This is a genomic window from Pseudomonas donghuensis (assembly GCF_000259195.1).
Taxonomy (GTDB): Bacteria; Pseudomonadota; Gammaproteobacteria; order Pseudomonadales; family Pseudomonadaceae; genus Aquipseudomonas; species Aquipseudomonas donghuensis.
Map to the genome: position 1 here is coordinate 74,651 of NZ_JH650759.1, position 57,013 is coordinate 131,663.

The 57,013-nt window shown below is 62.6% G+C and carries 50 protein-coding genes and 1 riboswitch (1 of these 51 only partly in view); of the genes, 35 read left to right on the top strand and 15 right to left on the bottom strand.

From position 1 onward, the window contains the following. The coding region (locus UW3_RS29315; RefSeq protein WP_010221547.1) for a proline dehydrogenase family protein at positions 1–1,170 on the bottom strand (1,170 nt) is incomplete at its 3' end. Between the two features lie 353 nt (positions 1,171–1,523). Here UW3_RS29315 and putP point away from each other — a divergent pair. The 5 genes from putP to UW3_RS0106790 all read left to right on the top strand — a co-directional run bounded on the left by putP (position 1,524) and on the right by UW3_RS0106790 (position 8,261). Next, positions 1,524–3,008, top strand: a complete 1,485-nt coding sequence (gene putP / locus UW3_RS0106770) for a sodium/proline symporter PutP (protein ID WP_010221548.1) — start codon at positions 1,524–1,526, stop codon at positions 3,006–3,008. Positions 3,009–3,134: 126 nt separating this feature from the next. Further along, on the top strand, positions 3,135–3,971 hold the full coding sequence (locus UW3_RS0106775) for a 23S rRNA (adenine(2030)-N(6))-methyltransferase RlmJ (RefSeq protein ID WP_010221549.1): 837 nt from the start codon (positions 3,135–3,137) through the stop codon (positions 3,969–3,971). A gap of 158 nt (positions 3,972–4,129) precedes the next feature. Next, complete coding sequence (locus tag UW3_RS0106780) at positions 4,130–5,884, top strand: carbamoyltransferase family protein (RefSeq protein WP_010221550.1); 1,755 nt, start codon at positions 4,130–4,132, stop codon at positions 5,882–5,884. Then, entirely contained in the window at positions 5,871–6,773 is a 903-nt protein-coding gene (locus tag UW3_RS0106785) for a glycosyltransferase family 2 protein (RefSeq protein ID WP_010221551.1), read from the top strand. Before UW3_RS0106780 ends, UW3_RS0106785 begins: the two co-directional genes overlap by 14 nt. A gap of 315 nt (positions 6,774–7,088) precedes the next feature. After that, positions 7,089–8,261, top strand: a complete 1,173-nt coding sequence (locus UW3_RS0106790; protein ID WP_237716727.1) for a hypothetical protein — start codon at positions 7,089–7,091, stop codon at positions 8,259–8,261. Position 8,262: 1 nt separating this feature from the next. On the opposite strand, the gene UW3_RS0106795 is transcribed toward UW3_RS0106790, so the two are convergent. Then, positions 8,263–8,925, bottom strand: a complete 663-nt coding sequence (locus UW3_RS0106795) for a lipopolysaccharide kinase InaA family protein (RefSeq protein WP_026001217.1) — start codon at positions 8,923–8,925, stop codon at positions 8,263–8,265. A 125-nt stretch (positions 8,926–9,050) separates the two neighbouring features. On the opposite strand from UW3_RS0106795, the gene msbA reads away from it, so the two are divergent. The 4 genes from msbA (at position 9,051) to hldE (ending at position 14,652) form a co-directional block, all read left to right on the top strand. Beyond that, the gene (msbA, locus tag UW3_RS0106800; RefSeq protein ID WP_010221554.1) at positions 9,051–10,871 is read left to right on the top strand and encodes a lipid A export permease/ATP-binding protein MsbA; all 1,821 of its coding nucleotides are present in this window, start codon (positions 9,051–9,053) and stop codon (positions 10,869–10,871) included. After that, complete coding sequence (locus tag UW3_RS0106805; RefSeq protein WP_010221555.1) at positions 10,865–11,761, top strand: GNAT family N-acetyltransferase; 897 nt, start codon at positions 10,865–10,867, stop codon at positions 11,759–11,761. The genes msbA and UW3_RS0106805 overlap by 7 nt, the downstream gene beginning before the upstream one ends. Positions 11,762–11,764: 3 nt before the next feature. Further along, positions 11,765–13,165, top strand: a complete 1,401-nt coding sequence (locus UW3_RS0106810; RefSeq protein WP_010221556.1) for a PIG-L deacetylase family protein — start codon at positions 11,765–11,767, stop codon at positions 13,163–13,165. Between the two features lie 65 nt (positions 13,166–13,230). After that, complete coding sequence (gene hldE, locus UW3_RS0106815; protein ID WP_010221557.1) at positions 13,231–14,652, top strand: bifunctional D-glycero-beta-D-manno-heptose-7-phosphate kinase/D-glycero-beta-D-manno-heptose 1-phosphate adenylyltransferase HldE; 1,422 nt, start codon at positions 13,231–13,233, stop codon at positions 14,650–14,652. Between the two features lie 33 nt (positions 14,653–14,685). Here hldE and UW3_RS0106820 read toward each other — a convergent pair whose 3' ends face one another. The 4 genes from UW3_RS0106820 to UW3_RS0106835 form a co-directional block, all read right to left on the bottom strand. Then, the gene (locus tag UW3_RS0106820) at positions 14,686–15,648 is read right to left on the bottom strand and encodes a hypothetical protein (protein ID WP_010221558.1); all 963 of its coding nucleotides are present in this window, start codon (positions 15,646–15,648) and stop codon (positions 14,686–14,688) included. A 47-nt stretch (positions 15,649–15,695) separates the two neighbouring features. Further along, positions 15,696–16,505: an aldo/keto reductase gene (locus tag UW3_RS0106825; protein WP_010221559.1), complete on the bottom strand. Its 810-nt coding sequence runs from the start codon at positions 16,503–16,505 to the stop codon at positions 15,696–15,698. Continuing rightward, on the bottom strand, positions 16,502–17,677 hold the full coding sequence (locus tag UW3_RS0106830; protein WP_010221560.1) for an NAD(P)/FAD-dependent oxidoreductase: 1,176 nt from the start codon (positions 17,675–17,677) through the stop codon (positions 16,502–16,504). Before UW3_RS0106830 ends, UW3_RS0106825 begins: the two co-directional genes overlap by 4 nt. 68 nt (positions 17,678–17,745) lie before the next feature. Then, positions 17,746–18,078, bottom strand: a complete 333-nt coding sequence (locus UW3_RS0106835; RefSeq protein WP_010221561.1) for a DMT family transporter — start codon at positions 18,076–18,078, stop codon at positions 17,746–17,748. Between the two features lie 86 nt (positions 18,079–18,164). On the opposite strand from UW3_RS0106835, the gene UW3_RS0106840 reads away from it, so the two are divergent. Beyond that, positions 18,165–19,055, top strand: a complete 891-nt coding sequence (locus UW3_RS0106840) for a LysR family transcriptional regulator (RefSeq protein ID WP_010221562.1) — start codon at positions 18,165–18,167, stop codon at positions 19,053–19,055. Positions 19,056–19,069: 14 nt separating this feature from the next. Continuing rightward, positions 19,070–20,338, top strand: coding sequence for a lipid IV(A) 3-deoxy-D-manno-octulosonic acid transferase (gene waaA, locus UW3_RS0106845; protein WP_010221563.1), 1,269 nt, complete (start codon positions 19,070–19,072; stop codon positions 20,336–20,338). A gap of 77 nt (positions 20,339–20,415) precedes the next feature. Here the strand turns inward: waaA and UW3_RS0106850 are convergent, their stop codons facing one another. Continuing rightward, positions 20,416–21,849: a TolC family outer membrane protein gene (locus UW3_RS0106850; RefSeq protein ID WP_010221564.1), complete on the bottom strand. Its 1,434-nt coding sequence runs from the start codon at positions 21,847–21,849 to the stop codon at positions 20,416–20,418. A gap of 141 nt (positions 21,850–21,990) precedes the next feature. Then, a riboswitch (TPP riboswitch) is annotated at positions 21,991–22,095 on the top strand. Between the two features lie 157 nt (positions 22,096–22,252). Between UW3_RS0106850 and thiC the strand changes: the two genes are divergently transcribed. Both thiC and cytX read left to right on the top strand, forming a co-directional pair. Further along, positions 22,253–24,139 carry a phosphomethylpyrimidine synthase ThiC gene (gene thiC, locus UW3_RS0106855; protein ID WP_010221565.1) on the top strand — a complete coding sequence of 629 codons (1,887 nt, stop codon included), beginning with the start codon at positions 22,253–22,255 and terminating at the stop codon, positions 24,137–24,139. A 134-nt stretch (positions 24,140–24,273) separates the two neighbouring features. Beyond that, on the top strand, positions 24,274–25,566 hold the full coding sequence (gene cytX / locus UW3_RS0106860) for a putative hydroxymethylpyrimidine transporter CytX (RefSeq protein ID WP_010221566.1): 1,293 nt from the start codon (positions 24,274–24,276) through the stop codon (positions 25,564–25,566). Here cytX and UW3_RS0106865 read toward each other — a convergent pair. Next, entirely contained in the window at positions 25,535–26,281 is a 747-nt protein-coding gene (locus UW3_RS0106865) for a DUF3298 and DUF4163 domain-containing protein (RefSeq protein WP_010221567.1), read from the bottom strand. The two genes, cytX and UW3_RS0106865, sit on opposite strands and share 32 nt — an antisense overlap. A 186-nt stretch (positions 26,282–26,467) precedes the next feature. Between UW3_RS0106865 and UW3_RS0106870 the strand changes: the two genes are divergently transcribed. The 9 genes from UW3_RS0106870 (at position 26,468) to UW3_RS0106910 (ending at position 35,732) form a co-directional block, all read left to right on the top strand. Further along, positions 26,468–27,088: an NUDIX domain-containing protein gene (locus UW3_RS0106870; RefSeq protein WP_010221568.1), complete on the top strand. Its 621-nt coding sequence runs from the start codon at positions 26,468–26,470 to the stop codon at positions 27,086–27,088. After that, a complete protein-coding gene (locus UW3_RS0106875; RefSeq protein ID WP_010221569.1) occupies positions 27,079–27,531 on the top strand; it encodes a DUF1249 domain-containing protein in 453 nt (150 codons plus the stop codon). The genes UW3_RS0106870 and UW3_RS0106875 overlap by 10 nt, the downstream gene beginning before the upstream one ends. An 84-nt stretch (positions 27,532–27,615) precedes the next feature. Then, a complete protein-coding gene (cpdA, locus tag UW3_RS0106880; protein ID WP_010221570.1) occupies positions 27,616–28,431 on the top strand; it encodes a 3',5'-cyclic-AMP phosphodiesterase in 816 nt (271 codons plus the stop codon). A gap of 102 nt (positions 28,432–28,533) precedes the next feature. Further along, positions 28,534–29,142 carry a YqiA/YcfP family alpha/beta fold hydrolase gene (locus UW3_RS0106885; RefSeq protein WP_010221571.1) on the top strand — a complete coding sequence of 203 codons (609 nt, stop codon included), beginning with the start codon at positions 28,534–28,536 and terminating at the stop codon, positions 29,140–29,142. Positions 29,143–29,178: 36 nt separating this feature from the next. Beyond that, positions 29,179–31,083, top strand: a complete 1,905-nt coding sequence (gene parE, locus UW3_RS0106890; RefSeq protein ID WP_010221572.1) for a DNA topoisomerase IV subunit B — start codon at positions 29,179–29,181, stop codon at positions 31,081–31,083. Then, the gene (locus UW3_RS0106895; RefSeq protein WP_010221573.1) at positions 31,080–32,066 is read left to right on the top strand and encodes an esterase-like activity of phytase family protein; all 987 of its coding nucleotides are present in this window, start codon (positions 31,080–31,082) and stop codon (positions 32,064–32,066) included. The genes parE and UW3_RS0106895 overlap by 4 nt, the downstream gene beginning before the upstream one ends. Beyond that, entirely contained in the window at positions 32,063–32,581 is a 519-nt protein-coding gene (locus tag UW3_RS0106900) for a retropepsin-like aspartic protease family protein (RefSeq protein WP_010221574.1), read from the top strand. Before UW3_RS0106895 ends, UW3_RS0106900 begins: the two co-directional genes overlap by 4 nt. Positions 32,582–32,591: 10 nt before the next feature. Continuing rightward, positions 32,592–34,850: a DNA topoisomerase IV subunit A gene (gene parC / locus UW3_RS0106905; RefSeq protein ID WP_010221575.1), complete on the top strand. Its 2,259-nt coding sequence runs from the start codon at positions 32,592–32,594 to the stop codon at positions 34,848–34,850. Positions 34,851–35,027: 177 nt separating this feature from the next. Then, positions 35,028–35,732, top strand: a complete 705-nt coding sequence (locus UW3_RS0106910; protein ID WP_026001219.1) for a PqiC family protein — start codon at positions 35,028–35,030, stop codon at positions 35,730–35,732. A 205-nt stretch (positions 35,733–35,937) separates the two neighbouring features. On the opposite strand, the gene UW3_RS0106915 is transcribed toward UW3_RS0106910, so the two are convergent. Then, entirely contained in the window at positions 35,938–37,440 is a 1,503-nt protein-coding gene (locus UW3_RS0106915; RefSeq protein ID WP_010221577.1) for a HAMP domain-containing protein, read from the bottom strand. Between the two features lie 135 nt (positions 37,441–37,575). Here UW3_RS0106915 and serB point away from each other — a divergent pair, with 135 nt between their 5' ends. Then, positions 37,576–38,790, top strand: a complete 1,215-nt coding sequence (gene serB / locus UW3_RS0106920; protein WP_010221578.1) for a phosphoserine phosphatase SerB — start codon at positions 37,576–37,578, stop codon at positions 38,788–38,790. 111 nt (positions 38,791–38,901) lie between these two features. Here serB and asd read toward each other — a convergent pair whose 3' ends face one another. Genes asd through UW3_RS0106935 form a run of 3 tightly spaced genes read right to left on the bottom strand, consistent with a single transcriptional unit; the run spans position 38,902 to position 42,167 of the window. After that, positions 38,902–39,765 (bottom strand): archaetidylserine decarboxylase, encoded by an 864-nt coding sequence (asd, locus tag UW3_RS0106925; protein ID WP_010221579.1) that lies wholly within the window; start codon positions 39,763–39,765, stop codon positions 38,902–38,904. Positions 39,766–39,774: 9 nt separating this feature from the next. Further along, positions 39,775–40,584, bottom strand: coding sequence for a rhodanese-like domain-containing protein (locus tag UW3_RS0106930; RefSeq protein ID WP_010221580.1), 810 nt, complete (start codon positions 40,582–40,584; stop codon positions 39,775–39,777). 47 nt (positions 40,585–40,631) lie between these two features. Next, complete coding sequence (locus tag UW3_RS0106935) at positions 40,632–42,167, bottom strand: HDOD domain-containing protein (protein ID WP_010221581.1); 1,536 nt, start codon at positions 42,165–42,167, stop codon at positions 40,632–40,634. A gap of 131 nt (positions 42,168–42,298) precedes the next feature. On the opposite strand from UW3_RS0106935, the gene motA reads away from it, so the two are divergent. Both motA and motB read left to right on the top strand, forming a co-directional pair. Next, the gene (gene motA / locus UW3_RS0106940; RefSeq protein ID WP_010221582.1) at positions 42,299–43,150 is read left to right on the top strand and encodes a flagellar motor stator protein MotA; all 852 of its coding nucleotides are present in this window, start codon (positions 42,299–42,301) and stop codon (positions 43,148–43,150) included. A gap of 3 nt (positions 43,151–43,153) precedes the next feature. Further along, positions 43,154–44,176, top strand: a complete 1,023-nt coding sequence (gene motB / locus UW3_RS0106945; protein WP_010221583.1) for a flagellar motor protein MotB — start codon at positions 43,154–43,156, stop codon at positions 44,174–44,176. 62 nt (positions 44,177–44,238) lie between these two features. Here the strand turns inward: motB and UW3_RS0106950 are convergent, their stop codons facing one another. Next, the gene (locus UW3_RS0106950; RefSeq protein ID WP_010221584.1) at positions 44,239–44,721 is read right to left on the bottom strand and encodes a TIR domain-containing protein; all 483 of its coding nucleotides are present in this window, start codon (positions 44,719–44,721) and stop codon (positions 44,239–44,241) included. Between the two features lie 257 nt (positions 44,722–44,978). Then, positions 44,979–46,010 carry a small ribosomal subunit biogenesis GTPase RsgA gene (rsgA, locus tag UW3_RS0106955; protein WP_010221585.1) on the bottom strand — a complete coding sequence of 344 codons (1,032 nt, stop codon included), beginning with the start codon at positions 46,008–46,010 and terminating at the stop codon, positions 44,979–44,981. A gap of 91 nt (positions 46,011–46,101) precedes the next feature. Between rsgA and orn the strand changes: the two genes are divergently transcribed. Both orn and UW3_RS0106965 read left to right on the top strand, forming a co-directional pair. Next, complete coding sequence (gene orn / locus UW3_RS0106960; protein WP_010221586.1) at positions 46,102–46,644, top strand: oligoribonuclease; 543 nt, start codon at positions 46,102–46,104, stop codon at positions 46,642–46,644. A gap of 100 nt (positions 46,645–46,744) precedes the next feature. Further along, entirely contained in the window at positions 46,745–47,356 is a 612-nt protein-coding gene (locus tag UW3_RS0106965; protein WP_010221587.1) for a trimeric intracellular cation channel family protein, read from the top strand. 46 nt (positions 47,357–47,402) lie between these two features. Here the strand turns inward: UW3_RS0106965 and queG are convergent, their stop codons facing one another. Beyond that, complete coding sequence (queG, locus tag UW3_RS0106970; protein WP_010221588.1) at positions 47,403–48,500, bottom strand: tRNA epoxyqueuosine(34) reductase QueG; 1,098 nt, start codon at positions 48,498–48,500, stop codon at positions 47,403–47,405. A gap of 62 nt (positions 48,501–48,562) precedes the next feature. Here queG and UW3_RS0106975 point away from each other — a divergent pair, with 62 nt between their 5' ends. The 8 genes from UW3_RS0106975 to hflK form a co-directional block, all read left to right on the top strand. Further along, entirely contained in the window at positions 48,563–49,423 is an 861-nt protein-coding gene (locus UW3_RS0106975) for an NAD(P)H-hydrate dehydratase (protein ID WP_010221589.1), read from the top strand. Beyond that, positions 49,411–49,881 carry a tRNA (adenosine(37)-N6)-threonylcarbamoyltransferase complex ATPase subunit type 1 TsaE gene (tsaE, locus tag UW3_RS0106980; RefSeq protein ID WP_010221590.1) on the top strand — a complete coding sequence of 157 codons (471 nt, stop codon included), beginning with the start codon at positions 49,411–49,413 and terminating at the stop codon, positions 49,879–49,881. The genes UW3_RS0106975 and tsaE overlap by 13 nt, the downstream gene beginning before the upstream one ends. Positions 49,882–49,884: 3 nt before the next feature. Further along, the gene (locus UW3_RS0106985; RefSeq protein ID WP_198421649.1) at positions 49,885–51,309 is read left to right on the top strand and encodes an N-acetylmuramoyl-L-alanine amidase; all 1,425 of its coding nucleotides are present in this window, start codon (positions 49,885–49,887) and stop codon (positions 51,307–51,309) included. After that, a complete protein-coding gene (gene mutL, locus UW3_RS0106990; protein ID WP_010221592.1) occupies positions 51,306–53,207 on the top strand; it encodes a DNA mismatch repair endonuclease MutL in 1,902 nt (633 codons plus the stop codon). Before UW3_RS0106985 ends, mutL begins: the two co-directional genes overlap by 4 nt. A gap of 1 nt (position 53,208) precedes the next feature. Beyond that, positions 53,209–54,180, top strand: a complete 972-nt coding sequence (miaA, locus tag UW3_RS0106995; RefSeq protein ID WP_010221593.1) for a tRNA (adenosine(37)-N6)-dimethylallyltransferase MiaA — start codon at positions 53,209–53,211, stop codon at positions 54,178–54,180. A 96-nt stretch (positions 54,181–54,276) separates the two neighbouring features. Next, positions 54,277–54,537: an RNA chaperone Hfq gene (hfq, locus tag UW3_RS0107000; protein WP_010221594.1), complete on the top strand. Its 261-nt coding sequence runs from the start codon at positions 54,277–54,279 to the stop codon at positions 54,535–54,537. Between the two features lie 12 nt (positions 54,538–54,549). Beyond that, a complete protein-coding gene (gene hflX, locus UW3_RS0107005; protein WP_010221595.1) occupies positions 54,550–55,851 on the top strand; it encodes a ribosome rescue GTPase HflX in 1,302 nt (433 codons plus the stop codon). A 96-nt stretch (positions 55,852–55,947) separates the two neighbouring features. Beyond that, positions 55,948–57,013 carry the 5' portion of an FtsH protease activity modulator HflK gene (gene hflK / locus UW3_RS0107010; RefSeq protein WP_010221596.1) on the top strand. It continues 98 nt past the right edge of the window, so the window shows 1,066 of its 1,164 coding nt (coding positions 1–1,066); the start codon lies at positions 55,948–55,950; its stop codon lies beyond the right edge, outside the window.

Consider the following 57,013-nt stretch of genomic DNA (forward strand, 5'->3'; position numbering starts at 1 on the left):
TTGCGGCTCGAAGCACAGGCGCTCGAGCAGGTCCAGCGACAGCTCCAGGCGATCGGCTTCTTCGGCGTCGATGTTCAGGCCGATGTCGTATTGCTTGGCCAGTAGGGTCAGCGACAGCAGGCGCGGGTACAGCTCGTCCATCACCCGCTCGTACTGGGCGCGGCTGTAGCGCGGGTGCAGGGCCGAGAGCTTGATCGAGATGCCCGGGCCTTCATAGATGCCGCGACCGTGAGAGGCCTTGCCGATCGAGTGAATGGCCTGCTCATAGGACGCCAGGTACTTCTGGGCGTCATGTTCGGTCAGTGCCGCTTCACCGAGCATGTCGTAGGAGTAGCGGAAGCCTTTGGCTTCGAACTTGCTGGCATTGGCCAGGGCTTCGGCGATGGTTTCGCCAGTCACGAACTGCTCGCCCATCAGGCGCATGGCCATGTCGACGCCCTTGCGGATCATCGGCTCGCCGCTCTTGCCGATGATGCGGCTGAGCGAAGAGGTCAGGCCGGATTCGTTGTGGGTCGAGACCAGCTTGCCAGTCAGCAACAGGCCCCAGGTGGCCGCGTTGACGAACAGCGACGGGCTGTTGCCCAGGTGCGGTTGCCAGTTGCCGGTGCTGATCTTGTCGCGGATCAGGGCGTCACGGGTGCCTTTGTCGGGGATACGCAGCAGGGCTTCGGCCAGGCACATCAGTGCCACGCCTTCCTGGGACGACAGGGAAAATTCCTGCAATAGACCCTGGACGATGCCGGCACGACCGCCAGCGCTTTTCTGGTTGCGCAGTTTTTCGGCGATGCCAGCGGCCAGTTTGTTGGTCGCTTCGGCCATGGCGGCCGGCAGGCGTGCCTGCTCAAGCAGCATCGGTACCACTTCCGGCTCGGGGCGGCGGTAGGCGGCGGTGATGGCCGAGCGCAGTACCGATTGCGGCAGGATGCTCTCGGCGAACTCGAGGAAGCACTGGTGGGCGTGGTCGGCCTGGACTTCGCCGGCATCGTCGGCATGAATGCCGGGCTGACCGTTGAGTTCGGTCAGGGTGGCGCCACCCTCGAGCTTCTCCAAGTAGTTGAAGATCGCTTGTTTGATCAACCAGTGCGGCGTGCGGTCGATAGACGTCGCAGCTGCTTTGAGTCGCTCACGGGTAGGGTCGTCGAGTTTGACCCCAAGGGTGGTCGTCGCCATTTCTTATCCTCATTATTGCCACAGGTTGTGACTTAAGCTGGCGCCAAGATTAGCCGTGCGCGATTTCGGGTGCAACCTAGTGCAACCCAAAAATTGCAGGAAAAAAGTGCAACTCGTCCGGTGGGTAAAACCCCACAGCGGAAATGGCTGTTTATGGTGCATTTTCTTCTGAAAATAGGTGTTCTTGCTCCAAAAGGGAGCAAAAACCTGCTGTTACGCAAAATTTCCGACGAGGTGCAACTTGATTGTAAAAACAGGTTGCACCCTCTTTGCGTTGTTGCATAGGATTCGCGGCCTGGGTGCAACCTCCTCTGAGGCTGTCGCTACATAAAAACAAACGCCAGGGCGCAACAATGAGTGTAAGCAATCCAACCTTGATCACGTTCGTGATCTACATCGCGGCAATGGTGCTGATCGGCTTCATGGCCTATCGCTCCACCAACAACCTTTCTGACTACATTCTTGGCGGTCGCAGCCTCGGCAGCGTGGTTACCGCGCTTTCGGCCGGTGCCTCGGACATGAGTGGCTGGCTGTTGATGGGCCTGCCGGGCGCCATCTACATGTCGGGTCTGTCGGAAAGCTGGATCGCCATCGGCCTGATCGTCGGTGCCTACCTGAACTGGCTGTTCGTCGCCGGCCGCCTGCGTGTGCAGACCGAGCATAACGGTGATGCATTGACCCTGCCGGATTACTTCTCCAGCCGCTTTGAAGACAACAGCGGGTTGCTGCGGATCATCTCCGCGGTGGTGATCCTGGTGTTCTTCACCATCTATTGTGCTTCCGGTATCGTTGCCGGTGCCCGCCTGTTCGAAAGCACCTTCGGCATGTCCTATGAGACCGCGCTGTGGGCTGGCGCAGCGGCGACCATTGCTTATACCTTCGTGGGTGGCTTCCTGGCGGTGAGCTGGACCGATACCGTCCAGGCCACGCTGATGATCTTCGCCCTGATCCTGACGCCGGTGATCGTGCTGATCGCAACCGGTGGCTTCGATACCACCTTCGCGGCCATCGAACTGCAGGACGCGGGCAACTTCGACATGCTCAAGGGCACCACCTTCATCGGCATCATCTCGCTGATGGGCTGGGGTCTGGGCTACTTCGGCCAGCCGCACATCCTGGCGCGCTTCATGGCCGCTGACTCGGTCAAGTCGATCGCCAATGCGCGTCGCATCTCCATGACCTGGATGATCCTCTGCCTGGTCGGCACCTGCGCCGTTGGCTTCTTCGGCATCGCCTACTTCTCGGCGCATCCGGACGTCGCGGGCCCGGTCGCCGAGAACCATGAGCGGGTGTTCATTGAGCTGGCCAAGATCCTCTTCAACCCTTGGATCGCCGGTGTTCTGCTGTCGGCCATCCTGGCAGCGGTCATGAGTACCCTGAGCTGCCAGCTGCTGGTGTGCTCCAGCGCCCTGACCGAAGACTTCTACAAGACCTTCCTGCGCAAGGGTGCCTCGCAGCTGGAGCTGGTCTGGGTCGGCCGTGCCATGGTGCTGCTGGTGGCTGTGGTTGCCATCCTGATCGCCTCCAACCCTGAGAACCGCGTGCTGGGTCTGGTCAGCTACGCCTGGGCCGGCTTCGGTGCTGCCTTCGGTCCGGTGGTGCTGATCTCGGTGCTGTGGAAAGGCATGACCCGTGACGGCGCGTTGGCCGGTATCCTGGTGGGTGCGATCACCGTTGTGGTGTGGAAGCACTTCTCCATCTGGGGTCTGTACGAGATCATCCCGGGCTTCATTCTCGGCGCCCTGGCGATCTACTTCGTCAGCAAGGCCGGTAGCCCGTCGAAGGGCATGGTGTCGCGCTTCGAAGCTGCCGACGAGGCGTTCAAAGCCGGTCATTGATCGACTGTTGAGCTTCGCCTGGCAACGGCCCGGTCTCGCAAGAGCCCGGGCCGTTGTCGTTTTGGCGGCCCGTGCCTGACGCCGCCCGCATGACAAGGTAAACTGCGCGGTCTTGCAGGAGTTGCCATGAACTATCGTCACGCCTTCCACGCCGGCAACCATGCCGACGTCTTCAAACACCTTGTGCTGACCCGTCTGATCGCGTTGATGTCGCGCAAGGAGCAGCCGTTTGCCTACCTCGACACCCACGCCGGCCTGGGTCTTTACGACCTGCAGGGCGACCAGGCGACGCGTACCGGCGAATGGATCGAAGGGATCGGTCGTCTCTGGGGGCGCGACGACTTGCCGGAAGTCACCGCAGACTACCTGCGCATCCTGCGCAAGATGAACCCTGACGGCGAGCTGCGCTACTACCCGGGTTCCCCGGAGCTGGCCCGGCGCCTGGCCCGCCAGCAGGACCGTGTGCTGCTCAACGAGAAGCACCCCGAAGACGGCCGCCTGCTCAAGGACAACATGAAGAAGGACCCGCGCGTCGCCGTGCACCTGGGTGAGGGCTGGCATGTGCCGCGGGCCTTGTTGCCGGTGCAGGAAAAACGCGCTGTCATGCTCATCGACCCACCGTTTGAGCAAGCCGACGAGCTCAAGCGCTGCACCCAGGCGATGAAAGAGACCATCGGTCGCATGCGCCAGACCGTCGCGGCTATCTGGTACCCGATCAAGGACCAGCGCCAACTGGTGCGCTTCTACCAGGACCTGACCAGTACCGGTGCGCCGAAGCTGCTGCGGGTCGAGCTGTATGTGCATCCGCAGGACAGCCCGCAGGGCCTCAACGGCTCGGGCCTGGCCATTGCCAACCCGCCATGGGGCCTGGAAGAAGAGCTGCGTGCGCTGCTGCCGTGGCTGTCCCAGGTGCTGGCGCAGACCCAGGGTAGCTGGCGGATGGATTGGTTGATCGCCGAATAACTGCTGTAGGAGCGGGCTTGCCCCGCAATGCGGTGTGTCTGAATGTATGCAATCGCGGGGCAAGCCCGCTCCTACGCTTTGCGTTATAATCCCGCGCTTTGGCTGCCGCCCGCCCCAACGGCCCGCGCGCATATTTACAGATTGAAGAGGCTAGACCCTTGGCATTGACGATTCTTGGCCTGTCCGGCGCCCTTAGTCATGACCCTTCCGCGGCTCTGTACATCGACGGCAAGCTGATTGCCGCCGCTGAAGAAGAGCGCTTCGTGCGCGATAAACATGCAAAGAACCGCATGCCCTACGAATCGGCGAAGTTCTGCCTGGAACAGGCCGGTATCAAACCGTCCGACGTTGACGTGGTAGCGATCCCGTTCGCCCCGATCAGCCTGTTCGGCAAGGCTCGCTGGCACTACGCCAAGCGTTACTGGTATGCCCCGGACCGCGCCCTTGACGCGATCCTGATGGGCAACCGTCGCTACAAGCGCTATCGCAAGAAAATCGTCTGGTGCCTGGAGCAACTGGGCTTCGACCCGAAGAAGGTCAAGATCGAGCCGGTCGAGCACCACCTGGCTCATGCCTCCAGTGCCTACCACTGCTCGGGCTTCAAGGAGAAGACCGCGATCCTCGGTATCGACGGTAAAGGCGAATACGCCACGACCTTCTTTGGCTACGGCGAAAACGGCAAGATCCACAAGATCAAGGAGTTCTTCGACCCGGACTCGTTGGGCGGCCTGTATGGCGCGATCACCGAGTTCCTCGGCTTCGAGATGCTCGATGGCGAGTTCAAGGTCATGGGCATGGCGCCGTACGGCGATGCCAGCAAGTACGATTTCTCGCGCCTGGCCTCGTTCGAGAACGGCGAGCTGGTGATCAACACCGACTACGCCAACGTCATCGGCCTGCGTCGTTACAAAGAGAAGGGCAAAGGCTTCTACTTCTCGCCCAAGCTCATCGAATGGCTGGGCCCGAAACGCGAAGGCGACATCGCCGACGAGCCGTACATCCACTACGCCGCGAGCATGCAGGCGCTGTTCGAGAAGCTCGCCCTGCAGATGATCGACCATTATCTGGGCGACATCCTCAAGGAGACCGGCAAGCTGGCCTTTGCCGGTGGTTGCGCGCTGAACGTCAAGCTCAACCAGAAGATCATTGCCCGTCCAGACCTCAAGGAACTGTTCGTCCAGCCGGCTTCCGGCGACGCCGGTACCGCGGTGGGTGCTGCTGCCTATGTGTCCCACGCCCGTGGCGTGCCGGTCGAGAAGATGGAACACGTCTACCTCGGTCCGGCGTACTCCAACGAGGACGTGATCGCCGCCTGTGCGCGTCACCCGAGCCAGCCGAAATGGCGCAAGCTGGAGAACATGCCCGAGCAGATCGCCAAGATCATGGTCGACGGCAACCCGGTGGCCTGGTTCCAGGGCCGCATGGAGTTCGGCCCGCGCGCGCTCGGTGGTCGTTCGATCATTGGTTGCCCAAGCGTGGAAGGCGTTGCCGACCGCATCAACCACCAGATCAAGTTCCGCGAGCGCTGGAGGCCTTTCTGCCCGTCGATGCTCGACACCGTCGCACCGCAGATGATCAAGATCGATCATCCGGCGCCGTTCATGACCTTCACCTTCGAAGTGGCTGAAGAGTGGAAGACCCGCGTGCCGGAAGTCGTCCACGAAGACGGCACCTCGCGGGCCCAGGTGCTCAAACGCGAGTACAATCCGCGCTATTACGACATGATGAAAGCGCTGGAGACCCTGACCGGTAACGGCGTGTCGTTGAACACCTCGCTCAACCGCCGTGGCGAGCCGATGATCTGCTCGCCGACCGATGCACTGAACATGTTCTTCGGCTCGGACCTGCAGTACCTGATCATGGAAGATATTCTGGTGATCAAAGAAGGTGCACAGGAATATGTTGAGTCATGAGTTTCTGATCAGCGTTGTAGTTCCTACATACAACTACGCGCGGGTTCTGCCGCGGGCCCTGGATTCGGTCCTGCGCCAATGGGCCGATGATCTTGAATTGATTGTCGTCAACGATGGTTCCAAGGACGAGACGCTGGCGGTACTGGCGGGCTATGAAGCCCGCTACCCGCAAATGCGCGTTATCGACCAAGCCAATGCCGGTGCAGCTGCGGCGCGCAACAAGGGCATTGCCCAGGCGCGTGGCCGCTATGTGTTGTTGCTGGATGCTGACGACGAACTGATGCCTACGGCTATTGCCGTACTGCGTGAAACCCTGCAGGCCAATCCTGACGTGGGTATGGTGCTTGGCGGGCAAATTTCCGTTTACCCGGACGGCTGCGAACGGCTGCGGCTGCCCACACCGGTTCCGCAGGCGCCCGCGCGAGACCTCGCGCGCCAGTATCTGCTGCAGAAGCGGATTTCGGTCTCGCATTGCTGCACCTTGTTCGCTCGTGAGCTTTTGTTACGTCGGCCTTATCCGGAAGCTTTGCGCACGGGCGAGGATATTCCAGTGTTTGCCTATCTGGTGGTGAATGCCCGGGTGGCGGTGACCAACGAGCCCCTGGCGCGGATCTACAAGCATGCTGACAGTTTGCGGCATAACCGCGAGAACGAAGAGCAGTACGCATTGGCCATGGTTCACGAGGTATTCGCAAGCCTGCCTGAGGAGTGTCGGTCACTGAGTGTCCGCTACAAGGCGCAACGCTATCTATCGTTGTTCCGTGCTGCTTTGCTGTCGGGCGACGGACGTGCGGCGCGGCGCTTTTATACTCAGGCCTTGCGCCTGAGTCCGCTGCAAGCCATGCGCTGGACGTACCTGCGCAAGGCTATGCGTCTGATCATGGTGTAGGGATTTATGGGTATGGATGTTGACAGGGTGGATGCAGGGCTGGGGTCGTACATTTCAAGGATGATCAGTGCCTACCCGGTTAGGCTGGCATTTGTTGGCAGTCTGCTGCTTTCTCTGATCGCTGTGCTGGGCGTCGCGACGGTTGGGCGCGATGCGACGCTTTACCTGGACATCGCGCGCCAGGTAAGCGAGCAGGGGCCAAAGGTTGCCTGGCAGAGCTTTGACTGGCCCTGGTTTGCCCTGTTGTTGGCTGGCACCCACACGGTTCTCGGACTGTCGTTGGAGTTGAGTGCGTACTTGTGGTGCGGTCTATTCATGGCTGGCACTTGTGCATTGCTGGTGGATTGTGTGCGCCAGCGGGTGCCGCAGGCCGCTGGCTGGGCATGTTTGCTGGTGCTGGCGATGCCGGCGGTCAACCAGTTTCGCAATGACATCATTCGCGAGTTCGGCTTTTGGTTTTTCTGTGCCCTGGCACTGTGGCTGGTCCTTCGCTGGCAAGCGAGGGGCGGCTGGTTGCGGGCTGCTTACATCCACCTGGCCATTGGTGCCGCCGCGCTGTTTCGCCTGGAGGCGTTGATGTTGTTGCCGGCTCTCGGTCTATGGCAGTTGACAGGCCTGCGTGAACGGCAGAACTGGAAGCGCTTTGCCCAGTTCCTGGTGTTGCCATTGGTTGTCGGCCTGCTGGCTCTGGTTGTATTGCTGGTGCAGGGTGGGCTGTCCTCGGTACGTATCGAGAACTACCTGGATATGATCAACCCCCAGCGCGTCGTCGGGGCGTTCAAGGTACTGTCGCAGCAATTTGCCGACAGTCTGACCTACAAGTTCTCGAAGGATGAAGCAGGCAGGATCGTATTTTTCGGCTTGCTGGCCGCGCTGCTGATCAAGTTCGTGACCTTGATGGGGCCGTTCTCCTTGCCGTTCCTGCATCGCAGCAGTTGGCAGGCGCTGCGGACCTATGGCCGCGAGTACCAACCGTTTGCGTGGGTGGCAGTGCTGTACCTGGTAATCCTGATGGTGTTCTTCGTGGTTCAGCAGTTCATGAACTCCAGGTACCTGAGCTTCCTCAACCTGCTGGTATTGCCGCTACTGGCCATTGCGTTGATGCAGTTCGCCCGGCATTTCCCGCGACTGGGCAAGGTGCTGGTAGCGATCGCGCTGCTGGTGATGCTGGCCAACGTGATTTCCACGGGCGCGCGCAAGACCCAGTATGTCGATGCCGGACGCTGGATTGCCGCCAATATCGACCCTCAGGCCTCGACCTACTTCGAAGATGGTCGTATCAGCTACTACGCTGGCCGTGGTTATTCCGGACTGCTGCCGCGCGAGGATGCGTTGTCTGACGAGCGCGCTGGTACCTATCGTTACTTTGCCATCGAGGCGCGCGCTGACGAGCCGTGGCTCGCTGCTTGGCTTGAGAAGCACCAACTGCGGGTGCTGTCGAGTTTCGCCAACCGCAAGGGCGCTACGGTACTGGTGATCGGCAAGTAGTTCAGCCGAGCAACTGGCGCAAATTACTCAGAAGACGGGGCCGAGGTTTCGCCTGGCCCCGTTCCAGTTCCTGGCGGTAACCTTCGAGGAAGGTGGCACCATTGTCATCACCCAGCAACCATTGGCGGTCGTCGACATAGCGCAGTACATGTCGAAAGTTTCGCACGCGTTGGCGTTCGCTCAAGGGGCGGCGTTGGCGTTGCAGGTCGGCAATGTCGATAAGCCCTAGTTCATGCTGTGGCGTCAGCACCACGTTGCCCAGGTGCAGGGACCTGAAATAGACCCCCAGGCCATGTAGCCGGGCGATGAAGCGACCGAGTTGGGCTCGCAAGGATTGTGCGCCTTCCTGCTTGTGCAGGAGCTGGCGCAGCGTCTCGCCGGCCAGTGGCGCATAATAGACCGCATCGCGCTGGATGCTGGGGATGCGGTACACGCAGATCACTTCGGGGCTGGGAACCCCCAGTTGTCGCAGGGCCTGTGCATTGTTCGCAAAGCGCCGGGCGTAGGGGTAGAGCAGCGCTGAGCTGAGCAGGCGCTTACGCCGAAACAGCTTGAGCATCCGCCCGTCATGCAAGCGCAGCACCTTGTCGCCGGAGCCGTCGGCCTCCAGCACGTGCGCACCCTCGCGCAACGACATGTAGGTGGTGTGATCCATTGCTTGCATGCTTAACCTCCGCTCATAAGCCGACTATCTTAACTGACTTGCCGCAGGCCCGCCTGCCGTTGGTTTCATTGGGGAAAAAAGGCGCTGTGATATGATCCCCCCCTCATTGTTATGTGCGGATTCCCATGAGCAGTCCTGAACCTCGCCCCCAGTCCACGTTGGCGATTTATTTCCGCCTTCTGGCATATGTGCGGCCCTATATCGGGCTGTTCTTGCTGAGCATCGTCGGCTTTCTGATTTTTGCCTCGACACAGCCGATGTTGGCCTACATCCTCAAGTATTTCGTCGACGGCCTGGCCAATCCGGAAGCCCGCCTGTTCCCAGGCAACCCTTACCTGGGCGAGCTGCAACTGCTGCAAGCGGTACCTTTGCTGATTGTTGCTATTGCTGTCTGGCAAGGTGTCGGCTCATTTCTGGGCAACTTCTTCCTGGCTCGCGTCTCTCTCGGCCTGGTCCATGACCTGCGTGTCGTCCTGTTCAACAAGCTACTGGACCTGCCCAACCAGTACTTCGACAAGCACAACTCCGGCCACCTGATTTCCCGTATTACCTTCAACGTCACCATGGTTACCGGCGCGGCAACCGACGCGATCAAGGTGGTGATCCGTGAAGGCATGACGGTGGTCTTCCTGTTCTGCACCCTGTTGTGGATGAACTGGAAGCTCACCCTGGTGATGGTTGCCATCCTGCCAATCATTGCCTTGATGGTAAGCAGCACCAGCCGCAAGTTTCGCAAGCAGAGCAAAAAGATCCAGGTGTCCATGGGCGACGTCACCCATGTGGCCTCCGAAACCATCCATGGCTACCGCGTGGTCCGCAGCTTTGGTGGCGAAGGCTACGAGAAATCGCGCTTTCAGCAAGCCAGCCAGAGCAATACCGACAAGCAGCTGTCGATGACCAAGACTGGCGCTGTCTATACCCCAACGCTGCAGTTGGTGACCTACAGTGCCATGGCGGTGGTGATGTTCCTGGTCCTGTTGTTGCGTGGCGAGGCTTCGGCGGGTGATTTGGTGGCCTATATCACCATGGCCGGCCTGCTGCCCAAGCCGATTCGCCAGCTTTCCGAAGTCAGCTCCACCATCCAGCGCGGCGTGGCCGGTGCCGAAAGCATTTTCGAGCAACTGGATGAAGCCCCGGAAGTCGACAACGGCACCATCGAGCGTGACCGTCTGGAAGGGCGCCTTGAAGTGCGCAATCTCAGCTTCCAGTACCCCGGTACCGAGAAAAAGGTGCTGGACGATATCAGCTTCGTTGTCGAACCTGGGCAGATGGTAGCCCTGGTCGGGCGTTCCGGCAGTGGCAAGTCGACTCTAGCCGGATTGATCCCGCGTTTTTATCAGCATGAGCAGGGTCAGATCCTGCTCGATGGCGACGAAGTCCAGGCGCTTACCCTGCGTAGCCTGCGCCGCCAGATTGCCCTGGTGACCCAGCAGGTCACCTTGTTCAACGACACGGTGGCCAACAACATCGCGTATGGCGACTTGGCCGGTGCGCCGATCGAGGCGATCCAGCAGGCAGCCTCCGAGGCTTATGCCGATGAGTTCATCAGCAAGATGCCGCAAGGCTACCAGACGCTGGTGGGGGAGAACGGCGTGCTGTTGTCCGGTGGCCAGCGCCAGCGCTTGGCAATTGCCCGTGCCTTGCTCAAGGACGCGCCTCTGCTGATTCTCGATGAGGCGACTTCGGCACTCGATACTGAATCGGAGCGGCATATCCAGGCGGCGCTGGACCATGTGGTGAAAAATCGTACCACCTTGGTCATTGCTCACCGTCTGACCACTATCGAGAAAGCTGACCTGATCCTGGTCATGGAGGACGGCCGGATCGTTGAGCGTGGTACGCATCTGGAGCTACTGGCACAAAATGGCCATTACGCCCGCCTGCACGCCAAGGAGTTTGAAGAAGGCGGCGACTCGAAACCGACACAAGCGGTTGACGCATGTTGAGTGCTCTGCGTTGGTGGCGTGAACGCGGCTGGCATGAAATCGATCAACAGAGCTATGCCAGCGCCTGGCAGCAGTTCGGCGGCAGTGTCGCCACCCATCCACACGTGGTGGAGCGGTTGTCTGAGTTTGTGCAAGTACCGGTACGTTATCTGGGTTGGCAGGTTGATGGCCAACTGAAAGCTGCTGTGCCTTGCTGGGGCCGACATGTGGCCCTTTCAAAGGAGGTGCTCAAGCGCGAAGGGAAGCGTGCCTTGCTGGACATGGGCAACGCTGAAATCATCCTGCCGGTATCGGCTGGCGTGCAGGTGCCTGTCCGTCAGCGTATGCGATATGTCTCGGACATCAATGCCGCGCGGATCACTACCCTCAGGCAGCAACCCGAAGGCTTGGCGATGGCTAGGGAGCCGGAAGACTATTCGAAGAAATTTCGCTACAACCAGCGCCGCGAACTGCGCCTGCTCGAAGAGGCCGGCGGTACGCTGCAACCCATGCAGGCGTTCTCGGCCGCCGAACAGGCGGCAATGTACACCGAGCTGTTCGAACGCCGTTGGGGCTTCGAGGTGCCGGGCAAGAAGGGGCTGGTCGAGGTCTTTACTTTGATGCGTGAGTTCATGACCGGTGCGGTGGCAATGCTTGATGGGGCGCCCGTGGCTATTCAGGTGCTCTACCGGGTGGAAGCTCCGGGATGGATTTCACTGGAGTACATCAATGGTGGTGTCGATCCGCAAAGTCGTGATTTCAGCCCCGGCAGCGTGCTCAGTTTCGTCAACACCCAGCAGGCCTGGGATGATGCCAGAGCCCTTGGCAAGCCGTTGCGCTATTCCTTTGGTCGTGCCGACCGTGAATACAAGGAGCGTTGGTGCAATACGGTCCCGGTTCATCAGGTGTAACTCATGATTGCGCGTAAACAACGGCTGTTGAAGGCTCATCGACGGAACAAGCGCCTGGTGCTGATCGCCGCGCTGCTGGTGCTGGTCGGCCTGGGCGTGATGTTGGCCTGGTGGCTGGTGCCGCTGCTCATGCTGGTGGGGTGGATCGCTCACGAGGCGTGGTTCGCAGATCATCTGTTCTATCGGGGCAGCGACAACTATCAGTACCGGTTCCCGGATGATGTGCCACAACAGCCGGTTTCACTGGTTTCAGGCAAGGTGCAGTTGAGCGCTACGCTGGCCGAAGGCGAAACCCTGATCCTGGCCATACGTGTTCAGCACCGGTGGCTCGGGCGATGGCTCGATCCCTATGTCGAAGTGGGTGACGACCGTCAGGATTTCGAGCGCGGGGTTGCGGGCCTGCGCTTTTTGAATTTGTCCGGTCAGCGGGAAGTGCTGAGGCGTGGGGAGTTGAGCCTGCGTGGGCGTCATTGTCAGATCGGAGCAACAGGCACCCTGTATGTCATGGCCAACCCGGCCTATGGCAAGCAGCGGTCGATGATTCTCGCGCCGCATGCTGACGACGCTGAGTTGGCGGCCTTCGGGTTCTATAGCGCCAGTGACGAGGTCAGCATCGTGACCGTTACCCAGGGTGAGATCGAAGCGCAATCCTACCAGCGCCTGGGGCTCGATCCTGCCCAGGCGGCGCGCTTGAAAGGGCGATTACGCAGTTGGGACAGCCTGGCGATACCCTTGTGGGGGGGCGTTGAGGCGAGTCATTGCGTGCAGTTGGGCTATTACTGTCTGCAACTGCCGTCAATGGCCAGTGAACCTGACAAAGCCTGGGGGTCGCGGGAGTCGGGCGAGAGCGATACGCGTAGCGTGCGCCAGCACAATCCCCTGGCATTACCGGGGGACCAGGATGGTGCGCCGACCTGGACCAACCTGGTGGCCGATCTAGTGGCCCTGTTGGAGCATTTTCGGCCGGAATTGATCGTCACTCCGCATCCTGAACTTGACCCGCACGCGGATCATGTTGCCACTAGTCAGGCGATTTTTACGGCGATTCGTCTGAGTCGTTGGCGGCCTTCCACTGCGCTGCTGTATGCCAATCACCTGCACGACAACGACCGCTGGCCAATGGGTCCGGCGGGGATGGGCATCGCCTTGCCGCCCGCCATCGAGGCGTTGCCGGCCGATCGCTTGTGGAGCCCTACGCTGGACGCCACGAAGCAACTGGACAAGGCCATGGCGCTGGCAATGCAGCATGACCTTCAGGGGGCACTACCGTTCAAACGGCGGATTCGCCGGCTGATCCAGCGGTTGCTGACCGGCAGGCGATGGCCAGCTACTGGCGAGAATGAGTTCCTGCGCAAAGCGGTCAGGCGTCATGAGCTGTTTTGGGTGCGTCGGATAGTCGATTGAGGTCTGACGATTCAGCCCTGTGCTAATATCCTGCCCCTGTTAATTATTTTGTATATGGGTTGCCCATGAAGTTGTCCATGCCGCGTTTCGATCAAGCCCCGGTACTGGTGGTGGGCGATGTCATGCTCGACCGCTACTGGCATGGCGGTACCTCACGGATTTCGCCTGAAGCGCCGGTACCGGTGGTCAAGGTCGAACAGATCGAGGACCGTCCCGGCGGCGCGGCCAACGTGGCCTTGAACATCGCCGCCCTGGGGGCCCCGGCTGCACTGGTTGGCGTGACGGGCCAGGACGAGGCGGCCGACAGCCTCGCCAACAGCCTGCAGGCTGCCGGTGTGCGCTCGATCTTCCAGCGTATTGCCCACCAGCCGACCATCGTCAAGTTGCGGGTCATGAGCCGCCATCAGCAGTTGCTGCGTATCGACTTTGAAGAGCCCTTTGCCACCGACCCGTTGTCCCTGGGCACCGAGGTCGATGCGCTGCTCGATGGCGTCAAGGTGCTGGTCCTGTCGGACTATGGCAAGGGCGCGTTGAAAAACCACCAGAGCCTGATCCAGGCGGCCCGGGCCAAGGGCATTCCGGTGCTGGCCGACCCCAAGGGCAAGGATTTCTCGATCTACCGTGGTGCCAGCCTGATCACCCCCAACCTCAGCGAGTTCGAAACCATCGTTGGCCGTTGCGCCGACGAGGCCGAGCTGGTGGCCAAGGGTGGCCAACTAATGAGCGAGCTGGAGCTCGGTGCCTTGCTGGTGACCCGTGGCGAGCACGGCATGACCTTGCTGCGTCCTGGTCACCCGGCCCTGCACCTGCCTGCCCGGGCCCGTGAAGTGTTTGACGTGACGGGTGCCGGCGATACGGTGATCTCGACCCTGGCCGCAGCCATTGCTGCCGGCGAAGAGCTGCCCCATGCGGTGGGCCTGGCCAATCTTGCCGCCGGTATCGTGGTCGGCAAACTGGGTACCGCAGCCATCAGTGCCCCGGAGTTGCGCCGCGCCATCCAGCGCGAAGAAGGTTCCGAGCGTGGCGTGCTGAGCCTCGACCAGCTGCTGCTGGCCATCGATGATGCCCGCGCGCACAACGAGAAGATCGTCTTCACCAACGGTTGCTTTGACATCCTCCATGCCGGTCACGTGACCTACCTGGAGCAGGCCCGTGCCCAGGGCGATCGCCTGATTGTCGCGGTCAACGATGATGCCTCGGTCAGCCGCCTGAAAGGTCCGGGCCGGCCGATCAACAGTGTTGACCGGCGCATGGCTGTGCTGGCCGGCCTCGGGGCAGTGGACTGGGTCATCAGCTTCCCTGAGGGTACGCCGGAGAACCTGCTGAGCCAGGTCAAGCCGGACGTGCTGGTCAAGGGCGGTGACTATGGCATCGACCAGGTGGTCGGCGCCGATATCGTCACGGCCTACGGCGGCACCGTGAAGGTGCTGGGGCTGGTGGAAAACAGCTCGACCACCGCTATCGTCGAGAAGATCCGCAAGAACTGAAACATCGCGGGGCAAGTCGCCCCGCGATCGGCTCTACTTGCGCAATCCGCCACGGGCCATCTGCAACAGCTCCCGCGCTCTACCGGTCAGCCGCTTCAAGCCGCTGTCCGGCTTCGCTGGCGTCAGGCCTTGCTGCCTGACCCAGTCCTTCCAACGTATCCGCTCATCCCTGACCAGCCATCCCTCCTGCCTGGCAAAGCTTTCGGCTAGGTACAGGCCGCGGGTGCTGGCCGGTAGCAGACGATCCTTGCTCAGGGTGTAGAGTTCGGCACGTGGCTGGCCGTCTTCCAGCGGCATCAGGTACAGGTCGGGGCGCTTGCGGTTGAGGCGAGCGACGAGTTGGTCGCCTTCAAGGCGCTCGTCAACGTGGAACAGGCTCAGTGATTTGGCCTCGCGGGGGACTTGCAGACACAGGTCGTAGATCAACTGCAGTGACGCGGTGGGCAAGTGCACGTAGGCCCGAGGCCGCTCCAGCAACTGCAGATTGGCGCAGCGCACCGGGCGTGCGGCGCCGGACTGCGGAGTGAGCACGAAGGGCAGGGCTTCGCGGTAGTGCAAGGCGTCAGCGTAGGGCGCCGGTAGCCAGGTGTCGTTGAAGCGCCCGCCAAGCCAGCCTTCCGGGGTTTCCAGCAGGCATTCTTCGGCAACCTCCTGAATTGCCGTATGCAGCGGCAGGTTCAGCTCCTGAGCGGGCACATAGCCTGAAATCAGTTTCAGCACCACATCGCCGCGGTCCTGACGGCGCTGACGCACCAGCACCCAGTAATCGCGATTTTGCCAGCGCAGGGTCAGGCGCACCGACACGCCGAGATTGGCCAGCTCGATAGCAAAGTGCTGGCTGTCGGCGAGCTGGATCGGCTTGCGCCGTTGCAGGGTCTGGGCGAAGTTCAGCGGCATGCCGATGCTCTGGTAGACGAGGCCTTCGGGGCTGGCCTCGACGTGCAGCGGCAGGGTCTTGAAGTTGCTGGGGTTCTTGCGGATCAGCGTTCGCGGCATGTCGGCTCCTTCTTGCGTTGGGGTCGGCCGCGGCGGCGGCGTGGATGTCAGTGGCGCAGGACGTTGGCAACGGTTGCCACGTTATGGGCCAGGTGCAGCGGGTTGATGGTGCCGACAATAGCACTGCTGACGCCAGGCTGGGCAAACAGCAGTTCGAAGCTGGCGCGCACCGGATCGACCCCCGGGCTCAGGCACACGTGACCACTGGCCAGGGCCTTTTTCACCAGGATCGCCTTGCCGTGTTCGGCAGCGTAATCGATCACCGGTCGTTCAGCCTGCTCGTTCAGATTGTAGGTGACCATGGCGCAATCGCCGCGCTCAAGCGCTTTGAGGCCGCCCGCTGCGGTCTTGCCGGAAAGGCCGAAACCTCGGATCTTGCCTTCCTGCTTCAACGCTTCGAGGGTCTGGTAGACCTCTTCATGTTCGAGGATATGCAGATCGTTGCCGTCGGAATGCACCAGCACCAGGTCGATGCAGTCGGTTTCCAGGCGTTTGAGGCTGCGCTCGATGGAAAAGCGCGTGTGCGCTGCACTGAAGTCGAAACGCGACTGGCCGTCTTCGAACTCCTCGCCCACCTTGCTGACGATCACCCAGTGCTCACGCTGACCGCGCAACAGCGGGCCGAGGCGTTCCTCGCTGCGGCCGTAGGCTGGCGCGGTGTCGATCAGGTTGATGCCCAGCTCGCGGGCCTGGGCCAGCAGCATGCGTGCTTCAGCGTCGTCGGGAATGGTGAAGCCGTTGGGGTACTTGACGCCCTGGTCGCGGCCGAGCTTGACGGTGCCCAGGCCCAGTGGCGACACCGTCAGGCCGGTACTGCCGAGGGGACGATGCAGGTCGTGCAGGCTCGGCAGGCTCATGGCAGCAGTTGCTCCCACACCGGCAGGGCCATGGGTGGCCGGGGCAGTTCGGGCAGGGCAGCCTGAGCGGCCGGCTTGATGCCGTCACGCTCAAGGGTGGCCAGCACCCGGTCGCTGAAGTCCGGGGCCAGGGCCAGCTTGGTCGGCCAGCCCACCAGCAGACGCTGTTGCTCGGCAAGGAAGGCGTTGTCCGGGCGCACCAGCCCCGACTGTGCGGGCTCGGCGCGGTCGATGCGCACGGTGGCCCAGCGCACCTGGCTGAGGTCGATCCAGGGCAGCAGGTTGCCGACTTCTTTTTTCGCCGCCGCAATCTGCGCTTCAGGTTCGCGGGCTACGCCATCGGCTTCGGCCAGGTCGCCGCCCAAGTACCAGACCCACTGGCCATCAGCTGCCGGGTGGCTGGTGACGGTGATGCGCGGCTTCGGCCCGCCGCCCAGGCAGTGGGCGTACAAGGGCTTGAGGCTGGCGCCCTTGGCCATGACCATGTGCAGCGGCCGGCGCTGCATGGCCGGCTGGCTCAGGCCCAGGGCTTCAAGTAACGCGGCATTGCCGGCACCGGCGCTGAGCACCACGCGTTGGGCGCGGATCTCGCGGCCGTCGACGCGCAAGCCAAGCAGCTCGCCATTGTCGTTCAGCGGTTCGATGGATTGAGCGGCCAGCAGGCTGTCGCCGGCCAGCTCCGCGAGCTTGTTCAGCAGGCTCGGCACATCGACGACCAATTCGGCCAGGCGATAGACCTTGCCCTTGAAGGCGCGGTCCTGCAGGGCAGGCGGCAGTTGATCGCCCTTGACCTGATCGACACGGCCGCGCACCGCCTTGCTGGCAAAAAAGCTGGTGAGATTGCCGGCCAGGGTGCCGGGTGACCACAAGTAATGGGCGTCAGACAGCAGGCGCACGCCGGACAGGTCCAGCTCGCCGTTGCCGGCCAGGGCCTCGCGCCAGCGCCGCGGCATGTCGGCGATGGCCTCCGAGGCGCCGGTCAGGGCACCGTGCAGGGCATATTTGGCGCCGCCGTGGATGATCCCCTGGGACTTGAGGGTTTGCTCGCCACCGAGGCTGGCGCGTTCCACCAGCACTGTCGAATAGCCGAGCCGGCGCAGGCGGGCATTGAGCCAGAGGCCTGCGACCCCGGCGCCGACGATCAGCACATCGGTGGAAATTACGGTTGGCATGCATGAACCTCACAAGCTTGGACAGACGCCCAGTATACAGCCTGTGAAGCATTGCACCCGGTTGCGGATCAATGCCCGGCGGTTTTCGAGAAGACCTGGATCACCACCACGCCGCCGACGATCATGGCCATGCCGAGCATCGCCGGTACATCCAGCTTCTGCCCGTAGATCACCAGCGCCGCGATGCTGATCAGGACGATGCCCAGGCCCGACCAGATTGCATAGGCGATACCCACCGGAATGCTGCGCACCACCAGGGTCAGCATCCAGAACGCCACCGCGTAGCCACAGACCATCAGCAGCAGTGGCAGGGGCGTGCTCAGGCCCTTGACGGCTTTCATCGAGGCGGTGGCGATAACTTCGGCGCAGATGGCGATAGCCAGGTAGGTGTAGGCATTCATGTCGGTAATCCTCTGTTCTGGCTGGGCATTCTAGAGCAAGCCTGAATGGGGTAAAGTCATTACCTATCTTCCCTGGAGATAGGTTGATGGCCGAGCAGTGGAACCTGGAGCAGTTGCGCATGTTCGTGCGGGTCGCCGAGCTGCGTTCGTTTTCGGCAGTGGCCCGTGAGCAGCGCAAGGCGCAATCGGCGGTGAGCAACGGCATTGCCCTGCTGGAGACTGACCTGGGCGTGACCCTGTTCGAGCGCAGCAGCGGCCGCCAGCCGCGCCTGACCGAGGCCGGCGCAACCTTGCTGGAAGATGCCCGCGAACTGTTGCGCCAGTGCGAACGCCTCGACGGCCGTGCCCTGGCCCTGATGCGCGGGCAAGAGGCGCAACTGCGCGTGGCCCAGGATGAGGCCATGCCCTATCAACCGGTGATCGACAGCCTCGACGAATTGGCTCGGCAGTTCCCCTTGCTCGAGGTGCAGATGGCCAGCGGCGCCCAGGGCGACGTTGCGCGCAAGTTGATCGAACGGCGCGCCGATCTGGGCCTGTTGTTTCACCATGACCATATGCCGGAGGCCCTTGAGCGCCGGGCTGTAGGACGGATCGAGATGGTCACTGTGTGTGCGGTGGATCATCCACTGACCGGCTTGCAGCGGGTGACCCGCCAGGACCTGGCCAGGCACCGCCAGTTGCTGATCACCCCACAGGAAAGCGGCTATCCCGGTGGCGAGCCGATCAGCCCGCAGATCTGGCGTGCCGACAGCTTCTACGCCATGGCCGAGTTGCTGATGCGTGGCCTGGGCTGGGCCTGGTTGCCGCGGCATGTGGTGCAGTACCCCACCTACCAGGCGCAAATGGTCGAGCTGGCCAGCGAATGGACGCCACCGGCGCTGGTGGTCGAGCTGGTGTGGCGTCGTGACGAGCCGCTGGGCCCCGCTGCACAGTGGCTGGCTGAACGCTTCGCAGTGCACTTGCGCGCAATTGGCTAGTACACTTCGGCGCCATGAACAGAACCCTCTATACCCTGCTGTTTCACCTGGGCCTGCCGCTGGTTGCGCTGCGCCTGTTTCTGCGTTCGCGCAAGGCCCCGGCCTATGCTCAGCGTGTCGGCGAGCGTTTCGCCCTGAACCTGCCGGCCATGGCCAAGGGCGGTATCTGGGTGCACGCGGTGTCGGTAGGTGAAAGCATCGCCGCGGCGCCGATGATTCGCGCCTTGCTGCAGGCTTATCCACAGCTGCCGATCACCATCACCTGCATGACCCCGACTGGGTCCGAGCGGATCCGGGCGATGTTTGCCGATGAGCCGCGAATTCAGCACTGCTACCTGCCATATGACTTGCCCTGGGCTGCCGGGCGCTTTCTCGATCACGTGCAGCCCAAGCTTGCGGTGATCATGGAAACCGAGCTGTGGCCCAATCACATTCACCAGTGCGCCAAGCGCGGTATAGCGGTGGCGTTGGCCAACGCGCGATTGTCTGAGCGCTCGGCCCGCGGTTATGCGCGCTTTGCCGGGTTGACCCGGCCGATGCTGGCCGAAATGAGCCTGATCGCGGTGCAGACCGAAACCGAGGCCCAGCGCTTTCGTCAGTTGGGTGCGCGACCTGAGTGTGTGCAGGTCACCGGTTCGATCAAATTTGACCTGAGTATCGACGAGCAACTGCTGCCCCGCGCTCGTGCCTTGCGTGAGCAGTGGCAGGCCAGCCAGCGCCCTGTGTGGATCGCCGCCAGTACCCATGAAGGCGAAGACGAGGTCATTCTCGCTGCCCACCGGCAGTTGCGTGAACATCACGCCGACGCCTTGCTGATCCTGGTGCCGCGCCATCCGGAACGCTTCAACAGCGTGTTCGAGCTGTGTCGCGGGCAATTCCCAACGGTTCGCCGTTCCAGTGCCGAACCGATCAACGCGGATACGGCCGTGCTGCTCGGCGACACGATGGGCGAGCTGCTGTTTCTCTACGCCCTGGCCGATATTGCCTTCGTTGGCGGCAGCCTGGTGGCTAACGGCGGGCACAACCTGCTGGAGCCGGCGGCGCTGTCGCTGCCGGTGCTCAGTGGTCCGCACCTGTTCAACTTCCTCGAGATCGCGGCGATGCTGCGTGAGGCCGGTGCCTTGCAGGAAGTCGATGATGCCCAAGGGCTGGCGGCCGAGGTGCGGCGGCTGATCGAGTTGCCGCGGGATGCGCAGCGCATGGGGGCGGCGGGGTTGGCGGTGATGAAGGCCAATCAGGGGGCATTGAAGCGCTTGCTGGATGCGCTGGGGCGGTTGATCTAGGCAGGCTTCGCCTGCCATCGCCGGCAAGGCCGGCTCCCACAGGTTTTGTGGGAGCCGGTCTTGCCGGCGATCGCTTTTCAGGGACGGGCTTCGAAGTTGGCCTTGGCCGCTGCTGCCAGGTCTGGCGGCAGGAAGTCCTTGTCCGGGTTGTAGTCCGATTTCAGATAGCGGCTCAAATCCGTCAGGTCCTGCGGGCTCAACGTGCCTGCCGCCTGCTTCAAGCGCAGGTTGTCGAGGATGTAGTCGTAGCGGGTATTGTTGTAGTCGCGCACCGAGGTGTACAGCTGGCGCTGGGCGTCGAGCACGTCGACGATGTTGCGGGTACCCACCTGGTAGCCGATTTCCGTGGCTTCCAGGGCGCTCTGGTTGGAGATGATCGACTGCTTGCGCGCTTGCACCTGCTCGACATCGGTGTTCACTGCACGGTGCAGGTTGCGGGTGTTTTCCACCACCTGGCGGCGCAGGCTTTCGCGTTGCTGTTCACTCTGGCTCAGGCGTTGGTAAGCCTCGCGTACCTGCGAGCTGGTCAGGCCGCCGCTGTAGATCGGGATGTTCAACTGCAGGCCGATGCTGGTCTGTTCGACATCGCCGCTGTAGTTCTGCCCGGTGAGGTTGGGGTTGGTGAAGCCCAGGCTGTCGTTGTCGCCTTTCTGGTAGCGTGCTACCGCATCCACGGTCGGTGCGTGCCCGGCCTTGCGCTGGCGCAGGGTCTCTTCGGCGGCGCTTACCGCGTAGTTGGTGGCCAGCAGGTTGAGGTTCTGTTTGCCGGCCGTCTCGACCCAGGCCTTGGCATCGTTTGGCACCGGCACTTGTACCGGCAGGGTGTGGACGATGCCCTGCACCGAGTTGTAGTCGCGGTTGGTCAGGGTGATCAGCGCCTCGAAGGCGTCATCGACCTGACGCTGGGCAACGATGCGGTTGGCCCGGGCGGTGTCGTAGCTGGCCTGGGACTGCAGCACGTCGGTCTTGTCCGAGAGGCCGACGTCGAAGCGCTCGTTGGACTGGTCGAGCTGGCGCTTGAACGCGGCTTCTTCGGCCTTGGTCGAGGCCAGGGTGTCTTGGGCGCGCAGCACGGCAAAGTAGTTTTCGGCGCTTTGCAGGATCAGATTCTGTTCGGTGGCCGACAGCTCCAGGGCCGCCTGCTCGTTGACCGCTTCAGCCGCCTGCAACTGGAACCAGCGGTCAGCGCGGAAGATAGGTTGCGCCAGGGTCGCCTGCCAGGAATTGCCGCTGCGGTTGGAGGTCACCGAAGGGCTGTCGATCTTGGTGCGGTTGCTCATCATCTCGGCGCCGGCCGAGAGGTTTGGCAGCAGGCCGGCACGGGCCTGGGGCACCACTTCCTTCTGGGCGCCGTAGTTGGCGCGGGCGGCCGCCAGGTCGGCGTTATTGTTCACGGCTTCCTGATAGACACTGACCAGGTCGGTCTTCGCCGACAGGGGCACATCCGCTGCCCAGGCCATTCCGTTGGTAGCACAAGACACGGCAAGGGCCAGTGAGAGTTTGCGCAGCATAGGGCAATCCTTGAACGGTGAGAATTTCTGAACTGGTGAGTGTAGTTGTGCAGGCATTTCGCAACAATCCGCTATTTGCGCCATTTATCGTGTCCATGTCCAGGTGCTTGGCTTTGCATGCCACTCCAGTCTAGACTGCCCACGTTCTTGTCGGGGTGCCTTGCGTTGAGGCTGAGATCGGATAATCCGGATCCCGTTGAACCTGATCAGGTTAGCGCCTGCGTAGGGAACAAGATTTCTCGCTTTCCCGGCGAGTCTCTTGTGCCAGGTCCGGGAATGTCGAGACAGCCATCATCGCTGCAGGCATCACCGCGCATTTGGTACAGCACCACCCATGGTGCGTCCGTGCCTTTCAGGTTCTCCCCGACATTCCACTGCTAGGAAGCCGTCTGGAGAGCCTGTGATGAGTAAACAAGAAAAACATACCAATCTGAGTGAATCGGCCCAGGTCGATCAACAGTCCGTACAGCCGTTCACCCGTTCGCGCAAAATCTATGTCGAAGGCTCGCGCCCGGACATCCGCGTGCCCATGCGTGAAATCAGCCTGGACGACACTCCGACCGATTTCGGCGGCGAAGCCAACGCTCCGGTGCTGGTCTACGACACGTCCGGTCCCTACACCGATCCCAACGTGATCATCGACGTGCGCAAAGGCCTGGGCGATGTCCGTTCAGCGTGGATCGACGCCCGGGGTGACACCGAACGCCTCGCCGGCTTGTCGTCGGACTTCGGCCAGCAACGCCTGGCCGATGCCGAACTGACCAAACTGCGTTTCGCCCACGTGCGCAACCCGCGCCGGGCCAAGGCCGGCGCCAACGTCAGCCAGATGCACTATGCGCGCCAGGGCATCATTACCGCCGAGATGGAATACGTCGCCATCCGTGAAAACATGAAGTTGCAGGAAGCTCGCGCCGCAGGGCTGCTCGACCAGCAGCATGCCGGTCACAGCTTCGGTGCCAGCATCCCGAAAGAAATCACCGCCGAGTTCGTACGCGAGGAAATCGCCCGCGGTCGCGCGATCATCCCGGCCAACATCAACCACGTGGAGCTGGAGCCGATGATCATCGGCCGCAACTTCCTGGTGAAGATCAACGGCAACATCGGCAACAGCGCCCTGGGCTCCTCCATCGAAGAAGAAGTGGCCAAGCTGACCTGGGGCATTCGCTGGGGTTCGGACACCGTCATGGACCTGTCCACCGGCAAGCACATCCACGAAACCCGCGAGTGGATCATCCGCAACTCGCCGGTGCCGATCGGTACCGTGCCGATCTACCAGGCCCTGGAGAAGGTCAACGGCGTGGCCGAAGACCTGACCTGGGAGCTGTTCCGCGACACCCTGATCGAACAGGCCGAGCAGGGCGTGGACTACTTCACCATCCACGCCGGCGTGCTGTTGCGCTATGTGCCGCTGACCGCCAAGCGGGTCACCGGTATCGTCAGCCGCGGCGGCTCGATCATGGCCAAGTGGTGCCTGGCGCACCACAAAGAGAACTTCCTCTACACCCATTTCGACGAAATCTGCGAAATCATGAAGGCTTACGACGTCAGCTTCTCGCTGGGCGATGGCCTGCGTCCGGGCTCGATTGCCGACGCCAACGACGAAGCGCAGTTCGGCGAGCTGGAAACCCTCGGCGAGCTGACCAAGATCGCCTGGAAGCATGACGTCCAGTGCATGATCGAAGGCCCGGGCCACGTGCCGATGCAACTGATCAAGGAGAACATGGACAAGCAGCTCGAGTGCTGCGACGAAGCGCCGTTCTACACCCTCGGCCCGCTGACTACCGACATTGCCCCGGGCTACGATCACATCACCTCCGGCATCGGTGCGGCGATGATCGGCTGGTTCGGTTGCGCGATGCTCTGCTACGTCACGCCCAAGGAACACCTGGGCCTGCCGAACAAGGATGACGTCAAGACCGGCATCATCACTTACAAGATCGCCGCCCATGCTGCGGACCTGGCAAAAGGTCATCCGGGTGCGCAAATCCGCGACAACGCGCTGTCCAAGGCGCGCTTCGAGTTCCGCTGGGAAGACCAGTTCAACCTCGGCCTGGACCCGGACACCGCGCGCAGCTTCCATGACGAAACCCTGCCCAAGGATTCGGCCAAGGTCGCGCACTTCTGCTCCATGTGCGGGCCGAAGTTCTGCTCGATGAAGATCACCCAGGAAGTGCGCGAATACGCCGCCAACCAGCGCATCGAAGCGGTGGACGTGGCGGTCGAGGATGGCATGCGCGAGCAGGCCGAGCGGTTCCGCCAGGAAGGCAGCCAGTTGTACAAGAAGGTCTGATCGGGCTGTTCAGGCGGTGTGCTGGTGCACACCGCATCGCTGGCAAGCCAGCTCCCACAAGGTACCGGTGGGAGCTGGCTTGCCAGCGTTAGGGCCCTGAAGAACAATAAATTCCTCCTGTCGAGACTACTCTCGTGAGCACACCCAGCCCGTTTTCCCCCGATCACCCGGTCAGCGCCGAGCAGCGCGTGCTCAGCGGTCGCGACCTTTGTTCCCTGTGGTTTTCCCTCGGTATCGGCCTGATGGTCCTGCAGACCGGCGCCTTGCTCGGCCCGGGCCTGGGCCTGGCCAATGCGGTGCTGGCGATCATCGTCGGTACCAGCGTCGGCGTGCTGCTGCTCGCCGCCGTCGGGGTCATCGGCAGTGACACCGGTTTGTCGTCCATGGCCGCCCTGCGCCGCAGCCTGGGCCGCAATGGCGCACGCCTGCCGGCCATGCTCAACCTGCTGCAGTTGATCGGCTGGGGCTCGTTCGAAATCATCGTCATGCGTGATGCCGCCAGCTTGCTCAGCGAGCGCGCCTTCGGTGCAGGCAGTGCGCTGACCAACCCGTTGCTCTGGACCTTGTGCTTTGGTGTCCTGGCCACCTTGCTGGCGATCAGCGGGCCGTTGACCTTCGTGCGCAAGATCTTGCGCAAGTGGGGGATCTGGCTGCTGATCGGTGCCTGCCTGTGGCTGACCTGGAACCTCTTTGCCAAGGCCGATCTGGCCGCGCTGTGGGCGCGTGCCGGCGATGGTTCGATGCCGCTGGCGATCGGTATCGACATTGCGATTGCCATGCCGCTGTCATGGTTGCCGCTGATTGCCGACTACTCACGCTTCAGCCAGCGTGCCAGCCGGGTGTTTGCCGGCACGGCGCTGGGCTATTTCATCGGCAACGTATGGATGATGAGCCTGGGCGTGGCCTACACCCTGGCGTTTGCTCCAGCGGCTGAGGTCAATACCCTGCTGCTGGCGCTGGCTGGCGCGGGCCTGGGTATCCCACTGCTGCTGATCCTGCTCGACGAGTCGGAAAAGGCCTTTGCCGATATTCACTCGGCGGCCGTTTCCAGCGGTTTTCTGGTACGCCTGAAGGTCGAGCACCTGGCCTTGGCCATCGGCGTGCTGTGCACCCTGATCGCCAGTTTCGCGCCGTTGGCGCAGTACCAGAACTTCCTCTTGCTGATCGGCTCGGTGTTCGCACCGCTGTTCGGCGTGGTGCTGGTCGATCATTTCATCATCCGTCGCCGCCGCAGCGATGCCAGCCCGATCCACAGCCTGCATTGGCCGGCATTGTTGGCCTGGGCGATTGGCGTGGCGGCGTACCATCTGCTGGCACACTACGCCCCGAACCTCGGCTCGACCCTGCCGGCCTTGCTGCTGGCAGGGTTAGTGTACTGGGCGGCAGCGCCAGCGGTCAGCCGCGACCGGGAAACAACTCCGGCTTGATCACACCGTTCAGGCGCGGGTAGGGGATTTTCAGCTCGATGTGGCCCATGGAGTACGGGGCGATGGCATAGACCTCGTACTTGAGCACCACCGCACCGTAGGTCAGGGCAATGTGCGGGGTCTGGCGGAAGGGCCAGGTCTTGACGAACTCGGCGTCCTTGTCCATGCCGGTGCTGATCAGCCAGCCTTTGTGGGCTTCTTCGGCAGTCTTCCAGAAGGTCGCTTCCTGGCCCGGTACCAGCATGTCCTGCAGGCTCAGCACCTTGTCCTGCTGGCGCGAATAGTTGATGAAGCCGCGCCCGGGCATACCATGGGCGCCACCAGTATCCAGATAACTGGACAGCTCGATGATCACCAGTCCGTCATGCTGCTCGCGTACCTTGGCTTGCAGGTAGCTGCTGTTGCGGCTTTCGGCGCTGGCCATAAACTGCTCTTCATAGGCTTTGAGCGAGGCGGGCAGGGCGCTGCGCTCGTTGTCCTGGGTCAGTTGTAGCAGGCGTTTCTCGATGATGCCGTCCAGCTTGGGGTTGGCCGGGAAGTGGATGGTGTCGATGTTGACCAGCGGGCAGTCGGCGTTGCTGCAACCGGGCTTGATGTGCTCCCAGCGGTCGCGCTTGACCTCCAGCGGTGTGCGCATGTTGGGCTGGAACAGGCTCTGACAAGCGCCTAGGGCCAGGGCCAGCACGGCCACGGACGTCAGTTTCACAAGCGTCATGATGATCCTTGTAAGGCAAAGGTGATCGGACTTGGACCGTCGGCAAGGCCTTCAGTTCGCCACTAAGCTGAATAGACCAGCGGGGTGTCTATCCTCGCAGCCTGGACAGTATCTTTAAAGAGGTGAAACACGGCGGTGTGCAGGTTAGGATGGCGCGATGCGGTAAATGAGGTAACGAGGATTCCCATGCCAGACACGTTCAACAACGCAACGCCCAGCAAGGTCGAGATCATCGACCGGGCCATTTGCTACAAGGGCTTCTACCGCCTGGACAAACTTCGCCTTAGCCACGAGCTGTATGCCGGTGGCATGGGGCGCGAAATCAGCCGCGAACTTTTCGTGCGTCACGATGCGGTGTGCGTGCTGCCCTACGACGCCCAGCGCGATGAAGTGGTGCTGATCGAGCAGTTTCGCGTCGGTGCCATCGGCAAGGTCGACAACCCCTGGTTGATCGAGCTGGTCGCCGGTCTGATCGACAAGGACGAACAACCGGAAGAAGTTGCACACCGCGAAGCCGAGGAGGAAGCTGGACTTGTGTTCAGTACGCTGTGGCCGATGACCCGGTATTTCCCGTCACCGGGCGGCAGCGATGAATTTGTGCATCTGTTTCTGGGTCGCTGCAGCAGCGATGGGGCCGGTGGCCTGCATGGCCTGGAAGAAGAGGGCGAGGATATTCGCGTCAGGGTCTGGGCGTTCGAGGATGCGCTGCAGGCCGTGCGCGATGGCAAAATTGCCAACGCGGCAACCATCATTGCCTTGCAATGGCTGGCCTTGAACCGCGCTGAAGTCAGGGGGCTATGGTCGTGAATCTGCTGCGCGAGCGCTACCGGGTCGATCTGGTCGGGTTGCAGGCTGCCTGCGAGGCCAACTATGCGCGCTTGATGCGCCTGCTGCCCGACATGCGCAGCACCCAGAGCTCGCGCCGGATCGGCATGACCCAAGGGGACCAGATGCTTGGCGTACTGGTCCTCGATGTCGTGCTCGCTTGCCCTTACACCACCACCTTGCGCGTGCGCCAGGAGCACAGCCTGCCCTGGCTGCCGGTGCCGCAGCTGGAAGTGCAGGTCTACCACGACGCGCGCATGGCCGAAGTGGTCAGCGCCGAGCATGCCCGGCGCTTTCGCAGCATCTACCCGTACCCGAATGCGGCCATGCACCAGCCGGATGAAAAGGCCCAGCTCAACCTCTTCCTCGGTGAATGGCTGAGCTATTGCCTGGCCTGTGGCCATGAGTTGGCCGTCGTTCGCTGAAATGTGACGGCGGTCGTTTTCGAGTATTTGCTCAAAGCCCGCCAGCCGCCATAATCGCGCTGAATCCGTTCAAGGAGTCGGCCATTGCCGCAATCATCGATCCCACTTCGCGACGCGCCAGTGCACCTGGTGCAACTGACCGATAGCCACCTGTTTGCCGACCCGCAAGGCACGCTGCTGGGCATGAACACCCGCGACAGCCTGCAGCGCGTGATCGAACGGGTGCGCGCCGAGCAGCCGCGGATCGACCTGGTGCTGGCCACCGGCGACCTGTCCCAGGACGGCTCGCTGGCGTCCTACGCCAGTTTTCGTGACCTGACCGCCAGCCTCAAGGCCCCGGCACGCTGGCTTGCCGGTAATCATGACGAGCCGTTGCCGATGGAGCAGGCGGCGCAGGGCACCGAACTGCTCGATCCCGTGGTGGATATCGGTAACTGGCGAATCCTGCTGCTCAACTCGGCAGTGCCCGGCTCGGTGCCGGGGTTGCTCGATGACGGCCAGCTCAACGTGCTCGAGCAAGCGTTGAGCGAAGCGCCCGAGCGCCATCACCTGATCTGCTTTCATCACCAGCCGGTGCCTATCGATTGCGCCTGGATGGCACCGATCGGCTTGCGCAATGCCGATACGCTGTTTGCCGTACTGAAAGGTTATCCACAGGTGCGCGCCTTGCTCTGGGGACACATTCATCAGGAATGGGACCAGGTGCGCGACGGTGTGCGGCTATTGGCCTCACCGTCGACCTGCATCCAGTTCGAGCCGGGGAGCGAAGACTTCAAAGTCGGCGAGCAGGCTCCGGGCTATCGCTGGCTGCGCCTGCAGGCGGATGGCTCGATCGACACCGGCGTATCGCGGGTGACCGACTTCGAATTCACCGTCGATTACGCAGGCGACGGCTATTAAGTGTTGCCAAAACACTGAAACCGCTCCTTCTGCCGCCGAACAGGCTAAAATGCGCGCTTTCCTGCCTGGCGATCCAGGCATTCAAGGCGCATCGGGGGCGGCATGTCGGGTTCGATTCTCTATATTCACGGGTTCAACAGCGCGCCGTCGTCGAAAAAGGCCTGCCAACTGGTAGCAGTCATGGCACAACTGGGGCTGAGCGAGCGCCTGCGCGTCCCGGCGCTGCATCATCACCCGCGCCAGGCCATTGCCCAGCTGGACGCCGCCATTGCCGAGCTTGAATCGCCATTACTGGTCGGCAGCTCGCTCGGCGGCTACTATGCCACCCATCTGGCCGAGCGCCATGGGCTCAAGGCCTTGCTGATCAACCCGGCGGTCAACCCGCACCGGCTGTTCGATGGCTACCTGGGGCCCCAGCAGAACCTCTACACCGGCGAAACCTGGGAGCTGACCCTGGACCACGTGCAGGCGTTGGCCGAACTGGAAGTGCCAGCACCGGTGGATGCCGGTCGCTTTCAAGTGTGGCTGCAAACCGCCGATGAAACCCTGGACTACCGCCAGGCCGAGCAGTTCTACCGCGCTTGCGCGCTGCGCATCCAGGCCGGTGGCGATCACAGCTTCCAGGGCTTTAGCGAACGCCTGCCAGCCCTGCTGAGCTTTGCCGGTATTGCCCCGCAGCAGTATCAAGCGCTCGATTTTTCTGTATTTTGATAACCTATTTTCACCCACGACTGACGACGAGAACCCATGGCCATTCCCAGCGCTAGTGCCTATAACGCAGACGCCATCGAAGTCCTCTCCGGCCTTGACCCGGTGCGCAAGCGCCCGGGCATGTACACCGATACCAGCCGGCCGAACCACCTTGCCCAGGAAGTGATCGACAACAGTGTCGACGAAGCCCTGGCCGGGCACGCCAAGTCGGTGCAGGTGATCCTCCACGCCGACCATTCCCTGGAAGTGTCCGACGACGGTCGCGGCATGCCGGTGGACATCCACCCTGAAGAAGGCGTCTCCGGGGTCGAGCTGATCCTCACCAAGCTGCACGCCGGCGGCAAGTTCTCCAACAAGAACTACCAGTTCTCCGGCGGTCTGCACGGGGTTGGTATTTCGGTGGTCAACGCCTTGTCCAGCCAGGTGCGGGTCAAGGTCAAGCGTGATGGCAACGAGTATCAGATGACCTTCGCCGATGGCTACAAGGCCACCGAGTTGGAAGTGGTCGGCACCGTTGGCAAGCGCAACACCGGAACCTGCGTGTACTTCGCTCCGGACCCGAAGTATTTCGATTCGCCGAAATTCTCCATCAGCCGCCTCAAGCACGTGCTCAAGGCCAAGGCGGTATTGTGCCCGGGGCTGCTGGTCAGTTTCGAAGACAAGGCCAGCGGCGAGAAGGTTGAGTGGCATTACGAAGACGGCCTGCGTTCCTACCTGGTCGATTCGGTCAGCGACTTCCTGCGCCTGCCCGACGAGCCGTTTTGCGGCAGCCTGGCCGGTAACAAGGAAGCGGTCGACTGGGCGCTGCTGTGGCTGCCCGAAGGCGGCGACAGCGTTCAGGAAAGCTACGTCAACCTGATCCCCACCGCCCAGGGCGGTACCCACGTCAATGGCCTGCGCCAGGGCCTGCTCGATGCCATGCGCGAGTTCTGCGAGTTCCGCAACTTGCTGCCGCGCGGGGTCAAGCTGGCGCCGGAAGACGTCTGGGAGCGCATCAGCTTCGTGCTCTCGATGAAGATGCAGGAGCCGCAGTTCTCCGGGCAGACCAAGGAGCGCCTGTCCTCCCGCGAGGCGGCCGCGTTCGTCTCCGGCGTGGTCAAGGATGCCTTCAGCCTGTGGCTCAACGCTCACCCCGAGCTGGGCATGCAACTGGCCGAGCTTGCCATCAACAACGCCGGCCGGCGCCTCAAGGCGAGCAAGAAGGTCGAGCGCAAGCGCATCACCCAGGGCCCGGCACTGCCCGGCAAGTTGGCTGACTGCGCCGGGCAGGACCCGATGCGCGCCGAGCTGTTCCTGGTCGAGGGTGATTCGGCGGGCGGTTCGGCCAAGCAGGCGCGTGACAAAGAGTTCCAGGCCATCCTGCCGCTGCGCGGCAAGATCCTCAACACCTGGGAAGTCGATGGCGGCGAAGTACTCGCCAGCCAGGAAGTGCACAACATCGCCGTGGCCATCGGTGTCGACCCGGGCGCTGCGGACATGAGCCAGTTGCGCTACGGCAAGATCTGCATCCTCGCCGACGCCGACTCCGACGGCCTGCACATTGCCACTTTGCTCTGCGCCCTGTTTGTCCAGCATTTCCGCCCGCTGGTCGAAGCTGGCCACGTGTATGTGGCCATGCCGCCGCTGTACCGCATCGACCTGGGCAAGGAGATCTACTACGCCCTGGACGAAGCCGAACGCGATGGCATCCTCGACCGCCTGGTGGCCGAGAAGAAGCGCGGCAAGCCGCAGGTCACCCGATTCAAGGGGCTGGGCGAGATGAACCCGCCGCAGCTGCGCGAAACCACCATGGACCCGAACACCCGGCGCCTGGTCCAGCTGACCCTGGACGATCTGGACGGCACCCGCGAGATCATGGACATGCTGCTGGCCAAAAAGCGCGCTGGCGATCGCAAGAGCTGGCTGGAATCCAAAGGCAACCTGGCCGAGGTCCTGGCTTGATAGCTCGGGCCCTGGCTGCGCTGCTGGCGCTGTTCGCCCTGTCTTCACAGGCGGCGCCCTGGCCCGAGCTCAAGCTGGTTGCCGAGCACCCGGTCGAGGGCATGCGCGGTGGCAACCTGTCCGGCCTGAGTGCATGCCGTGGCGGATTGTGGGCGGTTTCGGACCGCGACGACGAGCTGCTCTACCGCCTGGACACCTCGGCAACGGTCTGGCAAGCGCAAGCGCTGCACATGGACGTACCGCCGGTACCGGAAAGCGGTCTGCCCTGGGGCTTGCGTTCGCGCACCTGGGCTGCTTCGCAGGTGCGCGGCGGTGAGCTGGATTTCGAAGGCCTGAGCTGCGACGGCGCCGGCAACCACTACCTGGTCAGCGAAGCCCATGCGGCAGTGCTGCAAGTGCCGGTAGAGGGTGCACCTAACTGGTTGAAGATCGACCCGAGCATGGTCCGTCAGGCGCGGGCCAGTGGCATGTTGCTGCATTTCAATGCGCTGTTCGAAGGCCTGGCGGTGAGCCCGGCCGGTGACCGCATCTGGCTGGCGGCCGAGCGCGAGCGCCGCGGCCTGTTGTTGATCAACCGCTTGCAGACCACCTGGAACTGTGGCGACGGCTGCGTGCTGCTCAGCGAAGCCGGGGTCGAGATGCAGCCATCGCAGATGACCAAGCCGCGCCCGGTGTCGCGGGACTTTGCCGACCTGGCACTGTACAACGACAAGCTCTTTACCCTGGAACGCAATGCCTACCGCATCTGCCGGCGGGACGCGCAGACTGCCAAGGTCGAACGCTGCTGGTCGTTTGCCGCCGATGCGCTGGCCGAGCATCGGCATTACTCGCAGCCTTTCGGCCTGGCCGAGGCGCTGGTGATCGATGACACGGGCGCCTGGATCGGCCTGGACAACAACGGTGCGACCCGCCAGGACGGCGAATCGCGACCGATCGTCTGGCGCTTTGCCGCGCCGGCCGGTGGCTGGAGTGCCAAGTCGTGAGCCAGCCGCCGGGCAAGCGGGCTGGCCGGGTATTGCTGATTCTGGCCTGGGCGGCCGGATTGTTCCTGGCTACGCGCTTTTTCGGCGAGTGGGAACAGCGCCAGGCCAACCCCAATGCCGTGGTCACCTCGCAACATGGCGAGGGTTACATCGAAGTGCAACTGGCCGGCAATGGCCAGGGGCATTTCGTCGCCGATGGCCGGATCAACGGCCAGACAGTACATTTTCTGCTCGACACCGGGGCCACTGACGTGGCGATTCCCGAAGCCCTGGCCAGCAAGCTCGGCCTGGAACACGGTGCGCCGGTGATGTTGAGTACCGCCAACGGCCGTACCCAGGGCTATCGCACACGCCTGGAGCAGTTGCAACTGGGCGATATCCTCCTGCGCAATGTCCGCGCGCTGGTGGTGCCGGGGCTGGATGGCGAACAGGTATTACTGGGCATGAGTGCCCTGAAACAACTCGAATTTACCCAGCGTGGTGGCACCTTGCTGCTGCGCCAGAACCTGAAATGATGAGGCCCGCATGAGCGACTCCCTTGATCTCAGCCTCGATGGCGTAGAGCGCCGGTCACTGGCTGACTTCACCGAACAGGCCTACCTCAACTACTCCATGTACGTGATCATGGACCGTGCCTTGCCGCATATCGGCGACGGCCTGAAGCCGGTGCAACGGCGCATCGTCTATGCCATGAGCGAACTGGGCCTGGACGCCGACTCCAAGCACAAGAAGTCGGCGCGTACCGTCGGTGACGTGCTCGGCAAGTTCCACCCCCATGGCGACTCGGCCTGCTATGAGGCCATGGTGCTGATGGCGCAGCCGTTCAGCTACCGCTACACCCTGGTCGATGGCCAGGGCAACTGGGGTGCGCCGGACGATCCGAAATCCTTCGCCGCCATGCGTTACACCGAAGCACGCCTGTCGCGCTACTCCGAAGTGCTGCTCAGCGAGCTGGGCCAGGGCACGGCCGACTGGGTGCCGAACTTCGACGGCACCCTCGACGAGCCTGCGGTGCTGCCGGCGCGCCTGCCGAATATCCTGCTCAACGGCACCACCGGTATCGCCGTGGGCATGGCCACCGACGTGCCGCCGCACAACCTGCGCGAAGTCGCCTCGGCCTGCGTACGTCTGCTCGATGAGCCCAAGGCCACGGTCGAGCAGCTCTGCGAGCACATCCAGGGCCCGGACTATCCGACCGAAGCCGAGATCATCACCCCGCGCGCCGAGCTGCTGAAAATCTACGAAAGCGGCCGTGGTTCGGTGCGCATGCGTGCGGTGTACCGCATCGAAGACGGCGACATCGTCGTCACCGCGCTGCCGCACCAGGTTTCCGGGGCCAAGGTGCTGGAGCAGATCGCCGCGCAGATGCAGGCCAAGAAGCTACCGATGGTCGCCGACCTGCGCGACGAGTCGGACCACGAGAACCCGTGCCGCATTGTCATCATCGCCCGTTCCAACCGGGTCGACCTCGACGAACTGATGCAGCACCTGTTCGCCACTACCGACCTTGAGTCCAGCTACCGGGTCAACGTCAACATCATCGGCCTGGACGGCCGCCCGCAGTTGAAAAACCTGCGTGCGCTGCTGGTTGAATGGCTGGAATTTCGCGTGCAGACGGTGCGCCGCCGCCTGAAGTTCCGCCTGGACAAGGTCGAACGCCGCCTGCACCTGCTCGAAGGCCTGCTGGTGGCTTTCCTCAACCTGGATGAAGTGATCCATATCATCCGTACCGAGGACCAGCCAAAAGCTGCGCTGATTGCCCGTTTCGACCTCACCGAAACCCAGGCCGAGTACATCCTCGAGACCCGCCTGCGGCAGTTGGCGCGCCTGGAAGAGATGAAGATCCGCAACGAGCAGGACGAGCTGGCCAAGGAGCAAGCCAAGCTGATCGCCCTGCTGGGCAGCGAAACCAAGCTGCGCAAGCTGGTGCGTGCCGAGCTGATCAAGGACGCCGAAACCTATGGCGACAACCGCCGCTCGCCCATCGTCGAGCGGGCCGAAGCCAAGGCCCTGTCGGAAAACGAACTGATGCCGACCGAGCCGGTCACCGTGGTGCTCTCGGAGAAGGGCTGGGTACGTTGCGCCAAGGGCCACGACATCGATGCCACGGGGCTGTCCTACAAGGCCGGCGATGGCTTCAAGGTCGCCGCTGCCGGGCGCTCGAACCAGTTTGCCGTACTGATCGACTCCACCGGGCGCAGCTACTCGCTGGCCGCTCATACCTTGCCGTCGGCCCGTGGCCAGGGCGAACCGCTGACCGGGCGCCTGACGCCGCCGCCGGGGGCGAGCTTCGATTGCGTGCTGTTGCCTGAAGATGACGCCCTGTATGTGATCGCCTCCGACGCCGGCTACGGCTTCGTGGTCAAGGGCGAAGACCTGCAGGCCAAGAACAAGGCCGGTAAAGCGCTGCTCAGCCTGCCAAACGGCGCCAAGGTCATCGCGCCGCGGCCGGTGGCCGATCGCGAGCACAACTGGCTTGCGGCGGTGACCACCGAAGGTCGGCTATTGATCTTCAAGGTCAGCGACCTGCCACAGCTGGGTAAGGGCAAGGGCAATAAAATCATTGGCATCCCGGGTGATCGGGTAGCCTCACGTGAAGAATTTGTCACAGATCTGGCCGTCCTTCCTGACGGCGCGACCCTTGTATTGCAGGCCGGCAAGCGTACCCTGTCACTCAAGGCCGACGACCTTGAACATTACAAGGGCGAACGCGGGCGCCGGGGCAACAAGCTGCCCCGTGGCTTCCAGCGGGTTGACGCACTGTTGGTCGAAATCCCCGGGTAAGTCTGGGTTAGACAGCCTGAACGGGTATTTTCCTGCCCGTTCGGGGTTGAAACACTGGAGTCGAGCCGCTATTTCGCGGATGATAGGCCCCTTGCGGTACCAGCGTGGCTGTGTACCCGAACGAATCTATATGAGTATCACTGCGGTTTGCCTTGTGGCGACCGCCTGGATGGGATGATGAAATTTCTGCGCCTTCCGTTGGTTCTGCTGTGTGGCGTGCTCGGATTGGCCGGTTGCAGCATGCACCAACCGGTATCCCTGTATCAGCTCGACAGCGGTGAGCCTGGCCAACCCAAGCAAAGCGCTGGCATGGCAGTGGTGCTCGGCCCTGTATCGGTTGCCGACTACCTGCAACGCGAGACCCTGCTGCAGCGCCAGGCCGATGGCAGCCTGACCGCAGCCACCGATGGCCGTTGGGCCGGTAGCCTGTCGGCCGATATCGACCAGTTGCTGGTCCGTCAACTGGCCTGGCGTCTGGACAGCCAGCGGGTGGTCCTGGCCCCGGCCAGCACCGGTTTCACCCCGGATGTACAGGTTCTACTGTCGATTACCCGCCTGGACTCCGGTACCAACCAGCCAGCGATCCTCGACGCCCAGTGGCGCCTGCTGGATCGCCGTGGCCAGGTCCGTGACAACCGCATCGTGCACCTGGAGCAACAGCACCAGGGTAGCTCGGCTGCTCAGGTCCAGGCCCAGGGCCAGTTGCTGCAAAAGCTTGCCGAACAGTTGAGTATTGCCTTGAAGCCGCTGGCCAATCAGCCTGTGGTGGTTGAAGAACAACCGAAAAAGGCGGCACCGGTTCAGGTGCGCAAAGAGCCGGAGAAGCCGAAAATTCCGTTGGCGACACCGATTCGTACTGATCTGGAAGTGTTCCGCTTCTGAGTCGAGTGCCTACAAAAAGCCCGCAGCGATGCGGGCTTTTTTGTGGGCGCTCATCCTGTCTATGGGCGCTGGCTTGCCAGCGATCGGCCGTGAAGCGGTCGTAAGTCAGTCAGCACCGGTCTGTCCTCATCGCTGGCAAGCCAGCTCCCACAGGTCAGCAACAAAAAAGCCCGCATCACTGCGGGCTTTTAGGTCTAGCAGGGGCTCAGCTCTTGACCCGGCGCTCATGCATCCGCGCCAATTGCCGTTCCAGCATCGACGGGTACGGCTCCATCAAGCGCTCGACGCAGCAGGCACCCTCGGGGCTGGCGATCGGGCGGATGCGGGCGCGCTGGCGCACCAGGGCGTCGTCGCTGATCTTGCGCTCGACCAGTAGCAGGTTGCGGCTGTGCTGCGACAGGGCCAGGGCATCCTGGGCCTTTTCAGTCAGCAACAGGTCGATCTGGCTCAGGCCGTGCAGGTCTTCACCCAGGGCCAGGCCCAACTGCAATTGCAGGGTGATGCCGCTGTCGGCCACTTCGATCTGCAGGGCATGGCCCAGGGCACGCAGCAGCTCGCCACAGCAGATGGCGTTGGTGAGGTAGTCCTCGCCACTGTCCTGGCTGTGGAACAACAGCAGGGTGCTGCCGTCGTTAAGGGTGTGCACTTCGCTTTCATACAGCGAGGCAGCCTGGTCGAGGCAGTCGCGGTAGCGCTCAAGCAGTTCGGTAAGGCGCGTGCGCGGCAGCCGTCGCAGTTGTTCCTGGGAGCCCAGTTGCACCGCCAGAACGGCGCTGGCCTGTGGCTCACGGTTGATCGGGGCAGCCGGAACAGGGGCGGGGCTGTGGTCTTCGTCGAGCAGGTCGGCGAAGGCATCATCGCTGTCGTCATCTGCCGCAGGTTTTACCGGTTTGGCGGCCCTGGCCACGGCAGGTTGCTCGTCGAAGCTTGGGTCGCGCAGGTTGCGCACTTCGAATTCCGGCTCATCCTCGTCGAAGGATTCTTCGGCTTCTTCTTCCGGCTCGACTTCCCGTGGCGGCGGTGCCAGGCGGGTGTGCAGCTGGCGCGCCAGGTCGCCGATTTCATCCTGGCGCTCGATGGCCGGGGTGAACTCGTTGATGTCGCGCAGCCAGACCCGCAATTGCAGCAGCGGGGTGGAGATGTAGCGACCCAGGCGCAGGCTCATGGCCAGTGCCAGGGCCAGCAGGATGCCGGCAAGAATGCCCATGCTCTGCAGGCTGATGGTCAGCGGCTGCTGGAACTGGCTCATGTCCAGGCTGATGCGCAGTTGCCCGGCGGTCACGTCCTGGAAGGTGATCTTGGTCTGGTACAGGCCCTCGGCCTCGCCCAGCAGGCCGTTTTTCGGGCGCTGGCCGGCTTCTGCAAGGATCCGGTTGTCGACGCTGTAGATCGCCGCATGGGCCACCAACGGGTTCTTCACCAGATTGCCGAGCAGCACATTGAGGCTGAGGATGTCGTTGGACACCAGCAGCTCGGTGGCCGAGGTCGCGGTTTGGGTGGTCAGGCTCTGCCCCAGGGCATCGGCCTGCTCATGCATGGCTTCCTTGAACTGCAGGCCCATCACGCAGGCGTAGATCACCAGCGCCAGTGCCACCAGGAACACGTTATGGCAGGCGATACGCAGCGCCAGCGGTATTCGGCGTTGGCGCAGGGCGTGGAAGATCAGCAGGAAGAAGTTGTCGGTCTTAACGGGCGTGGGCCGGTTCACAGAGCGCGGCTCTTTATGTCGGAGAAGTTGCTGCGCAGTATAGCGAGGGCTCAGGGGCGGGCAAAGTATCGACTGCGCCCGATGGTCAGCGAAAATCGGTAGAATGCGCTTTTTTTCAACGAGTCGGAGCCCGTCTTGCGCGAAATCGTTCTGATTAACATCACTGGTGAGGACCGCCCGGGTCTTACTGCGGCCATCACCGGCGTCCTGGCCCAGGGTGGGGTGAACATCCTCGACATCGGTCAGGCGGTGATTCACGACACCCTGTCCTTTGGCATCCTGGTGGAAATTCCGGATACCGAGAAGGCTTCATCGGTGCTCAAGAACATCCTGTTTGCGGGCTACGAACTCGACCAGCAGGTGCGTTTTACTCCGGTTTCCGAAGCCGACTACCAGAACTGGGTCGAAGGCCAGGGCAAGGCCCGGCATATCGTCACCCTGCTGACCCGCAAGGTGACTGCCGAGCAGTTGCAGCGCGTCAGCTCGATCACCGCCAAGTACGGGTTGAACATCGACCATATCGATCGCCTGTCCGGTCGTGTGGCGCTGGACACTCCGGTTGAGCAGGGCAAGGGCTGCATCGAGTTCTCGGTACGTGGCGAACCGGCTGATCCACAGGCCCTGCGCGCCGAGTTCCTCAGCGTCGCCCAGGAGCTGAACGTTGACATCGCCTTCCAGCAGGATTCGCTGTTCCGTCGCAACCGCCGCCTGGCGGTGTTCGACATGGACTCGACGCTGATCGAAGCCGAAGTGATCGACGAACTGGCCAAGGCGGCGGGTGTAGGCGAGCAGGTTGCAGAAATCACCGAGCGGGCCATGCGCGGCGAACTGGATTTCCGTGCCAGCTTCAAGGAGCGCCTGGCGCTGCTCAAGGGCCTGGACGTTGGCGTGCTGGACCAGATCGGTGCTTCGCTACGCCTGACCGAAGGCGCCGAGACGCTGTTTGCCGAACTCAAGCGCCTGGGCTACAAGACCGCCATTCTCTCTGGCGGCTTCACCTACTTCGCCAAGCAGCTGCAAGCCAAGCTGGGCATCGATTATGTGTTCGCCAACGAGCTGGAAGTGGTCGATGGCAAGGTGACCGGCGTGGCTGTCGAGCCGATCGTCGATGCCCAGCGCAAGGCCGACCTGCTTGGCGAGCTGGCGCGCAAGGAAGGCCTGCAGATGGAGCAGACCATTGCGGTCGGTGACGGCGCCAACGATCTGCCGATGCTGGCGATTGCCGGCCTGGGCGTGGCCTTCCGCGCCAAGCCGTTGGTCAAACAATCGGCCAAGCAGGCGATCTCGACCCTGGGCCTGGATGGTGTGCTGTACCTGTTGGGTTTCCGGGATCGCGACGGTCGCGCGTGATGGCGGGGGCGCTGTGCGGCCCATCGCTGGCAAGCCAGCTCCCACAGGGTTTTGCGCAGGATCCGAAAGCCAGGTACAAAAAAGCCCGCATCGCTGCGGGCTTTTTTATTTTCAGGCTTGCTCCGGCAGTGCCAGGCGCTGGCCCATGCTTACCGCAGAGCCTGCGCCGAGCTCTTCGGCCCATTTCACTTGCTCTGGCCCGAACAGTACCACGGCTGTCGAACCCAGCTTGAAACGGCCCAGCTCGGCGCCTTTCTCCAGGTGGATCGGCGCACGGCTGGCTTCGTCGTAGCGCACGGTTTTCAGTTCACGCTTGGGTGGCGTCACCAGGCCGGCCCAGACGGTTTCGATCGAGGCGACGATCATCGCACCCACCAGTACCACGGCCATCGGCCCGCGTTCGGTGTCGAACAGGCAGACGACGCGCTCGTTGCGGGCGAACAGTTCCGGAACGTTTTCGGCAGTGGTCTGGTTGACCGAGAACAACCGGCCCGGTACGTAGATCATCTCGCGCAGGGTGCCGGCCAGCGGCATGTGCACGCGGTGGTAGTCCTTGGGCGACAGGTAGATGGTGGCGAACTGGCCACCCATGAACGGCGCGGCGTTGGCCGGATCGCCACCCAGCAGCTCCAGGGCGCTGAAACTGTGGCCCTTGGCCTGGAAGATACGCCCATGCTCGATCGGGCCGAGCTGGCTGACGGCACCGTCGGCCGGGCAGAGGATCGCCCCCGGGGTTTCATCCAGCGGACGCGCACCTGGCTTGAGGGCGCGGGTAAAGAAGGCGTTGAAGTGCTCGTAGGCGGTGACGTCTTCGACCAGGGCCTGGGACATGTCCACCTGGTAGCGCTTGGCGAACCAGCTGGTGAAGGCGTTCTTGAACCAGCGCACGCGGCATTCGGCGATGCAGCCGGCCAGGCGCGAAAGCAGGTGATGAGGCAGCAGGTACTGACTGATGATGAACAAGCGGGATTTCATTAGGTTTCCTTAAACTTCGACAGGGGTGTCGGGGTGGTTGCCCCATTCGCCCCAGGATCCGGCGTAGGCTTTGACCCGAGGGTAGCCCAGATGCTTGGCCACCAGGTAGGTAAAGCCGGAACGGTGATGAGTCTGGCAGTGGGTGACCACTTCCTTGTCTTTGCTGATGCCCAGCTGCGCGAGGATTTCGGGCATGTCCTTGCGGATACGCAGGTGATCGTTCATGTCCATGCCGGCGGTCCATTCGAAATTGACCGCGCCGGGGATATGCCCGCCCTTGGCCGCGAGGACTTTCTCGCCACGGTACTCGGCTGGGCTGCGCGCGTCCCAGATCACCAGGTCGGTGGCACCGAGGCGGCTTTGCAGGTACTCGCGGGTTGCCGTTGGCTCTTCGTGCAGGGTCAGGCTGACCGTGCCGGTGATGTTGAGCGGCACATCAGTGGCAAGGTTGTTGGCCGGCCAGGCCTGGATGCCACCGTTGAGGTAGTGGTAGCGCTTGTGCCCGATGACGTCGAGCAGCCAGATGAAGCGCCCGGCCCAACCGCCGCCTTCCTCGTCATATACGACGTAGACCGCGTTGGCGTTATGGCCGAGTTCGGCAAACAGTTTTTCCAGGTCAGCCTTGGCCGGCAACAGGCCTGGCGCGGGAGGCTGGCCCAGCTGCGTGCGCTTCGGGTCGACGAAGCGCGCACCGGGAACATGCCCGCTGGCATAGCGGTTGGGGCTGGTCAGGTCGACCAGGATCAACTCTGGCGCATCCAGCCGGGCTTGCAGATCAGCCGGCTCGATTACCAGGGGCAAGCCAGAAAAGTCAGTCATCCAGAGTCTCCAGAGCAGAACAGAGGGGGGCGATTGTAGCGCATGGCTCAGGCGCTGCGGTTGCTGAAGGCGGTCAGGGCCCGCTCGATGCATTGCGCGGTTTTGCCGAAGGCTTGCACGCTGACGTCGGCCAATGGCTTGCCGCCCTGGTCGGCGACCAGCAGCATCACCACCCGGCCATTGCTCGATAGCGAGCGCAGCAACACATGTTCGCTGCGAAACAGCGCACGCAGGCTGGCCGGCAGCAGGGCCGAGAACTGGGCGTGGTTGTCCGGGGTCAGGCGCAGTTGCGCCGACTTGCTCAGCAAACGCTGCAACAGTTTGCTTTGCTCGATAGGCAGCACCAGGTTGGCAGCTTCACCGGGAATGCCGGCAGTCTGGTGAACCCGCAACTGGCTCACGGTCTTGTCGGTCATCAACAGCATCAGCCGTTGCATGCCGCAGGCGACCAGGGCATCGCGCGCCAGGGTAGTGAGGTGGATGGCGTTGCTGAACGGGCTCGGCTCGGCGAGCAACTCGCCGCAGAGCTTGCGCCAGGTGCCCAGGGCCTGGGCCGAGGGCGTTGGCGGGGCGATCTGGCCCTGGTGCAGGTGTTGTTGCTGCCAGGGCCAGAGCAGCGCCTCGGCCGGGTGGAACAGGCCGGGGCAGGCGTGATGACGGGCACTGATCGCCGCCTGTTGGTGCACCAGTTGTTGCACATCGTCCAACGGCGTTTGCAGGTAAAGGCTGGTGAGCAGTTGCCAGCGCTGCACATGTGCATTGGTCCAGCCCGCCTGCGAGGCCAGGGCCAGGCCGTTGGCCAGTAGCACGGTATTGGCCGGCTGATTGAACCAGCGGCGCAAGCTTGGCTGATCGTCGAGGCGTTGTTGCTGGTGCAGGCTGTCCTGATCGCGGGCGATGAGGATCGCCTCGGCCAGCAGGCGGCGTTCTTCCTGCAGTAAATGGTAACCGCGGGTTACCCAGTCCGGCAGGCGCCAGTGTTCGGCCAGGGCCTTGCACAGGCTCATGACCCGTACGCCAAACAGCTCTTCTTCCACTCGGGAGGCCGACTCGCCTTTGTGCACCACGCGCAGCTCCCATTCATCGAGGAGCTTGGGGTGCGTCAGCGCCAGCGGCCACAGCGGCGCCAGGAACAGCAGGCTACCCCAGTGGATTTCTTGCCACAGACGCGCCAGGCGGCTGGCGAACAGGCCGTTGGCCTGCTGGCTGGCGTGCTGGCTGACCATCTGCAACTGGCGCAGGGTGGGCGCAATCTCGCTCTCGGGCACGGCCGGCAGGCGTTCCAGCAGCTCTGTGGTACGCGCAAGCCCCAGGCGGTTGAGGGCGATTTCCAGGCTCTCGGCCGGCTCGCTCATGGCCGTACTGCTGTGGTGATTTGCCTCGCGCATCACGCTGAGCACCAGGGCCGGGCTGTCCTGCATCAGTTCGGCGATATCGCGCAATGAGCGGCGGCTGTCGCCGATGGCGGCTTTTACCCGCTCGAAACTGGCCAGCGGCACCGGTAGGCGCACGCTATCGAGGAGCTTGACCCAGGCATCGAGTGTTTTTGGTGTTTGACTTGGCACGATGGTTTCAATAGGCATGCTGGAGGTAGGCCGAACTGGCTTTTCGCCTTGACTGACTATAGTCTGGCGCACTTCTGCCGATAAGTAGAAGAAGAGTTTTTTTAACTTCCGCTCACGACCCTGACCACGACAGTAAGTGCTTCCTATCTATGGCTAAAATTATCGGCATCATCGTCGTATTCGCGAGTGTGCTCGGCGGATATGTTCTTTCCCACGGCAAGATTGCGGCCCTGATTCAGCCTTTCGAAGTGCTGATCATCGGTGGCGCTGCCTTTGGTGCATTTCTTCAGGCCAACCCTGGTTACATGACCATGCATGTAATCAAGAAGTCGCTGAAGATGTTTGGCACGCGTTTTACCCACACTTTCTATATCGAGGTGCTGGGCCTGGTCTACGAGATTCTCAACAAATCCCGTCGCGAAGGCATGATGGCGATCGAAGCCGATATCGAAGACGCCGCTGCCAGCCCGATTTTCGCCAAGTACCCGGCAGTCCTGGGGGATGAGCGCATGACGGCGTTCATCTGTGATTACCTGCGCATCATGTCCACTGGCAACATGGCCCCGCACGAGCTCGAGGGCCTGTTCGACATGGAACTGCTGAGCATGAAGGAAGAACTCGAGCACCCGTCCCATGCCGTGACCGGCATCGCCGACGGCATGCCAGGTTTCGGTATCGTCGCTGCGGTTCTGGGTATCGTGGTGACCATGGCCTCGCTGGGCGATGGCGACCAGAAGTCCATCGGCCTGCACGTGGGTGCGGCGCTGGTGGGTACCTTCTTCGGTATTCTCGCCGCCTACGGTTTCTTCGGCCCGTTGGCCACATCCTTGCGCCATGACGCCAAGGAAGAGCTCAACATCTACGAGGCGATCAAGGCCTCGCTGGTGGCTTCGGCCTCGGGCATGCCGCCATCGCTGGCCGTGGAATTCGGGCGCAAGGTGCTGTTCCCGGCCCATCGCCCGAGCTTCGCCGAGCTGGAACAAGCAGTTCGCGGTCGCTAAGCCATGGAGAACAATCAGCCCATTATCGTCAAGCGCATCAAGCGCTTTGGCGACGGCCACCACGGTGGCGCCTGGAAGATCGCCTTCGCCGACTTCGCTACGGCGATGATGGCGTTCTTCCTGGTGCTGTGGCTGCTGTCGACGGCCACGCCTGAGCAGAAGATTGCCATTGCCGGCTACTTCAAAGACCCGATCGGTTTTTCCGAGAGCGGTACGCCCTACATCATCGATCTCGGTGGTTCGCCCCAGCTCGCTCCGGAAAAGACCATCAACCCGGAAGTGAAATCCGAGCCGACCCCTGACACCAGCTTGCAACTGGACCAGGACAAGGTTGAGAGCATGGCCGAGCAGGTTGAGCGCGAACGCCTGGAACTGCTGCTGCAGGAGCTGCAGAACAAGGTCGAAGAAAACCCGCAACTGCAGAAGTTCAAGGACCAGATCCTCTTCGAAATCACTCAGGACGGCCTGCGCATCCAGATCATGGACGCCGAGAACCGGCCGATGTTCGACCTGGGTAGCGCGCGTTTGCAACCGTACTTCGAAGACATCCTGCTGGCCATGGCCGACACCATCAAGGCGGTGCCGAACAAGATCAGCATCAGCGGCCATACCGATGCCAAGCCGTACGCCGGTACCGGTGACTTCGGTAACTGGGAGCTGTCGGCCAACCGTGCCAACGCGGCCCGTCGTGCGCTGGTCGCCGGTGGCTATCCGGATACCCAGGTGGCACGGGTAGTGGGTTACGCCTCGTCGTCGTTGTTCGACCGGCAGAACCCGCTCAACCCGGTCAACCGCCGTATCGATATCATTGTCCTGACCAAGAAGGCCCAGCGTACCATCGAGGGCGAGCAGACCCAGCCTGCTGCCCCTGATGCCGCGCAACCCGGTGCTGCAGCGCCGGTACCGGCTGCCCCGCAAGTGCAGGCCCCGGCGGCCGAGCCCGAGCCGATGCAGCCACGGGAGTTGCGGCAGAAGCTGAACATCTTCGAGGACGGCGTGTTGAAGATGGACGAAAACAAGCAGTAATACTGTTTGTAGAAAAACGCCCGTGCGCAGCGATGCCCACGGGCGTTTTTTTACGCTACGGACTAGAAGCCGCGGCGGATCTTGGCCTTGAGGTCGGCATGGAAGAAATCGGCGTTGGAGCGGTTGGTGGCATTGGCCTCGCAGGCTTCACTGTCGATCGAACGCTTGAAGGTCTGCTCGTCATGGTAGGCGCGAACGTACAGGTCAATGTGCTCGCGGTTGTACATGGTTGGCCACTTCTCCAGATAGGCCGGTAAGGTGGCCTCGCCGCATTGGTAGAAGGCAACCCGGCGATTGACCAGGGTAGCCGCCCCCAGTTGGAAGGGCACCCACCAGGCGTCGGCGGTCTCGGGGGCAAGCACGGCGATCAGATGGGTACATTGGCTGATGTTGCGCCGGATAATGCCGCTGATATCGTCGGTGGTCTGCTGCGCCTCGTTGTCGAACAGGTCCAGTTGGGTACTGATGCCTTCGAGCTTGAGCCGTTCATTGATGATGAAGGCGTCCAGGCGTTGGCTGTGGCGATAACTGATAAAGACTGGCATCAGTGGTGCCCTCCCAGGCTGGAGGGCGTGGCATCGATGCGTAACGGCTGAATTGTCATGGTTGATTCCTTTCATACGCAGGGCATGGGGCGATTCGCTTCATGGCGGCGAATCTTGAAAGGTGACAATCAGCGAAAGTCTTTCGGACAGCAAGGTACGACCAACAAACAAGATGCTTCCTGCTTGTTTGGGTAAAAATCCCTACATATAGGTCCTACTTTGTAGCCGTTTGAGGCCCGTTTCCGAGCCTCGGGTACTCAGTAGCTGTCTTGCGGCAGGCTGGCGATGATCGAACGGTAGCTGTTCATTCGCTGCTGTTGCACGCGGCCATCTTCGAGGGCCTTGAGCAACGCGCAACCGGGTTCGCGATCGTGCTTGCAGTCGCGAAAGCGGCAGGTGCCGAGCAGGTCGGTGAATTCGATGAAGCCGGCTTCGACATCGGCGCGGCTGACATGGCCCAGGCCGAATTCACGGATACCCGGGGAGTCGATCAGTTCGCCACCGCCAGGGAAGTGATAGAGGCGGGCGGTGGTGGTGGTGTGGGTGCCCTGGCCGGACCATTCCGACAGGTCGCCGACGCGGGTCTGCACATCGGGCAGCAGGCTGTTGACCAGCGATGACTTGCCAACCCCGGACTGGCCGACGAACACACTGATGTGGCCGTCGAGTTGCGCCTGCAGCTGCTCCATGCCATTGCCCTGATGGGCCGACACTTCCAGCACGGGATAGCTCAGCTGTCGGTACACCGCCAGCAACGCATTGAGCGCCGGCGCGTTCTGTTCGTCGATCAGGTCGGCCTTGTTCAGCAGCAGCAACGGCCGGATGCCGGCATGTTCAGCCGCCACCAGGTAACGGTCGATCAGGTTGGCATGGGGTTCCGGTGCCGGGGCGAAGACGATCACGATCAGGTCGACGTTGGCCGCCACCGGCTTGAGCTGGCCGCGGCTGTCCGGGCGGCACAGCTCGGTGTGGCGTGGCATCTGTGCCACGATCACGCCGATGCCCTGGTTGCCAGCCCGCCACACGACCTTGTCGCCGGTGACCAGCGCTGGCAGGTTGGCGCGCAAGTGGCAACGGAACACCTGGCCGGCAACGTCGCCGTCCTGGGCTTCGACTTCGACCTGCACGCCAAAGTGGGCGATAACCAGGCCCAGTTGTTCCGGGCCGAGGTCGCCGCCTTCGAGCTCCTTCAGGGTCTGTTGTTCGCGTTTGGCGGCGCGGGCAGCGCGTTCACCCTGGATTTTTTCGATGCGCCAGTTCTGGCGTCGATTGAGCTGGCGTTTGGCCATGAAGGTTCCGTGTTCGGGAGGCAATATTTAACGGCGGGGAGTTTAGCACGCTCCACTAGGCTAAACTGCGCACCTACCGAGGAGCAGAATCATGCAGAACCCACAGAACCTGATCTGGATCGACCTGGAAATGACCGGTCTGGATCCGGATCAAGACGTCATTATCGAAATGGCCACCATCGTCACCGACAGCGACCTCAACACCCTGGCCGAAGGCCCGGTGATCGCCATTCACCACAGTGATGCAGTGCTGGCGCGCATGGATGAGTGGAACACCCGCACCCATGGCGCCTCCGGCCTGACTCAGCGGGTCAAGGACAGCACGGTCAGCATGGCCGAAGCCGAGGCCCAGACCATCGCTTTCCTGGAGCACTGGGTACCCAAAGGCAAATCCCCGATCTGTGGCAACAGCATCTGCCAGGATCGCCGGTTCCTCTATCGCCACATGCGCAACCTGGAAAACTACTTCCACTACCGCAACCTCGACGTCTCGACCCTCAAGGAGCTGGCGGCACGCTGGGCCCCTGAGGTGCGCGACAGCTTCAAGAAGGGCGGTACCCACCTGGCGCTGGACGATATCCGCGAGTCGATCAACGAATTGCGCCACTATCGCGAGCACTTCATCAAGTTCTGATCGCAGCGCCGTCGGCTTGTACAGACAATCCGTGCGGCGCCCCCTTTTGGTGCCTGTGGCAACTGGTTAGACTGCGCGCCCCATTGCTCGGATCTGCGCCATGTTGTTGATGCTCTACCTCGTTGCTATCACCGCTGAAGCCATGACTGGCGCGCTGTCGGCCGGCCGTCGCGGTATGGACTGGTTCGGTGTGGTGCTGATCGCCTGCATCACCGCGCTGGGTGGTGGCTCGGTGCGCGACGTACTGCTGGGGCATTACCCGCTGACCTGGGTCAAGCACCCGGAATACCTGGTGTTGACCAGTTTCGCGGCGCTGATGACCATCTTCATTGCACCGCTGATGCGCCACCTGCGCTCGCTGTTCCTGGTGCTCGATGCCCTGGGGCTGGTGGCCTTCACCCTGATCGGCTGCATGACGGCGCTGGAAATGGGCCAGGGCATGCTGGTGGCGTCGATCAGCGGGGTGATCACCGGGGTGTTTGGCGGCATTCTTCGGGATATCTTTTGTAACGATATTCCGCTGATCTTCCGCCGAGAGCTGTATGCCAGTGTGTCGTTCGCGGCGGCCTGGTTCTATCTGGGGTGCGTGTACTTCAATGTGCCGGGTGAGCAGGCGATTCTGCTGACCTTGTTTGGCGGTTTCCTGCTACGGCTGCTGGCGATTCGGTTTCATTGGGAAATGCCCAAGTTTCATTACAACGACGAGCATTGAAGGCTTAAGCGGCAAGTGCCAAGCCACAAGCTGCAAGTTGAGGCGATCAGCTTGAGGCTTGTGGCTTGGTGCTTGCCGCTGTTTTCATGGCATGCTGCCCCAACGCCCACTCCACATGCTCGCGCACCAGCTCCGACGGATACTCCCGCCGCGCCTTGAGCGCCTCCAGCACCTGGATAGTCGACGGTGCATTGCCCAGCCCCACCGCCAGGTTGCGTAACCAGCGCTCATAACCGGCACGGCGCAGCGGTGAGCCTTCGGTGCTGTCGAGGAAGGTCTGCTCATCCCACATGAACAGCTCTGCAAGCCCGGCGCTATCGAGATTGTGCCGGGGCTTGAAGTCGCTCTCGCCGCTGGGGCGGGCAAAACGGTTCCACGGGCAGACAATCTGGCAGTCGTCGCAGCCGAATACCCGATTACCGATCAACGGTCGCAGCTCTTCGGGGATCGCGCTTTTCAGCTCGATGGTCAGGTACGAGATACAGCGCCTGGCATCCAGCACATAGGGGCCGACAAAGGCCTGGGTCGGGCAGATGTCCAGGCAGGCGCTGCAGCGTCCGCAGTGTTCGCTGGCGTGTGGCGGATCGACCGGCAGCGGCATATCGACGAACAGCTCGGCAAGAAAGAAGTAACTGCCGGCCTTGCGGTTGAGCAGCAGGGTGTTCTTGCCGATCCAGCCCAGCCCGGCCTGCTCGGCGATGGCCTTTTCCAGCACTGGGGCGCTGTCGACAAACGCCCGAAAGCCAAACGGGCCGATCTCTTTCTGGATGCGCTCGGCCAGGTGTTGCACGCGTTTGCGTACCAGCTTGTGGTAGTCGCGGCCCAGGGCGTAGCGGGAGATATAGGCTTTCTCCGGTTGGGCCAGTTGCTGGGCCATGCGCGTATCACCCGGCAGGTAGTCCATGCGCAGGGACACCACGCGCAAGGTGCCGGGCACCAGCTCATCCGGGTGCGAGCGCTTGCTGCCGTGGGCGCCCATGTAGTCCATTTCGCCGTGATAGCCGGCCTCAAGCCAGCGCTCCAGGTGTTTTTCGTGCTCGCCCAGGTCCACCCCGGCGATGCCGACATGGGCAAAGCCGAGCTCTCGGCCCCAATCCTTGATCGATTGGGCCAGCGTGGGTAGGTCGGGGGCGGAAGCAGGCATGGGAATAAGGCAATACGGACTCAGGTGCGTATAATTCTGCCAGACATCAGAGCCTTTGACCCATGCCTCAGACCAAACACCCCGCAAACGAGCCACATCGGCTCACCAGCGTCACCCTTGCGCCCCTGGCGCCACGTCCTGCCGACGCCCATAAGGGCGACTTCGGCCATGTGCTGGTGGTCGGTGGTGATCGCGGCACGGGTGGTGCCGTGCTGCTCAGTGCCGAAGCGGCGTTGCGTTGCGGCGCCGGGCTGGTGTCGCTGGTCACGCGTGCCGAGCATGTGCCCGCAGCAATGGCCCGTCTGCCCGAGGTGATGAGCCTGGGTGTGCATTCGGCCAACCAGTTGATGACGCCGATCGAGCGGGCTTCGGTGCTGGTGGTCGGCCCGGGGCTTGGGCAGGCGGCCTGGGGCCGCAGCCTGTTGTCGGCGGTGGCCAGCAGCCAGGCGCCGCAGGTGTGGGACGCCGATGCCCTGAACCTGCTGGCGCGCCAGCCTTTGCCATTGCCCAAAGGCAGCGTCATCACCCCGCACCCGGGGGAGGCCGCTCGTTTACTGGGTGTATCGACCGAGGCGGTGCAGGCTGACCGGCCCGGCGCGGCACGCAAACTCGCGCGTAAATACGCGGTCATATGCGTGCTGAAGGGCGCCGGCACCCTGGTAGCCGACCCGGCGGGGCAACTGGCGCTGTGCTCGCGCGGTCATCCGGCCATGGCGGGTGCCGGCCTGGGGGATGTGCTCAGTGGTGTGCTCGGCGCCTTGCTCGCCCAGGGCATGTCGGCCTGGGACGCGGCCTGCCTGGGCGTCTGGCTGCATGCCTGTGCGGGCGAGCGCCTGGCCGTGCAGGGCCGCGGCCTGGCGGCCAGCGACATGGTCCCGGCAATTCGTCAGTTATTGGAGGAGCATTCAGCGTGTTTGGCATAACCCTGTTTTTGGCCGATGAACAGGCCACGGTCAACGTTGGCCATAGCATTGCCAAGGTGACTCAAGGTCACGGCGTGATTTTTCTCGAAGGGGACCTGGGAGCGGGCAAGACCACCCTGTCGCGCGGTATTATTCGCGGCCTCGGACACCAAGGGGCGGTAAAGAGTCCTACCTTTACAGTGGTTGAGCCTTACGAGATTGGCGACATTCGCGCGTTCCACTTCGACCTGTATCGCTTGGTCGATCCGGAGGAACTGGAGTTCTTGGGCATCCGCGATTACTTCGAAGATGACGCCTTGTGCCTGTTCGAGTGGCCCCAAAAAGGGGCGGGCATTTTGCCAAAGCCCGACCTGACCATTACCATAAGCCCCCAGGCGGGCGGTCGTTCGCTCAACCTGTCGCCGCAGGGGGCACGTGGCGAAGCCTGGTGTGCCGCTCTGGCCTTGGAATTCAAATAGAAAATGGGGATAGGTATGCGCATTCGCGCACTGGTTTCTGTCGTAGGACTGCTGCTTACGGTAGTGACCGTTGACGCTCTGGCCGTCACGCAAGTCAAAAGTATGCGTTTATGGCGAGCGCCGGATAACACACGGCTGGTCTTCGACCTCTCGGGCCCTGTGCAGCACAGCGTATTTACCCTGACCGCCCCGGATCGCCTGGTGATCGACATCAATGGCGCGACCCTGGCTGCGCCGTTGTCGGTGTCCACCTCCAATACCCCGATTACCAGCGTGCGCTCGGCCCAGCGTACGCCGACCGACTTGCGCGTAGTGGTCGACCTGAAAAAATCGGTGACGCCCAAGAGCTTCATCCTGGCGCCCAATGCCCAGTACGGCAACCGCCTGGTGGTCGACCTGTTCGACCAGGAGGCCGATGCTGCGCCGCCACCGCCAACGCCGCCGGTGGCGACCACGCCGGCTGTGCCGGTAACCCCGGCGCAACCGGCGATCAAGCTGCCTCCAGTGCCCAACGGCAAGCGTGACATTGTCATTGCCATCGATGCCGGTCACGGCGGTGAAGACCCGGGGGCTTCCGGTTCGCGTGGCCAGCATGAAAAAGACATCGTCCTGGCCATTGCCAAGGAACTGCAGCGCCAGATCAACACCGAGAAGGGCTTTCGCGCCGAGCTGACCCGTACCGGTGACTACTTCATCCCGCTGCGTAAACGCACCGAGATTGCCCGCAAGAAGGGCGCCGACCTGTTCATTTCGATCCACGCGGACGCTGCGCCGTCCAAGGCGGCCTTCGGTGCCTCGGTGTTTGCGCTGTCCGATCGCGGTGCCACTTCGGAAACCGCGCGCTGGCTGGCCGACAGCGAAAACCGCTCCGACCTGATCGGTGGTGCCGGCAACGTCAGCCTCGATGACAAGGACCGCATGCTTGCAGGTGTGCTGCTCGACCTGTCGATGACCGCCTCGCTCTCCTCCAGCCTCAACGTCGGCCAGAAGGTCCTGGGCAACATGGGCCGGATCACCCCGCTGCACAAGCAGCGCGTCGAACAGGCCGGCTTCATGGTGCTTAAATCGCCAGACATCCCATCGATCCTGGTGGAAACCGGCTTTATCTCCAACGCCAACGAGGCGGCCAAGCTGGCTACCCCGAGCCACCAGCAATCCCTGGCGCGTTCGATCCACAGCGGCGTGCGCCAGTTCTTCCAGCAGAACCCGCCGCCGGGCACTTATGTCGCCTGGCTGCGCGACAGCGGCAAGATTGCCCAGGGCCCGCGCGAGCATTCGGTGCGCCCGGGCGAGACCCTGGCGATGATCGCCGTGCGTTATCAGGTCAGCGTTGCCAGCCTGCGCAGCGCCAACAGCCTGAAAACCGATGAGCTCAAAGTCGGCCAGCACCTGAACATCCCGACCACCGCCCTGGCGGCCCAGCAATGAGCAGCAGTGCCCGCATCGAGCTGCTCAGCCCGCGGCTGGCCAACCAGATTGCCGCCGGTGAGGTGGTCGAGCGCCCGGCATCGGTGATCAAGGAGTTGCTGGAAAACAGCCTGGACTCCGGCGCCAAGCGTATCGACGTTGAAGTCGAGCAGGGCGGCGTCAAGTTGCTGCGCGTGCGCGACGACGGCGCTGGTATTGCCGCCGATGACCTGCCGTTGGCCCTGGCCCGCCACGCCACCAGCAAGATTCGCGACCTTGAAGACCTTGAGCGGGTCATGAGCCTGGGCTTTCGTGGTGAAGCCCTGGCCTCGATCAGCTCGGTCGCCCGCCTGACCCTGACCTCGCGTACCCGCGATGCCGAACAGGCCTGGCAGGTGGAAACCGAAGGCCGCGACATGGCCCCGCGAGTGCAGCCCGCAGCGCATCCGGTCGGTACCTCGGTGGAAGTGCGCGACCTGTTCTTCAATACCCCGGCCCGGCGCAAGTTTCTCAAGACCGAAAAAACCGAATTCGATCACCTGCAGGAAGTGATCCGGCGCCTGGCGCTGGCGCGTTTTGACGTGGGTTTTCACCTGCGCCATAACGGCAAAAGCATCCTCAGCCTGCACGAAGCCCATGACGATACCGCGCGCGCCCGCCGTGTAGCGGCCATCTGCGGCCCGGGCTTCCTAGAACAGGCGCTGCCGATCGAGGTTGAGCGCAACGGCCTGCACCTGTGGGGTTGGGTCGGTTTGCCGACCTTCTCGCGCAGCCAGGCGGACCTGCAGTACTTCTTCGTCAATGGTCGTGCCGTGCGCGACAAACTGGTCGCCCACGCCGTGCGCCAGGCCTACCGTGACGTGCTGTTCAATGGCCGGCACCCGACTTTCGTGCTGTTTTTCGAGGTCGACCCTACCGGTGTCGACGTCAACGTGCACCCGACCAAGCACGAAGTGCGCTTCCGTGACGGGCGCATGGTTCACGACTTTTTATACGGCACCCTGCATCGCGCCCTGGCCGATGTGCGCCCGGAAGATCAGCTGGCCGCGCCCGCTGCCACCAGCGAGATCATCCGCCCCAGCGGCATTCAGGCCGGTGAGTTCGGCCCCCAGGGCGAGATGCGCCTGGCTGCCAACCTGCTTGAGCAGCCGATGGCCGAGCCAGGCCTGCGTCCGTCTGTGGGTAGCAATGGCAGTGGTGCAGGCTATCAATACCAGTACACGCCGCGACCGACCCAGGCATTGCCTGCAGCCGAAGCTCAGGGCGTGTACCGGGAGTTCTTTGCGCCGCTGGCCGAGGCTGCGCCGGTGGCCTTGCCCGAAGGCCAGGGCGACATCCCGCCGCTGGGCTACGCCCTGGCCCAGCTCAAGGGCATTTATATTCTTGCCGAAAACGCCGTCGGTCTGGTGCTGGTGGACATGCACGCCGCCCATGAACGGATCATGTACGAACGCCTCAAGGTGGCCATGGCCAGCGAAGGCCTCAGCGGCCAGCCGCTGTTGGTGCCGGAGTCCCTGGCCTTGAGCCAGCGCGAAGCCGATTGCGCCGAAGAGCACGCCGAGTGGTTCCAGCGCCTGGGCTTCGAGCTGCAGCGCCTGGGCCCGGAAAGCCTGGCGATCCGGCAGATTCCGGCGCTGCTCAAGCAGGCCGAGGCCAACCGCCTGGTCCAGGACGTTCTGGCCGATCTGATGGAATACGGCACCAGTGACCGTATTCAGGCGCACCTGAACGAGCTGCTCGGGACCATGGCCTGCCACGGCGCCATCCGCGCCAACCGGCGCCTGGCCATCGCTGAAATGAACGGCCTGCTGCGCGACATGGAAAACACCGAGCGCAGCGGTCAATGCAACCATGGCCGGCCGACCTGGACCCAGATGGGCCTGGACGATCTGGACAAACTGTTTTTGCGCGGTCGATGACATGAGTGGCAAACCTCCAGCGATATTCCTCATGGGCCCGACTGCGGCGGGCAAGACCGACCTTGCCATCGAGCTGACCAAGGTCCTGCCATGCGAGCTGATCAGTGTCGACTCGGCGCTGGTCTACCGTGGCATGGACATTGGCACCGCCAAGCCGTCCAAAGAGATTCTGGCTGCCCATCCGCATCGCTTGATCGACATCCTTGACCCGGCTGAAAGCTATTCGGCCGCCGATTTTCGTCGCGATGCGCTGGAGGCCATGGCCGATATCACCGCGCGCGGCAAAATCCCCCTGCTGGTCGGCGGCACCATGCTTTATTACAAGGCTTTGCTCGAAGGCCTGGCGGACATGCCGGCGGCTGACCCACAGGTGCGTGCCGAGCTCGAAGAAGAGGCCCAGCGCCTCGGCTTGCACGCCTTGCACCAGCAGTTGGCGGCGGTCGACCCGGAATCGGCGGCACGTATTCACCCCAATGACCCGCAGCGGCTGATCCGCGCGCTGGAGGTCTACCGGGTCAGCGGCCTGACGATGACGTCACATCGCCAGCGTCAATCCGCGGAAAGTAGCGCCGCAGGCGCGTCCGCAGCGGGACAATTGCCCTATACTGTCGCCAGCCTGGCCATAGCCCCAACCGATCGGCACATACTGCACGAGCGGATTGCGCTACGATTCGGGCAAATGCTGGAACAGGGCTTCGTTGACGAGGTCCGATTGCTGCGAGCCAGAAGTGACTTGCACGCGGGGCTGCCGTCTATACGGGCGGTTGGTTATCGCCAGGTCTGGGATCACCTTGATGGCAAGTTGAATTCAGTTGAAATGCAGGAGCGCGGCATCATTGCCACTCGCCAATTGGCGAAGCGGCAGTTCACCTGGTTGCGTAGTTGGGCTGACCTGCACTGGTTGGACAGCCTGGCCTGCGACAATCTGTCTCGCACCTTGAAATACCTTGGATCGGTCTCCATATTGAGCTGAGTCCTTGCAATTGCCGTCTATCCTTGGGGTGGGGCGGCTTGAGCCATCAGTTTTTCTTTGATTTTTTTACTATTGATCCTTACAGGAGTGCGGCATATGTCAAAAGGGCATTCGCTACAAGACCCTTACTTGAATACTTTGAGAAAAGAAAAAGTTGGGGTTTCGATCTATCTGGTTAACGGCATCAAGCTGCAAGGCACGATCGAATCCTTCGACCAGTTCGTGATTCTGCTGAAGAACACCGTTAGCCAGATGGTTTACAAACACGCCATCTCGACAGTTGTCCCTGTGCGTCCGATCCGTCTGCCTAGCGCAACCGAATCCGAGCAAGGCGACGCTGAGCCAGGTAACGCCTGATAGGAGTCTGCTTTGTTCTTTGAGCGCCACGGTGGTGGTGAACGGGCGGTCCTCGTTCACTTGGAAGGTCAGAACCCTGAGGCGCGCGAAGATCCGCAGGAGTTTCAGGAGCTGGCACTGTCGGCTGGGGCCGATATTGTCGCGTTCGCCAATGTGGCGCGACATCAGCCCACCGCCAAATACCTGATTGGCAGCGGCAAGGTCGAAGAGTTACGCGACCTGGTCAACGCCGAGCAGGTAGATTTGGTGATATTCAATCACACCCTCACACCCAGTCAGGAACGTAACCTCGAGCGAGTCTTCGAGTGTCGCGTGCTTGACCGCACCGGTCTGATTCTCGATATCTTCGCCCAGCGGGCGCGTACCCATGAAGGCAAGCTGCAGGTCGAACTGGCCCAGCTCGAGCACATGAGCACGCGGCTGGTGCGTGGCTGGACTCACCTTGAGCGGCAAAAGGGCGGTATCGGCCTGCGCGGCCCGGGTGAAACCCAGCTGGAAACCGACCGCCGCCTGCTGCGGGTACGCCTGCGCCAGATCAAGGCGCGCCTGGAGAAGGTCCGCAGCCAGCGTGAACAAGCTCGCCGTGGCCGTAAACGGGCGGATATCCCCTCGGTTTCCCTGGTCGGCTACACCAACGCCGGCAAGTCCACCCTGTTCAACGCCCTGACCCAGTCCGAGGTCTATGCCGCCGACCAGTTGTTCGCGACCCTCGACCCGACCCTGCGCCGGCTTGAGCTCGACGACCTCGGGCCGATCGTGCTGGCCGACACCGTGGGCTTCATTCGTCACCTTCCGCACAAGCTGGTCGAGGCATTTCGGGCTACGCTCGAAGAGTCGAGCAACTCCGACCTGCTGCTGCATGTGATCGACGCCCATGAGCCTGAGCGCATGGCGCAGATCGAGCAGGTCATGGCGGTATTGGGAGAGATCGGTGCAGAAGGCTTGCCGATCCTCGAGGTCTATAACAAACTCGACCTGCTTGAAGGTGTCGAGCCGCAGATTCAGCGCGATGCCGATGGCAAGCCGCAACGGGTCTGGGTCTCGGCCCGCGATGGTCGGGGGCTGGAGCTGGTGGGGCAGGCGGTCGCCGAATTGCTGGGGGATGACCTGTTTGTCGGTACCTTGCGCCTTGAACAGCGTTTTGCCCGGTTGCGTGCGCAGTTCTTTGAACTGGGCGCGGTGCAGAGCGAAGAGCATGACGATGAAGGCAGCAGCCTGCTGGCTGTGCGACTGCCGCGGGTGGAGTTGAACCGCCTGGTCAGCCGCGAAGGTTTGCAGCCGCTGGAATTCATCGAGCAACATACTTTGCAATAAATGCCCGGCGACGCGGTCGGGCAGCCGTGACAGGCATTCTGTAGCATTGGACGGCGCGCCGTGGGCGCGTCTTTGCTTTATCAGATGGAGAGCGCTATGGCTTGGAATGAGCCGGGTGGCAACTCGAACAATCAGGATCCGTGGGGCGGGCGCCGTGGTGGCGACAAGAAAGGGCCGCCGGATCTCGACGAGGCCTTCCGCAAGCTGCAGGACAGCCTGAACGGCATGTTCGGCAGTGGCAAGAAACGCGGTGGTGATGGCGGCGTCGGCAAGGGCGGTGGCTTCGGCCTGCTCGGCATCGGTCTCGCCGTGCTTGCAGCTATCTGGCTGTACAGCGCCGTGTACGTGGTCGACGAACAGGAGCAGGCAGTCGTGCTGCGCTTCGGCAAATACTACGAAACCGTAGGGCCGGGCCTGAACATCTACTTCCCGCCGATCGATCGCAAGTACATGGAGAACGTTACCCGCGAACGTGCCTATACCAAGCAGGGGCAGATGCTGACCGAAGACGAGAACATCGTCGAGGTGCCGCTGACCGTGCAGTACAAGATCACCAACCTGCAGGATTTCGTGCTGAACGTCGATCAGCCTGAAATCAGCCTGCAGCACGCGACCGACAGTGCCTTGCGTCACGTGGTGGGTTCCACCGCGATGGACAAGGTGCTGACCGAAGGTCGTGAGCAGATGGCCGTGGAAATCAAGGAGCGCCTGCAGCGTTTCCTCGATACCTACCGGACCGGTATCACTGTCACCCAGGTCAACGTACAGAGCGCGGCAGCCCCGCGTGAAGTGCAGGAAGCCTTCGACGACGTGATCCGTGCCCGTGAAGACGAGCAGCGTGCCCGCAACCAGGCCGAGTCCTACGCTAATGGCGTGGTGCCGGAGGCCCGTGGTCAGGCCCAGCGGATCATCGAGGACGCCAACGGTTACCGCGACGAAGTCGTCTCGCGTGCCAAGGGTGAGGCCGACCGCTTCACCAAGCTGGTTGCCGAGTACCGCAAGGCCCCTGAAGTGACCCGTCAGCGCCTGTACCTGGACACTATGCAGGAAGTCTACAGCAACACCAGCAAGGTCCTGGTTTCCGGCAAGGACGGCCAGAGCAACCTGCTCTACCTGCCGCTCGACAAGATGGTGCAGGGCAGCCGTTCCGGCTCTGCCCCGG

What these genes read in the sequence shown, in the direction of transcription:
- putP (WP_010221548.1), top strand. Translation starts at nt 1,524, where the DNA reads ATGAGTGTAAGCAATCCAACCTTGATCACGTTCGTGATCTACATCGCG.
- UW3_RS0106775 (WP_010221549.1), top strand. Translation starts at nt 3,135, where the DNA reads ATGAACTATCGTCACGCCTTCCACGCCGGCAACCATGCCGACGTCTTC.
- UW3_RS0106785 (WP_010221551.1), top strand. Translation starts at nt 5,871, where the DNA reads ATGTTGAGTCATGAGTTTCTGATCAGCGTTGTAGTTCCTACATACAAC.
- UW3_RS0106790 (WP_237716727.1), top strand. Translation starts at nt 7,089, where the DNA reads ATGGCTGGCACTTGTGCATTGCTGGTGGATTGTGTGCGCCAGCGGGTG.
- UW3_RS0106795 (WP_026001217.1), bottom strand. Translation starts at nt 8,925, where the DNA reads ATGCAAGCAATGGATCACACCACCTACATGTCGTTGCGCGAGGGTGCG.
- msbA (WP_010221554.1), top strand. Translation starts at nt 9,051, where the DNA reads ATGAGCAGTCCTGAACCTCGCCCCCAGTCCACGTTGGCGATTTATTTC.
- UW3_RS0106805 (WP_010221555.1), top strand. Translation starts at nt 10,865, where the DNA reads ATGTTGAGTGCTCTGCGTTGGTGGCGTGAACGCGGCTGGCATGAAATC.
- UW3_RS0106810 (WP_010221556.1), top strand. Translation starts at nt 11,765, where the DNA reads ATGATTGCGCGTAAACAACGGCTGTTGAAGGCTCATCGACGGAACAAG.
- hldE (WP_010221557.1), top strand. Translation starts at nt 13,231, where the DNA reads ATGAAGTTGTCCATGCCGCGTTTCGATCAAGCCCCGGTACTGGTGGTG.
- UW3_RS0106820 (WP_010221558.1), bottom strand. Translation starts at nt 15,648, where the DNA reads ATGCCGCGAACGCTGATCCGCAAGAACCCCAGCAACTTCAAGACCCTG.
- UW3_RS0106825 (WP_010221559.1), bottom strand. Translation starts at nt 16,505, where the DNA reads ATGAGCCTGCCGAGCCTGCACGACCTGCATCGTCCCCTCGGCAGTACC.
- UW3_RS0106830 (WP_010221560.1), bottom strand. Translation starts at nt 17,677, where the DNA reads ATGCCAACCGTAATTTCCACCGATGTGCTGATCGTCGGCGCCGGGGTC.
- UW3_RS0106835 (WP_010221561.1), bottom strand. Translation starts at nt 18,078, where the DNA reads ATGAATGCCTACACCTACCTGGCTATCGCCATCTGCGCCGAAGTTATC.
- UW3_RS0106840 (WP_010221562.1), top strand. Translation starts at nt 18,165, where the DNA reads ATGGCCGAGCAGTGGAACCTGGAGCAGTTGCGCATGTTCGTGCGGGTC.
- waaA (WP_010221563.1), top strand. Translation starts at nt 19,070, where the DNA reads ATGAACAGAACCCTCTATACCCTGCTGTTTCACCTGGGCCTGCCGCTG.
- UW3_RS0106850 (WP_010221564.1), bottom strand. Translation starts at nt 21,849, where the DNA reads ATGCTGCGCAAACTCTCACTGGCCCTTGCCGTGTCTTGTGCTACCAAC.
- thiC (WP_010221565.1), top strand. Translation starts at nt 22,253, where the DNA reads ATGAGTAAACAAGAAAAACATACCAATCTGAGTGAATCGGCCCAGGTC.
- UW3_RS0106865 (WP_010221567.1), bottom strand. Translation starts at nt 26,281, where the DNA reads ATGACGCTTGTGAAACTGACGTCCGTGGCCGTGCTGGCCCTGGCCCTA.
- UW3_RS0106870 (WP_010221568.1), top strand. Translation starts at nt 26,468, where the DNA reads ATGCCAGACACGTTCAACAACGCAACGCCCAGCAAGGTCGAGATCATC.
- UW3_RS0106875 (WP_010221569.1), top strand. Translation starts at nt 27,079, where the DNA reads ATGGTCGTGAATCTGCTGCGCGAGCGCTACCGGGTCGATCTGGTCGGG.
- UW3_RS0106885 (WP_010221571.1), top strand. Translation starts at nt 28,534, where the DNA reads ATGTCGGGTTCGATTCTCTATATTCACGGGTTCAACAGCGCGCCGTCG.
- parE (WP_010221572.1), top strand. Translation starts at nt 29,179, where the DNA reads ATGGCCATTCCCAGCGCTAGTGCCTATAACGCAGACGCCATCGAAGTC.
- parC (WP_010221575.1), top strand. Translation starts at nt 32,592, where the DNA reads ATGAGCGACTCCCTTGATCTCAGCCTCGATGGCGTAGAGCGCCGGTCA.
- UW3_RS0106910 (WP_026001219.1), top strand. Translation starts at nt 35,028, where the DNA reads ATGAAATTTCTGCGCCTTCCGTTGGTTCTGCTGTGTGGCGTGCTCGGA.
- asd (WP_010221579.1), bottom strand. Translation starts at nt 39,765, where the DNA reads ATGAAATCCCGCTTGTTCATCATCAGTCAGTACCTGCTGCCTCATCAC.
- UW3_RS0106930 (WP_010221580.1), bottom strand. Translation starts at nt 40,584, where the DNA reads ATGACTGACTTTTCTGGCTTGCCCCTGGTAATCGAGCCGGCTGATCTG.
- UW3_RS0106935 (WP_010221581.1), bottom strand. Translation starts at nt 42,167, where the DNA reads ATGCCTATTGAAACCATCGTGCCAAGTCAAACACCAAAAACACTCGAT.
- motA (WP_010221582.1), top strand. Translation starts at nt 42,299, where the DNA reads ATGGCTAAAATTATCGGCATCATCGTCGTATTCGCGAGTGTGCTCGGC.
- motB (WP_010221583.1), top strand. Translation starts at nt 43,154, where the DNA reads ATGGAGAACAATCAGCCCATTATCGTCAAGCGCATCAAGCGCTTTGGC.
- UW3_RS0106950 (WP_010221584.1), bottom strand. Translation starts at nt 44,721, where the DNA reads ATGCCAGTCTTTATCAGTTATCGCCACAGCCAACGCCTGGACGCCTTC.
- rsgA (WP_010221585.1), bottom strand. Translation starts at nt 46,010, where the DNA reads ATGGCCAAACGCCAGCTCAATCGACGCCAGAACTGGCGCATCGAAAAA.
- orn (WP_010221586.1), top strand. Translation starts at nt 46,102, where the DNA reads ATGCAGAACCCACAGAACCTGATCTGGATCGACCTGGAAATGACCGGT.
- UW3_RS0106965 (WP_010221587.1), top strand. Translation starts at nt 46,745, where the DNA reads ATGTTGTTGATGCTCTACCTCGTTGCTATCACCGCTGAAGCCATGACT.
- queG (WP_010221588.1), bottom strand. Translation starts at nt 48,500, where the DNA reads ATGCCTGCTTCCGCCCCCGACCTACCCACGCTGGCCCAATCGATCAAG.
- UW3_RS0106975 (WP_010221589.1), top strand. Translation starts at nt 48,563, where the DNA reads ATGCCTCAGACCAAACACCCCGCAAACGAGCCACATCGGCTCACCAGC.
- UW3_RS0106985 (WP_198421649.1), top strand. Translation starts at nt 49,885, where the DNA reads ATGGGGATAGGTATGCGCATTCGCGCACTGGTTTCTGTCGTAGGACTG.
- mutL (WP_010221592.1), top strand. Translation starts at nt 51,306, where the DNA reads ATGAGCAGCAGTGCCCGCATCGAGCTGCTCAGCCCGCGGCTGGCCAAC.
- miaA (WP_010221593.1), top strand. Translation starts at nt 53,209, where the DNA reads ATGAGTGGCAAACCTCCAGCGATATTCCTCATGGGCCCGACTGCGGCG.
- hfq (WP_010221594.1), top strand. Translation starts at nt 54,277, where the DNA reads ATGTCAAAAGGGCATTCGCTACAAGACCCTTACTTGAATACTTTGAGA.